Genomic DNA, 46,859 nt, shown 5'->3' with positions numbered 1-46,859 from the left:
GCCAATCTGGCCGCGTTCATCGAATCGATACCCGCTTCGATACGCGCAGCGTCCCTCGCCGCAAAACCAACCCTCAAGAACAGGGTTCATATCAAGGAAGCTGTTGACACTCCACTAGCCGAGGCTCTTGCCTGGAAGTGAGGACCAGATGTACTACCCGTACTTCCGAGGTAAGCAGTTCGAGCTGATCGCCATTCGCGAATCGGCCAGTCTGATCGCAGACTCGGGTTTTGTTCCGATCATCGAGCCAGTGCGCGAGTCGTTGGGAGGCCTGGAAAAGGCTCTTCGATCTTTGTCTGATGTCGGGGCTGAGGCAGTCGTAGTGGTCAACCCACGCTACGGCGACCATCGCGAGAACGGTGAGAACATCGCGGGCCTTCTTGAACAGGGCTACAGGGGAAACGACGCGATAAGCGCCGGGATTCTCCTTACGAGTGAAACTAGCGTGAGTCGCGCCTTAAGCTTGGCCAGAAGTTTCAGCGCGGCCGGAATCACCTTGATACACGCCGGATTTACTGAATCTCGGGCACTGTCAGCTCAGCTTGCAGGTGATGCGGAACGTTTCCGCAACATCTTCCTGGAAGATCAAGCGAATCGCCTCTACAGGAGACACTTCCTCGGAAGGCCAAGGATTCTTGTTGGCGATGGATTCGTTCAGATGAAGAACGCGGACTACCCGCCCGTAGAGACATTCTCAGATCTCCACATCACGTACTCAGAGCAAGGCATGGACGGGTATGGTGACTTCCTCACTGTCGGCGACAATTACAGCGAGGGTGGAGGCCCGGCATATGCGGTTGCCATCCATCTGACTTTCATTGATCCAGATCAGGATGACGCAATGTTCATCTATCACTTCAAGTCCGATACGAACGATACTCCGACCGACCCCGCAGGAAAGTTCGCTCAGGCTCTGGGAAAGCTGATCACGAAACTAGATTCCGGCGAATCGAACCTGGTCGAAACTAGCGCGGTTCTCGAGTTCCGCGACCTCCATGAGCGGCGTCATTTCCCTGGATTGGGATACGTCAAGAAACTCTCTATTAAGCACCACTTGGAGACTCTTGCCGACTTCCACTCCGCCGACAACCATGGTTAAGAAGTACTGCTGCGCGGACTGTTTTGGGGATCCAGGCCTGACACGGAGCATCATCCCTAAGGTCATCGCAGACGGTACCGGTCAGCCCCGTCAAGGCAACTGCGGCTACTGCGGAACCAAGAACACTACTACGATCAACCCATCCGCATTGAGCCAGTGGTTTGAGATGGTGCTCGATTGCTATGTTCCTGATGACGAAGGCAAGTCTCTGGCGGCTCTGCTCGTCGAAGACTGGCGACTTTTTGATCACCCTGCGATGGATGAGGCGCACGCCAAGGAGCTTCTCGCGGAGATTCTCAATGACGGCGAGATCGTTCGACAGCCCTTCGTCCCCATCGACTTACTTTTCAATGAGACCCCTCAACGCTGGGATGAACTCCGTGACGAGATGATGCACCGTAACCGTTGGTTCCTCGACGAGCCGATCGATCTCGACCGTCTGGCTGAGCTGCTGGAGCAACTAATCGCGCCCGTAGAAGCTCTCACGGAGATCACCGATACGTGGCATCGCTCACGCTTGCTCTCTGACGACAAACCTTTTCCTCTCAATGAGATGGGTGCCCCACCTCCTCATCTCGCAGGACACGGACGTGCAAATCCTGCGGGAATTCGGTACCTTTATCTCGGTTCGACTCCCGAAACAGCGGTAGCCGAGGTCCGTCCACACACACGAGAGGAGGCGTGCGTGGCGTCTTTCAACGTTCCATCAATTCTCGCTGTGGATCTCCGAGATCCTCGGAAGAGCGTCTCACCCTTCATACTTGAGAACGTGGAGCAAATCGCTTCACTCCAATCCGGTCTGCCATTGTTGGAGAAGTTGGGCGAAGAACTCACCAAGCCGGTCCAGCCCAGCAGCGCAGCGTTTGAGTACATACCAAGTCAGTACTTGTGTGAGTTCATCAAGAAATGTGGATATCAAGGCGTTATTTATCGCAGTTCAGTAAGCACGGGAGTGAATTTGGCTCTGTTCTTTCCTGATCTCGCTTCTCCGGAGAAAGTGAGTGTAGCCCTTGTTGATCGAGTTATTGTCAAAATTGTCGATGCCTCATGAACCAGGCTGGAACTGCATATACTCCCATTCTCTGGTCGACTACATTTGATCACATCATTCGCCAAGAGTTTTCCAGCGCAATCATGGACGTGTTTCTGCCATTCACGTGAATATGCGACGATTTCTGAGTCGACTTCGCTTGAGAATGCATCATGCGGTTCATTTGTTGTGTGTCATCGCTGGCCTTCTTGATTACGCTTCTCAATGGGAACGTCCGTCAAAGGCGGGAACGTTGCGACCGACGACCATTCATCATTCCCTGAAGTTCCGCTATATTGCGTTGCTGACGGGTTGGGCGAGCGCTTTGAGGTCGTCCCAGGATTCGGCTCGGTCGGTGTCTTGTTCATAGGCGATGAGGTAGCCCCATTTCTGGCCCGCGTAGGCGTCTACCGCGACCAGGCGACGCACGAGGGATTCGGCGGCCTGGCGTTTGGCTTGGACGCGGGCGTCGTCACGGCCGCGTTCATCCTTGCCTTCGATGATCCAGTGGACGCCTTCGGTGTCGAGAGCGACGACGTCGGGGAAGTAGCGGTCCTTCGCCGTGTAGTAGACGTACGCCCCATCCCGTGGGTGGAGGCGATGCCACCACACGATGTGCGGCGACGTGTTCAGCAGGCGCGCCAGCTGGTACTCGCCGGTGTAGGAGTCGAAGGACTCCTCGGCGAACAGGGATTTGAACCAGCCGCCATAGACTCGGCCCCGCACGAACTCGGCCCGGGACTCGATCTGGTCATGCACCCTGTCTCCCAGGGGCAGGATGTAGCCATCGCCGGGCATGGGCTTCGGGTGGATGCTGGGCACCTCCCGGGTCGCCCGCAGCGTTTCGACAGCGTAGGTGTTGACGAGCTGCTGGAGCTGGGTTCGCGCGGACGCCAAGGACTTGACGGTCCACCCGCTTAAGGTGACCTTCTGCATGAACCGCGGCACAAGGAAACTCTCAACGTATCGGGCTGTCCCGACCTGCTTGGGCACCAGCGGCATGTTGATGACCAGCTTGACCAGTGCATCCTTGGCGTCCGCATCGGTGATGTGGACCGAGTCGACCTCCGCACTCTCCCGATCCTCGGCCCGCAGCTTTTTGCCCAGCGCAGCGGTAACCTCCTTGCGCAACAGGACGTCACCGGTCGAGGTGACCTTGCGGGCTGCCTGCTCCACCTCGGTGTCCCCGATCTCCGACAGGTCGATCGGCGGCTGCTGCACCGTCATCGAGGTCACCGGGAACAGATACGACACGTCCGCGAACCGCTTGTTGCGCTCGATGAAGACCGGCTCCCAGGCCTGGTCCTCGGTCGTGTCCGTTTCGTCAATCGCGCGCACACCAACCCCGGGCCCGCCGCTGGTCCCCCGGTCCACCGGCGTCACGACCGGAACAACACCCGAACCCGAACCTTCCGGTGTGGACGTCTGGGCGACGCCCAGCCCCGCCGTGGCACCGCCAGTGGTCGCTGATGCGGTGCTTGTCTGCTCGGCGTGCTCTGCTGCCCGACGGATCGCGTCCTCAACCGTCGCTGTGTCCGGCTGGTTGACCGCGTCCTCCAGGCCGAACTGGGCTAGCACGTTCTCCGCCGCGAGCAGCTCGGTGAAGGACTGGTGGGCGATGATGTCGAGCTGGTCGATCTGCCCCACTCCCGTGTACCTCCCGAACGGAAGGCGCAGGCCACGGCCCATCGTCTGCTGGGTCAGCACCTCGGAGGCCATCGCCCGTAGCGTGACCACCACGGCGATGTTCTTGACGTCCCAGCCCTCCTTCAGCTTGTTCACACTCACCACCGCCAGCACGTGCGAGTAAGGCTGGTCGAGGTCCTCCAGGCGGCGCTGAGTGAGCTCGTCCTCGTGCTTGGAATCGACCTGCAAGATAGCGTCATCCCTGCCGAAGTACTCCGGCGTCCGAAGCAAGTCAGTGACCTGGGTGGCATGGTCGACGTCGGAGCACACCACGAACATCACGGCGTTGACGTGACCACGGCGCTCCGCTTCGGCGTACTTGTCGTAGTAGGTCTGCTTGAGGGCCCGCAGCTGCACCGCATCGCGCAACTGCTGCTCCTCAGAGTTCTGGTCGATCCCGTATCCGCCCTTGCGGAATGCCAGCACCGGAGCCTTCACGTACCTGTCCCGGATCGCCTGGTACAGCGGGTACTCGAAGATCACATGATCCGTCTTCTTGTCCACCGATGCGGTCAGCCCCACCGCGGCCGCAGGCTCCAGCTCCCGCAGCGCCGCATTGAACGCCACCGCGCTGGAGCCGTACAGGTGTGACTCGTCGGCGATCACCACCAGATCGTCCAGGTCCTTGAGGTAGTCGAACAGAACGCCGGCGTTCTCGTCGAACCGGCGCGGCTTACGGCGCAACGCGTCCTGTGTGGCGCCGTGCGTGTCGCCCTCCTCCAACTTCGGGGCGATGAGCTGCTGGATGTTGAAGATGAACGCCAGCACCGGCACCTCGCGGCCGAACGCCAGGCGGGCGGGCCCGTTCTGGCGGGCGACCCACTGCGAGTAGTCCTGCGGGGTCACCACCTCGGGCGGCACCGCAGAACCCGCAATGAAGCGAGGTGAGCCGTGCGTGAAGTTCTGCACCGTCTTGTGCTGGACTGTTTTGCCCGGGGTCACGATCATCACGTTGCCCACGCCCTGACGGCGCAGGTACTCCACGAACGCCGCCATCAAGTAAGTCTTGCCCACACCAGTGGCCAGGCACAGCACCTGCATCACGGCCGGGTCATAGTCCCCGTCAAGGGTGAACACGAGTTGACGCAGCGCTTCCTTGTTCGGGGCGCGCAGGTCGAACTCGGAACTGATCGACTCCAGCATGTCCGAGTCGAAGCTGATGTTCAGTCTCCGGGTCATCAGAGGTCACCGCCCTCCGTGTAGCGGAACACGTCATCAGGCAGGGCAACCACCCGCGACCCCCTGCACGACCTGCGCAAGTGCTCACGGACCCCATCCATGACGCTCGTCGCGGCCAGCACGATCGTCTCTCCGGGCGTCACGTGGCTGACCAGCGAGTCGACAATCTCGACAGTCGCCACCCCGTCGATGACCTTCAACAGGGCGTTGCCGCGCTGAGCGTCGAAAACATAGTCATCATCAGGATGCAGGAGCCGAAATCCCAGGTTCGCGGCCACCGACTCCACCAGCGTCTCCCCGGTCGCCTCCGCAGTCAGCATCACCCGGTCCAGATCCGGGTCGTAATCGAAACAAGCAGGCGACAAGTGGGCGGACTGGAACCCGCCGCCCCCACGCCAGTTCACGACCTCCTTCGTGCGCTTCGTCTTCGCCGCGGCCTTCAACGTCTTCACGTCAGCACTCTTCTTGAGGTCAGGATCGTCAGCGACCAACTTGTTCAGCACGCTCGTGAACTTGGCCGCGTCCTCCGCCGATACGCCTTCGGGTAGGTCAACACCATCCGCCGGGATGCGTTCGCCCTTCGTCCGCGTGATCCCGCCGGGGTCCTCATCATTGACCACTTTCTCCAGCCGCGGCCGGGTGAACGTCGTAAACGTCGATTCCAACAGCTCACACGTCACCCACCGGCGGCCCATCTTCTGCGCCACAGCAGCCGTCGTCCCAGAACCCGCGAACACGTCCAACACGATGTCACCCGGAATCGAACCAATGTGGATGATCCGTTCCAAGAGCCGCTCTGGCTTCGGAGTTGCGAATGCATCCGTGCCCGGGAACAGCGCCTTGATCTCGGACTTCGCGGCCCGGTTATGACCCACCTGATCGTTTGACCACCATGTGCGGGGCGGCTGTCCAACAGTCGGCGCATATGCCTTACGTCCAAATCCCCCCACGCCTCGCGACCGAAGGACGATCTCGGGCCATTGACCTGATTCGTATCGCTCCCTTGCGTGGGCGCCTGCTTGCGGCGTCCAACCCGGAATGATCAGCGGACCCATGTCGATGCGGGCTCGAGCAGCCGAACCGATGACCTGCTGTTGAGCCGCAATCTCTTCCTCAGTGATCTCGCCGACCTCGTACGGGCCCCATCCCCTCATGATCTGCAACATGCGATCCACGCCGAACGTCCAACACCGCCCTCGCGCCGGATAGATCGTCTGGCCCGTGATCGGCTGCTGGATCCCGAACACCATCCCCGTGTGCGTCGCCGCGCCCGGCGCAGTGGGGTCGCCATCCCACCACAGACCGATCGGATCGTCGTCGGGATTGGAAAAACGAGCGTCATCTGCGGCTGTTCGCATCATCCGGTTCAACGTGACCTGGCGTGTTTGGCCGTAAACGAGAATCGTGTCGTGATCCGCCGAAAACCCCGTCGAATCATTGCGCGGCCCGTCCGCCTTCTGCCACACGACCTCCGCCTGGAAATTCTCTGCCCCAAATACCTCGTCCATGAGCAGCCGCATCCGGTGGACTTCCACGTCGTCGAGGTGCACCCATATGGAACCATCCGCGGCGAGCAGCCGCTTCATGTTCAGGAGGCGGTCGCGCATCATGGTAAGCCAGATCGAGTGCTCCAGGTTGTCCTCGTAGGAGGCGAATGTCTGGGCGGTGTTGAAGGGCGGGTCAATGTAGATCAGCTTCACCTTGCCCACGTACTTCTCGGCCAGCTCGGGAACTCGGGTCAAGGCTTCCAGGACGTCCCCGGACTCGCCGAGGATCATGAGGTTGTCATCCTGTGGCGCCAAGTCGGCACGCTCCGCATACTCGAACTCGTCGCGCTTCGGCGTCTGCGCGCCTCGGACGTAGTCGTCCATCACCAGCGTGTGGGTCTCGCAGTACCGGGGATCGGAAGGGTCGACCCACGTGTAGCCGTACTTGCCGGTCTCGGTGGGGATGAGCGCCCTGTCCTTGTTGAACCACGTGAGCTGAAGCCGCTGCTGCACCATCTACTCGGTCCCTCCTTCAGCCGATCGGACCGGCCCTTCCGGGACCCGTTGAACTACACCTCATCGTATCGGGGAGCACCGACGCACTTCCCTGAGACGCACCCCGCATCCAGTGCCGATACCGCCCACTCGCGCGTCGCCACGCCTTTTGCAGATCGAGGACCATACTACCCTGTATGGAACTCGAGACGGTGGATCGGAGGCACTGGTGACGTCGCAGCGACGCAAGCCCGGTAGGCCCGCGCACGGCTCGCGCGAGAGGCTCGTGGCCGCCACGTGCGAGCTATTTGCGGAGCGGGGGTTCACAGCGACCAGTCCCACCATGGTGCTCGATCGCTCCGGCGTGGGCCATGGAAGCCTCTACCACCACTTCGACGGCAAGGAAGCCTTGGCACTGGCGGCGATCGAGCAGATGCGCGCCGACGTGATGGACAAGCTCGGGCTTGAGACGAGCGAGGACCGAGGTGGCGAATCCGACGCCGCGGACAACGAGTTGATGGACCGCGACGCGGTCTTCGACCACTACTTCACTCAGACCGAGGGTCGCGCGCTGCTGCACCTGCTCACCGATCCCGGCGTCAGCGACAGTGATGCGCTCTCGCGTCAGGTTCGGGCGTGGTGCGACGAACTGCGATCAGCTATTCATGTGGCCGTCACCGGAGAGAACGCTGAGGGCTCGGCCGACGACTCAAAACTGACCAGAGTCCACGAGGTTGCCGACCCGCACTTGGCTGCCGCGTTGGGGCGCGGATTGCTCGCACTGCCGCGCACGGTGGACCTGTTGCATCCGGACGATCCCAGGTAGTCTGACCGTACCGACAATTCCATACCGATAGGTACGTTCCTGGATCTGCCAGAGGCGTGCCACATCCTGACGGGGTCTTCACGCACTTCGTTCGTCGCGGCGCCGACGGATTTTGCGGCACCGATTTTGCGGCGTGGGAGACCGTGCGCACCTACCTGGCATGAACCGTGATGCGTCGAATCTGCGCTTGAGGGTCTGGCGGCGAGACAGCCCGGACCGGTACCGGCTGGTCAAGCTGGTGCTGAACATCGCCCAGGCGCGGCACCGGGCCTGGCTGGCCGGGGAGCCGGACCCCTAAGGGCTCCCGATTCCCTACGGCATCGAGCGGCCGGTCTCGTGCGTTATCGACGGTTCCGCAAAGTTTGCGGCACCGTCACCGACACCGGAGGACCATCCTGAGTCCACAACCTGACGGCGAGAGGAGCACCCGCCATGGAACCCACATCCGACGAAGCATCGGCCACGCAGGAACCGGAGCTACTGGCGGTGTCCTACCTACGGGTGTCCACACGTGAGCAGGCCGAGCGCGGCGGCACCGAGGAAGGCTTCTCCATCCCCGCCCAACGCGAAGCCAACGCAAGGAAGGCCGCCGGCCTCGGTGCCCGGATCGTCCGCGAGTTCGTGGATGCGGGCGAGTCCGCACGCTCCGCCGACCGGCCAGCACTCCAGGAGATGCTCGCGTTCATCGCCGCAACGCGGGTCCAGGTGTGCCTGGTGCACAAGGTCGACCGGCTGGCCCGCAACCGCCTCGACGACGTCCACATCCAACAAGCACTCATGGAAGCAGGCGTCACCCTTGTCTCCGCGACCGAGTCCATCGACGAGACCCCCTCAGGGATGCTGGTCCACGGCATCATGTCGTCCATCGCAGAGTTCTACAGCCGCAACCTCGCCACCGAAGTCACCAAGGGCATGACGCAGAAGGTCGCCCAGGGCGGCACCCCCATGCGAGCCCCCATCGGTTACCTCAACGTCCGCCGCACCGACGAGCAAGGCCGGGAAGTCAGGACAGTCGAGATCGACCCGGAGCGTGCCCCGCTGATCCGGTGGGCATTCGAGACCTACGCGCGCGGTGAAACCTCCGTCGTCCAGTTGCTGCTGGACATCACCGCCCGCGGCCTGGTCACCGTGCCGTCGCCGAAGCGCCCCTCCAAACCACTCGGGCGGAACACGCTGTACAAGCTGCTGTCCAACCCGTACTACGCCGGGATCATCCGCTACAAGGGCGCCCTTCACCCCGGAGCCCACGAGCCCCTCATCGAACCGGCCCTGTTCGACCAAGTCCAATCGCTTTTGAAGGCCCGCAACGCCCATGCGACGCGGCACGTGCAGCACGCCCACCACCTCAAAGGCCTGCTCTTCTGCGGGAACTGTGGGTCACGGATGCTGTTGGACTATGCGACGAACCCGCGCGGCACGACCTACGCCTACTTCGTCTGCTCCGGGCGTGCCGCCAAGAAGACCGCCTGCACGCGGCGTGCCGTGCCCGTCCAGGTGGCCGAACGCCTCGTCGAAGACTCCTACGCCAGCATCACCATCAGCGAAGCCGACTACCAACATCTCGCCGCCGACATCGACACCGCCTTCGACCAGCGCTCCGCCGCGCGGGACCAAGAACTCGCCGACCTCACCGCGAACCGTGGGCGTCTCGAATCAGAAAGCGACAAGCTGCTGGCCGCGCACTTCGCCGACGCCATTGACCTAACCACCTTGAAACGTCATCAGGATCGCATCCGTGCCGGGCTCGCCGACATCGACCAGCGCCTCGCCGCCCACACAGAGCAGTACACGGGAGGCCGCGCGTTCCTGCACGACTCCCTGAGCCTGCTCACCGACGCCCACCACATGTACGCCCACTCCGATGACGCCAACCGGCGACTCGCATGCCAGGCCTTATACGAGCGTCTCGAGATCACCGACGACGAACACCTCCGCCCGCACCTGGCCGAACCGTTCGCCACCCTCATCGGCAACGACACCAGCACCGGCGCATCAGAAGACCCCGGAAACGCCGAACGGGAACACCCCACATCTACCAATGTCAAGTGTTCCCGTAAGGAACTTTTGGTGGAGCTAAGGGGACTCGAACCCCTGACCCCCTGCATGCCATGCAGGTGCGCTACCAGCTGCGCCATAGCCCCGTGCGACTCGGAAAACTCTACCACGCTGGTCTCCGTGACGCCCGCTCGGACCATATCCGAACGCCCGTCTCAGGCCCTGCGTTTCCGGTTTCCCGTGAACGACTCGATCATCCTAGACAGGATGCTCGCGCCGGCGCAAATTGTGGGAGGCGAGCCGCTCAGACGGCGGGCGTGGCGGCGTCGTCGGCAGGAAGCGGGGCCTCGGGCAGCTGCACGTCGATGGCCGGGGAATCGCCCCAGAGCCGCTCGAGCGCGTAGAACGCGCGGTCCTCGTCGTGCAGCACGTGGATCACGGCGTCGCCGTAGTCGAGCAGCACCCAGCGGCCCTCGCCCTTGCCCTCGCGGCGCAGCGGGCGGCGGTCGAACTGCTCGATCAGCGCCTCCTCCACGGCGTCCACCACGGCGGCGACCTGTCGCTCGTTGGGCGCGGACGCCACCATGAAGGCGTCCGTGATGGCCAGGCTGTCGCTGACGTCGAACGCGACGATGTTCTCGGCCTTCTTCTGGTCCGCGGCACGGGCGGCGCTGCGGACGAGGTCGATGGATTCGGTGGTTGCAGTCACGGAGGTGTGCTGTCCTTTCGCAAAGGTGTGTGTCTGAAAAGTCTTACAGGATGAACATGACCAGGACCACGGCCAGCGCCGCGAGAACCACGAGCAGCAGCCCGATCAGCCACCGCAGGCCGGTCCCACGCCGCTTGTAGGCGCCGGCGTCCAGCAGGTGGAGCCCCTGGGCGTCCACGGCCCGCACGGGGGTTCCCGGAGGCGCCTGGTGGGCGCCGTCCTCGGGAGACGACGACGCCGCCGCGCCCGGTGCCCGCTCCCCCGCCTCGGCGGGTGCGGACTCAGTGTCGGCCGCCTCAGCGGCGAGGTTCGTGGGAGCGGGGGCCTGGTTGGTTCCAGGTGCGACCGGAACGGAGGTCTCGGGGGCCGTGTAGATGGGGATCTGCGTTGTGGCAGGACCGGGCCCACCGTCCACGGGAGCGGACGGCCACGCGGCCGGGTTCACTCCACCCGACCCCAGGACCACACCCTCGGCCTTCCTGGCGGGCGCGCCGGGGAACGTCACGGAGATGCCGCCCGGTGCCGCGGGAGCATCCCTGGTGTCTGGCTCGGCCGCATCGGACGTTGCGGTGTTCGTGCGGGGCGCGCCGGTTCCGTCCACGGAGTCCGTGGCGGCCCCATCGCGGCTCCCGGCAGCAGCTGCCTCCTGGGACCCGGGCGATTCCTCGTCCGCGGCCAGAGCGCGCTGTGCATCCCGCCGGTCACGGTCGTTGGTGGCCGCGGCCCTCACGGCAAGGTCCGCGAGCCGCTGCTGCTTGGCGAGCAGGGCGTCGTCGACCGCTCCCCCGTTGTTCCGCTCCGCCTCCTGGACCTCCCGGGTGTGCTCGGCCATCTCGCGCTGCAGCCGGGCGAGCCGCCGCGGTCCCAGGGGCTTGACCGGCTCCGTCTGCACGGGCGTGTCCAGCTCGATCATGGGCGCCGGCGGGGAAAGCCGCTCGTGCTGCCCCGTGGCCGGGTGCGTGGCCCACGGGCCGCCCTGGGACGGGTCGGAGGCGGGCCCGAGGGCGGTCGCCCCGGAGCCGGAGTTCTGCCGGCCAGCAGCTTCTGGACCGCGCGTGTTCTCGGGGGGTGTGCTCACGTGGTGCTCCTGTGCTCCGAGCCGGGGGTCTCGGAAGAATCCGTGGGGGCGGACGGGACGGAGGCCGCGACGGCGTCGTCGTCCCCCTGGCGGGCGTTCCCGGAGCCCACGGCGGACGTGCCCGCACCACCCGGCCCCCGGTAGAGCCCGTACTTGTTGATGTACTGCACCACGCCGTCCGGAACCAGGTACCAGACGGGCTTGCCGGCGGCCACGCGGGCCCGGCAGTCCGTGGAGGAGATGGCCATGGCGGGCACGTTGAGCAGGGACACACTCTCGGAGCCCACCGGCGCCGAGAGCACGTGGCCGGGGCGGGTCACCCCCACGAACCGCGCGAGCTTCCACAGCTCCGCGGCACCCTTCCACGTGATGATCTCGGCCATCGCGTCCGCGCCGGTGATGAAGAACAGCTCGGCGTCCGGGCGCAGCCGGTGCAGGTCGCGCAGGGTGTCGATCGTGTACGTGGGACCGTTGCGGTCGATGTCCACCCGGGACACCGTGAACCGCGGGTTGGACGCGGTGGCCACGACCGTCATGAGGTAGCGGTGCTCCGCGTCCGAGACGTCCTGACCGGCCTTCTGCCACGGCTCACCCGTGGGGACGAAGACCACCTCGTCCAGGTCGAAGACCAAGGCCACCTCGGACGCCGCCACCAGGTGCCCGTGGTGGATCGGGTCGAAGGTGCCACCCATCACGCCCAGCCGGACCTTGCCGGGGGTGCGCGGAGGAATCTTGAGGTCGTCCTGGGGGGACGTCACCGAGTTGCTCGGGGCGTTCACGCGGGCCGGGCGGGCGATCAGTGGCGGACGGGCTCGCCGACGCCGGCCAGCATCGCCTGCTCGTCCGCGGGCAGCTCCGCCGGGTTCTCGTACTCACCGATGGCCGGGGCGGTGCCGCGCGAGGAGAAGGACATGGCGATCAGCAGCATGGCGATGAACGCCACGAACGCCACACCACCCAGCACCGGGGCGATCTCGTGGAGCTGCTCGTTGACGGAGTGCCCCTCCTCGGCGGCGAGGACGGTGACGTTGGACAGCAGGTACAGCGGGCTCATGCGGTTCCCTTCTCATGCCGGCGGCGCCGGTCGGCGAAAACGAGGGACGTCCCGGGTGACGTCCGTTCCATGGTACGTCTCAGGTGCGCACGTGGCCGTCACCCTGGACGACCCACTTGGTGGTGGTCAGCTCCTCGAGCCCCATGGGGCCGCGGGCGTGCATCTTCTGGGTGGAGATCCCGATCTCCGCCCCGAGCCCCAGCTGGCCGCCGTCCGTGAAGCGCGTGGAGGCGTTGACGAGCACCGCGGCGGAGTCCACCTCCGCGGTGAAGCGCTCCGCGTTCGCGAGGTCGTTGGTCACGATCGCCTCGGTGTGGCCCGTGGAGTACGCACGGATGTGCTCCAGCGCCTCCCCCAGCCCGTCCACCACCTTCACGGCCAGGTCCATGTCCAGGTACTCGGTGGCCCAGTCCTCGTCCGTGGCCTTCAGGTGGTCGGAGCCCGGGGGCAGCAGCGCGGCCGCGCGGTCGTCCACGTGCAGGGTCACACCGGCCTTGTCGAGCGCGGCGAGGACCTCTCGGGCGGCCTCCTCCGCGCCGCTGTGCAGCAGCAGGGTCTCCGCGGTGTTGCACGTGGAGGTGCGGTGCGTCTTGGAGTTCACCACGACCTTCACTGCCATGTCCGTGGGCGCCGACTCGTCCACGAACACGTGCACGTTGCCCTCTCCGGTCTCGATCACAGGCACGGTGGCGTTCGTGACGACCGACTGGATCAGTCCCCTGCCGCCGCGCGGGATCAGCACGTCCACCTTGCCGCGCGCGCCCATCAGGGCGTTGGCGCCGTCCCGGCCGTAGTCGTCCACCGTCTGCACGCAGTCCACGGGCAGCCTGGCGTCCGCCAGGGCGTCGCGCAGCACACCCACGAGGGCGCGGTTGGAGTCCTGGGCCGCGGAGCCGCCGCGCAGCAGCACGGCGTTGCCGGACTTCACGGCGATCCCAGCCACGTCCACGGTCACGTTCGGGCGGGCCTCGTAGATCACACCCACCACGCCCAGGGGCACGCGCACCTGGCGCATCCGCAGCCCGTTGGCCAGCGTCTGGCCGCGCACCACGGTCCCCACGGGGTCGGGCAGGGCCGCGAGCTCGCGCAGGGAGTCCGCGAGTCCGGTGATCCGGGCCGCGTCGAGCTTTAGGCGGTCCAGCAGCGCCGTGGAGATGCCCTCCTGCCGTCCCCGTTCCAGGTCCCGGGCGTTCGCCTCCAGGATGCTGTCCCGGCGGGCCTCGATCCGGTCCGCCATGAGGTGCAGGGCGCGGTCCTTGCGGGCGCGCGGCGCGCGGGCCAGGGTGCGGGCGGCCACGCGGGCGTCGTCGGCCATCAGCCCGATGCCGGTGACCGGGTCCTCCCCGAAGGTCTCCTGCGCCGTGAGTACGGACGTGTTCTCAGCCACTGTTCCTCCTGCTTGTCGGGTGCTTCTCGGGCGGTTCTCGAACGGTTGCGGTGCCTGCTCGGGGCTAGCGCTTGAGCCGGGTCCGGGCCGAACGGCGCCGCAGGTTCACCAGGTTGTCCACGTGCACGAGCTCGCGCGCGTAGTCCTCGCCGAACTCCTCGCCGAGCTCGTCCGTGCGCTTGCCGAGCATGCCCGGAATCTCGTCAGAGCCGTAGTTGACGAGCCCGTGGCCCACCTCCACGCCCTGCTGGTCCACCATGGAGACCGGGTCCCCCGCCGTGAACGTCCCGCTCACGGCGGTGACGCCGGCCGCGAGCAGCGAACGGCGGCCGAGGATCGCGTCCACGGCGCCGTCGTCGAGCGTGAGGGTGCCCTTGATGTCCGCGAGGTGCGCGAGCCACAGCAGCCGCACGTTGCGCCGTCCGCCGGTGGTGTCGAACCACGTGCCCACGTCCTCTCCGGCCAGCACGCGCTCGATGTTCGCCGCGGAGGTGACGAGCGCCGGGATGCCCGACGCCGCCGCGATCCGCGCGGCCTCGACCTTGGTCACCATGCCGCCGGAGCCCACGCCCGCGCGGCCGATGGTCCCGATCTCCACGCCCTCGAGGTCCGTGATCGGGTCCTTGACGGTCGCGATCCGTTCACCGCCGTGCTGCGGCGGCTTCGTGTAGAGCGCGTCCACGTCCGAGAGCAGCAGCAGCGCGTCCGCCTTGATCAGGTGGGCCACCAGTGCGGCGATCCGGTCGTTGTCGCCGAACTGGATCTCGTGGGTGGCCACGGCGTCGTTCTCGTTGACGATGGGCAGGATCCCCAGGTCCAGCAGCCGCTCGATCTGGCGGTGGGCGTTCTTGTACTGCGAGTGCCGCATCAGGTCCTCGGCCGTGAGCAGCACCTGCCCCACCGTCACCTGGTAGCGCGCGAAGTACTCGGTGTATCGGGAGATCAGCAGCCCCTGCCCCACGGAGGCCGCGGCCTGCTTGGTGGAGAGGTCCTTGGGCCGGCGGGAGAGCCCGAGCGGCTGAAGGCCGGCGGTGATCGCGCCAGAGGAGACGAAGACGATCTCCACGCCCTGCGCCTTGACCCGGCCGAGCGCGTCCACGATGCTGTGCAGCGCGTTCTCGTCGATCGAGTTCTCGATGGACGTCAGGGACGAGGAGCCCACCTTCACGACGACGCGCCGGGCCTTGGGCAGCTCGGAACGGCTCGTGATGGCCGAGCGGCGGTTCTTGCCGCGGCTCTCCGTGCTGAGCTGGATCGCGGACTTGGAGGCCTGCTGCTCGAGTGCGGAAACGTCGATCGTGGTGGTCGGCGTCCTCTCCTCGCGGGGCGTGTCACTCACCGTCGTTCGACTCCTGGGCGGCCTCCGCGCGGCGGCGGTTGCGGGCGGCATCCACGGACTCGGTCCAGATCCCGGCGCGGCGCTCCTGCTCGAGCTCAGCGCGCGCCTCGGACTTGGCGTCCATGCGGTCGTAGAACTGCTCGCGCTTCTCACGGCGGGTGGGCCGCGAGGCCTCCTCCATGCGCAGGTCCGTGCCGCGGGGGCCGCCGAGCAGCTCCGCGCCGCCCACCATGGTGGGCTCCCAGTCGAAGACCACACCGTTCTCCTCCGGACCGATCAGCACGGCGTTGCCGGGCTTCGCGCCGATCCGGAACAGCTCGTCCTCGATGCCGAGCTTCGCGAAGCGGTCCGCGAGGTAGCCCACGGCCTCGTCGTTGTTGAAGTCCGTCTGCAGCACCCACTTCTCGGGCTTCTCGCCGCGCACGTGGTAGAGCGGCTCCTCCGCGCGGTCCTCGCGCGTGATCACGAACTCGTGGCGGTCACGGCCACGACGACGCCGCACGGGTTCCGGCTGCACGACCGTCACCGTGCGCTGCGCCTCCGCCCGCTGCTCCTCCTGCTCACGGGCCTCGGAGACCAGCTGCGCCATGGCGAAGCCCAGTTCCTTCAGCCCCTCGTGGGAGGCCGTGGAGATCTCGAACACCGGGTAGCCCCGGGACTCCAGCTCGGGTCGGATGAAGTCCGCGAGCTCGCGGGCGTCCGGGACGTCCACCTTGTTGAGGACCACGAGCCGCGGCCGCTCGGTGAGGGATACCGTGGTGGGGTCCTCGTCCTGGATGGCGTCCGCGTAGTGCGCGAGCTCCTGCTCCAGCGCATCCAGGTCCGTGAGGGGGTCGCGGCCCGGCTCGAGGGTCGCGCAGTCGATCACGTGCACGAGCGCCGCGCAGCGCTCCACGTGCCGCAGGAACTCCAGGCCCAGACCCTTGCCCTCGGACGCGCCCGGGATCAGCCCGGGGACGTCCGCCACGGTGAAGCGGGTGTCCCCCGCCTGCACCACGCCCAGGTTCGGGACCAGCGTGGTGAACGGGTAGTCCGCGATCTTGGGGCGCGCGGCACTCATGGCCGCGATCAGGCTGGACTTGCCGGCGGACGGGAAGCCCACGAGCGCGATGTCCGCGATGGACTTCAACTCGAGCTCGACGTCCTGCTCCTCGCCGGGCGTGCCCAGCAGCGCGAAGCCGGGGGCCTTGCGCTTGGGCGAGGCCAGCGCCGCGTTGCCGCGCCCGCCCAGACCGCCGGCGGCCACCACGTACTCGCTGCCCTCACCGAGGAGGTCCGCGAGCACGTTGCCCTCGCGGTCCTTGACCACGGTGCCGTCCGGGACGGAGAGCACGAGGTCCTGACCCTTGAAGCCGTGGCGCATGTCCCCCTTGCCGGGCTCACCGTTGGGCGCCTTCTGGTGGGGGGCGTGGTGGAAGCCGAGCAGGGTGGTGGACTGGCCGTCCACGCGCAGGATCACCGATCCGCCGTCACCGCCGTTGCCACCGTCCGGGCCGCCCAGGGGCTTGAACTTCTCGCGCTTGACGGACACGCACCCGTGACCGCCGTTGCCGCCCGTGGCGTGCACGACGACTCGATCAACAAAACTGGCCACGCTGCTCCTCGGGGTGGATGTCACCCGCGGGGCGGGTGGTCCGGGTGTCTGGTGAAAAGACTAGAGGGTGAGCGCGTAGAGCGCCCACCCTCCAGTGGTCGTCCCCGCACTCGGCGGGAACGGGTGGACCCTGAGGTCCGAAAGAACCGACTACTCGGCGGTCTGGATGTTGACCACGCGACGGCCACGGCGGGTGCCGAACTCGACGACACCGGCGGCCAGGGCGAACAGCGTGTCGTCCTTGCCGCGGCCCATGTTCAGGCCCGGGTGGAAGTGGGTTCCGCGCTGGCGAACGATGATCTCGCCGGCGTTGACGGACTGGCCGCCGAAGCGCTTCACGCCCAGGTACTGGGCGTTGGAGTCACGGCCGTTGCGAGTGGAGCTCGCACCCTTCTTGTGTGCCATGGTGTGTGCCTACCTTCGTTGGGAATGTATGGGGGACCGGGACGCTCAGGCGTCGATTCCGGTGATCTTGACCGTGGTCAGTTCGGCGCGGAAACCCTGGCGCTTCTTGTAACCGGTCTTGTTCTTGTACTTCATGATCGAGATCTTGGGACCGCGCAGGTCCTCGATGATCTCGGCCGTGACCTTGACGTCGGCCAGGGTCTTGGAGTCGGAGGTGACCTTGTCCCCATCGACCAGCAGCAGCGCAGGAAGCTCTACGGTGCTGCCTGCCTCGCCGGCGACGCGGTCAAGGGTCACGAGGTCTCCGACGGAAACCTTCTCCTGGCGGCCGCCTGCGCGGACAATCGCGTACACCACTTGGGAACTCACTTCTCTCGACATCTATGGACTACGTGTGTGGGTCGGGCGGACTCCTGGATGCTGCGAATGTCGAGTCAGCCCGCAGCGGTGGTCGAGGACCGACCGCGTTGCGCATGGCTGTCGCATCAGAACAGGATGTTCGTCCGAGCGTGCCGTTCCCGCGTGCGGTTCAATGGATATGACGCACAGCGATGCCCGGCACCGACAGCCCAGACTACCCGATGAGGGGAAGTCACGCCACTTGCGACGCGCTGCCCGTCCCCTCCGCGGTCTGGGCGAAGAACGCCAGTTCCAGGTGGCAGGCCCGCAGGAACGCCCGCCGCATGGCCGTCCGCGTCGCCTGGTCCGCCCTGGCGGCCGCCCGGTCCACCGCGCGGCGCACGGTCTCCGTGGCCGCGTGGAAGCCGGGGTCGTCGTAGGTGGCGAGCCAGTCCGCGTACGGGTGGCCCTCCCAGCCCACCTCGTGGGCACGTGCCGTGAGCTCGGCACCCACGTGCGCGTACAGCCAGTAGCAGGGCAGGATCGCGGCGGCACCCACGGCGAAGCTCTCCTGCCCCGTGCGCGCCATCAGGAAGTCCGTGTAGGACAAGGTGACCTCCGAGGGCGGCTGCGGTGCCCGGCCCGCGAGCCGCGTGCGGTGCAGCGCGGACTCCGCGGTGACCATCGAAGCCGCTGCGGAGGCGAAGTGCTCCCGCGTGTCCTCGTCCGGAGCGGAGGCCGCCAGCAGGGCGAGGGCCTTGGAGTAGTACTCGAGGTACTGCATGTCCTGGTCCAGGTACCACTCGAACGCGTCCCGCTCCAGGGTGCCGTCCCCCAGCCCCCGCACGAAGTCCAGGGCGCCGATCCGCTCGCGGATCTCGGCGGCGTCGTTCCAGAGCCCGTCCGTGAAGCGCGGCCCGGCGGCGTCGTCCTCCGCGCACGCGGAGGCCAGGAAAGCGGGGTCCGTGACGAGGTCCTGGACGTGGTGCATGTGGTGCACCGGACCGTTGCCGTGGCCCACATGCAGGGTGTCCGCCGTGCGCAGGGCGCCGCGCAGCCACGCGCGCGCCGTGCCGATCCCCCCGGCCCAGTCCCCCGTGCGTGCGACCACCGTGGCCACGGCCGAGGAGAGCGAGCAGCCGGTGCCGTGGGTGTTGCGGGTCACCACGCGCGCTCCCCCGAACTCCGCGACCGGCTCGGCGGTCCCGGGCACCACGAGGGCGTCCGGCGTGGTGTCCCCGCTCAGGTGGCCGCCCTTGACGAGCACCCGGGTGTCGAACGCGTCCGCGACGGTGCGGCCCTGATCGAGGGCCTCCTCCCAGGTGGTGGCCACGGGGCGCTGGGCCAGCACGGCCAGCTCCGGCAGGTTGGGCGTGATGAGGTCCGCGTACGGCAGCAGCCCGCGCAGGGCCTCCTCCGCCTCCGGCTGCAGCAGCCGACCTCCGGCGGTGGCCACCATCACGGGGTCGATCACGACCACCGGAGCATGCCCCGCGGCGAGCCACAGCCCCACCGTCTCGATGACGTCCACGAAGCCGAGCATGCCCACCTTCACGGCGTCCAGCTCGACGTCGTCCGAGACTGCCTCCAGCTGCGCACGCAGCACGTCCACGGGTGGGGTGTGCACGCTGATCACGCCCTGCGTGTTCTGCGCGACCACGGCGGTGACGACGCTGAGCCCGTAGCCGCCCATCGCGGCGATGGACTTGAGGTCCGCGGCGTGGCCGGCGCCCCCGGTGGGGTCCGTCCCGGCGATCGAGAGGACGCGGGGTACGGCGGACGTGGGCGTGGTGTTCACGACAATCCCTTCGCTAGTACGAGCTAGATCAGGTTCGACGGGTGTGTTCTCAGCCGCGCTGCGCGGCACCCCGTGTGTGCACCACCGATCATGCCACAGGGGCGCCCGGACGGATCCGGACGCCCCTGTGGCATCGTGCTCGTGACCGCGCGCACCGGGGCGCGCGAGTCTCAGTCGTCCTTGCGGGACTCGGCCTTGCGGGTCATCGTGATGTCCTGCGCCTTCACGCCCACGCCCACCACGGTGGGCTGACCGTCCGTGCTCACGGTCTTCGCGGTGCTCGCCTCCGCGGTGAACCGGGAGACGGTCGCGCTCTGGGCGTCGTACTCGCGGCGCGTGACACTGGCGGTGCCCGGCGCGGCGGCCGGGGCCACCGCGCGGCGCGAGCCACGACGGCGCCGGGCCGGGGCGGCCGGGGCCTCCGCGGGAGCCTGCTGCGCGGGAGCGGATGACGACGCCGCGCGCGCCGGTTCCGCGGCCGCGCCGCGGTCCTCACGCGAACCGGACGCCTCCGCCGAGCCCTGGGAGCGGGACGTCCCGGTCGCGGGAGCCGTGGCGCGCCTGCTCCTGCCGCGTCCGCGGGGACGCGAGGTGGTCTCGGACTCCCCGGAGGAGCCCTCCGTGAAGGCCGCCGTCAGCGAGTCCAGGGACAGGGACTCCTGCGAGCCGTCCGCCTGGTCCACCTCGGAGCGGTTGCGACCGGAACGTTCACCGCGGGAGCGTCCTCGGCCGGACTGGCCCTGCGGCAGCTCGATGACCTCGCCGTGGATCGTCAGGCTCGAAGAGTTCTCCGAGGCCTCAGCGGACTCGCCGCCCTCCGCGGAGTCGTCCTGCCGGGAGTCGTCCTGGCCAGCACCGTTCTCGTCCTGCTGGGCGCGGCCGCGGCTGCGCTTGCCGCGGCGCTTCTTGCGACGGCGGCCACCCTCGGACTCGCCGTGGGAGTTCTCGCCGGAGCCGTCTCCGCCGTGCCGGTTCTCCTGGCCGCCCTGCTGGGCGCCGTCGGAGTCCTGGGCGGTGCCGTTCTGCCCGGCCCCGTGCTGACCGGAACCGTTCTCTGCGGAACCGTGCTGCGCGGCGTCGTCCTCGTGGGAGGAGGCTGCGGCAATGTTGGCGAACGCCGTGCGCGTGGCCTCGACCCGCGCCTGGTTCGGCTCCTCGCCGCCGTTGCCGCGGTTCGAGGACGAGGACTTGGACCGGTCCTGCTGCTGGTTGTTGTTCTGCTGCTTGCCGCCGCGCGAGCGCTTGCGGTCGTTGCGGTTGCCGCGCTGGTCGGTGGGAGCCGCGCCCGTGCGGCCCTTGAGCGGGTGGTCGTGGACGACGACGCCGCGGCCCGCGCACTCCTCGCACGGCTCCGAGAAGACCTCCAGCAGCCCCGTGCCCATGCGCTTTCGCGTCATCTGCACGAGACCCAGGGAGGTCACCTCCGCCACCTGGTGCTTGGTGCGGTCCCGGCCCAGGCACTCCACGAGCCGGCGCAGGACGAGGTCCCGGTTGGACTCGAGCACCATGTCGATGAAGTCGACCACGATGATCCCGCCGATGTCCCGCAGCCGCAGCTGGCGCACGATCTCCTCGGCGGCCTCCAGGTTGTTTTTGGTGACCGTCTCCTCGAGGTTGCCGCCGGAGCCGGTGAACTTGCCGGTGTTGACGTCCACCACGGTCATGGCCTCGGTGCGGTCGATCACCAGGGAGCCGCCGGAGGGCAGGAGGACCTTGCGCTCGAGCGCCTTCTGGATCTGCTCCTCCACGCGCATGTGCTCGAAGAGGTCGCCGTCCTCGGTCCAGCGCTGCAGCCGGTCCAGCAGGTCCGGGGCCACGTAGGTCACGTAGGCCTCGATGTTGTCCCAGGCCTGATCGCCCTGCACGACCATGGCGGTGAAGTCCTCGTTGAAGACGTCGCGCACGGTCTTGATGGTCAGATCCGGCTCGGCGTAGAGCATCTCCGGGGCCAGGGTCTTGGTGGACTTGGCCTTCTCCTGGATCTGCTCCCACTGCGAGCGCAGCCGGTTGATGTCGTTGGTCAGCTCGGTCTCCGAGGCGCCCTCCGCCGCCGTGCGCACGATCACGCCGGCACCCTCGGGCAGCCGGTCCTTGAGGATCTTCTTCAGGCGCTGGCGCTCCACGTCCGGGAGCTTGCGGGAGATGCCGGTCATGGACCCGCCGGGGACGTACACGAGGTAGCGCCCGGGCAGGGAGACCTGGCTGGTGAGGCGCGCGCCCTTGTGGCCCACGGGGTCCTTGGTGACCTGCACCAGGACGGTGTCGCCGGACTTCAGGGCGTTCTCGATCTTGCGGGGCTTCTTGCCGAGCTCCGCCGCGTCCCAATCCACCTCGCCGGCGTAGAGCACCGCGTTGCGACCCCGTCCGATGTCCACGAACGCCGCCTCCATGGAGGGCAGCACGTTCTGCACCTTGCCCACGTAGACGTTGCCGATCAGCGAGTCCTGCTGCGTGTGGGAGACGAAGTGCTCGGCGAGGATGCCGTCCTCCAGCACACCGATCTGGATCCGGTTTTCCTTCTGGCGCACGATCATCTTGCGCTCCACGGACTCGCGGCGCGCGAGGAACTCGGCCTCGGTGATGACGTGGCGCTTGCGCCCGAACTGGCGGGACTCACGGCGCCGCTGGCGCTTGGCCTCCAGGCGCGTGGAGCCCTTGACGCCGGTCACCTCGTCGGGGCCCGTTCCCTCGGACGCGCCGCGCGGGGCGCGCACCCGGGTCACGGAGCCGTCGGACTCGTCCACGAGCTCCATGTCCTCGTCACCGCGACGACGCCGCCGGCGCCGCTTGCTGGAGACGCTGCCGGACTCGTCGTCGTCCTCGTGGCCTCGCGAGGCCTCACGCTTGGACTCGCGCTCCTGGGCGGCCTCGCGCTGGCGCGCGGCCTGTGCCTCCGCGGCCTTGCGGATCTCGTCCGGGTCCGGTGCGTGGAACATCAGCGACGCGCCCGGGCCGAAGGCACCGAAGTCCTCCTGCGTGGGGGGCTCGGTCTCCTCGGTGACCTCCACGCTCACGCTCTCGACGACCTCGACGGTCTCCGTGGCGTCCTGCTCGGCAGCGGGGGTCTCCCCCGTCGTCTCCTCGGCGGCGTCCTGGGCGCCGGCCTCGGTGCCCTCGGCCGCGGGGGCGTTCTCCGGGGTCGTCCCGGACTCGGCGGCGCTCTGCTCGACCGAGTTCTGCTCGGCGACGTTCTGCTCGGCCGCGCCGTCGTGGCCCGGGGCGGCGGAGGCCACTGCGGCGGCGTCGTCCGCGACACCCGGCGTCGTCTCCGGTGCCGCGGCGGACTCGCCCTCGAACGGTGCGGAGACCGCGGCCTCCAGGGGGGACTGGGAGTTGTCCTGCTCAGATTCCATGTGTGGTTGTGCTCCTGCTCGGGGCACCGCCCGCACCCGGGCCCGAGGTGTGCTCGGTCGGTCGAGCCGGTGTTCTCCACGCGGCCGCCGGAAGTCGAGTTCGTACCCGAGGGCGCGGCGTGTGTGACGCGCGCCGTCCACGGGCCGGCGGATGACCGAGCCGCTGGGCCCTGTGGACCGCGGACTTGCACGGTGCGGACGCGCTCGATCCTCTGAGAGCCGCGGGTCCGCGCCGATGACGATCGGTGCTCCTGCCGGGCCGGGTCCTCAAGTGCGGCTGAGGTCCGACCGCTTGCAGTATCTCACAGTCGTCCCCCGTCACCGCACATTCCCGGTGGTCCAGGCCACATGTCCGCCCCGGGCCGGAGCCTCGTGCCCGTCACACGGCGTCGCGGGGGTCGCGGCGCACCCGGGCGGCACCCGGACCCGTGGTCTACGATCGGGCGCGTGAGCTCTTCAACCACGGTTCCCCCCGCCCCTGCCACTCACGACGGCGCCGCGCCGCCCGCACCGGTCACCCGCACCGACCGCTCGTGGGCCGTCCTCGCCCTGGTGTGCTGCGTGGTGGGCTTCGCGGCCTCCGCCGTTCTCGTCGCCGAGCGGCTCGCGATCTTCCAGGACGCCGGCCATCGCACGAGCTGCGACATCAACGCGTGGCTCTCGTGCGGCACCGTGATGCGCACCCCCCAGGCGGAGCTCTTCGGCTTCCCCAACCCGTTCATCGGGATCGTGGCCTACGCCGTGGTGGCCGCCGTGGCCCTGGGCGTCCTGGCCGGGGCGCGCTTCGCCCGCTGGTACTGGGTGCTGCTGTGGCTCGGGATCGCCGCGGGCTCGGTCTTCACCCTGTGGCTGTGGTGGCAGACCACGTTCCACATCAACGCCCTGTGCCTCTACTGCATGGTCGTGTGGTGCGCCCAGACGGTGCTGCTCGCCCACACGACCGCCCGCATGCGGCGCGCCGGGATCTTCGGCACCGCCGGTCGGGACACGGACGCGGGGCTCTCCGCGTGGGCGTGGCTCAGCGCGGTCGGTGCCCTGGTGATCGTCTTCGGCGTGATTGCCGTGCGCTTCTCCACGGTCATCTTCGCCTGAGTTCTCCCGGACCGCGGGCTCGGCGTCACGGATTCGCTCCTCCGGGACGGGCCCCGGGCCAGGGCCAGGGTCCTGGAACCCGGCACACGACGACGGCGCGCCGTCACCTCTGGAAGGTGGCGGCGCGCCGTCGTCGTCGTACGGTCTGCGGCTCAGCCGAACCAGATGCCGATCTCGCGCTCGGCGGACTCCGGAGAGTCCGATCCGTGCACCAGGTTCTTCTGGACCTTCTCGCCCCAGTCACGGCCGAGGTCGCCGCGGATGGTGCCGGGCGCGGCAGTGGTGGGCTCGGTCGCACCGGCGAGGCTGCGGAAGCCCTCGATCACGCGGTCGCCCTCGACGACCGCGGCCACCACGGGCCCGGACATCATGAACTCCACGAGCGGCTCGAAGAACGGCTTGCCCTGGTGCTCCGCATAGTGCTGCTCCAGGACCTCCCGGGTCGCTGTGACGCGCTTGAGCTCAGCCAGGGTGTAGCCCTTGGCCTCGATGCGGGCGAGGATCTGGCCCGTGAGTCCTCGCTGGACGCCGTCCGGCTTCACGAGGACGAGGGTGCGCTGCGTCATGTGGTTCTCCTTGCTGTTCGGTGCTTTCACTGGTTGTTGCTCTCGGCCCCGCGCGGAACCCTGGTGTCGGGGCTCCCGTGCGGGGACCCTGGGTTCGGCACGAGCCTATCGGCCGGGGCCCGGTGGAACGGCTCAGCCCTGGGCCGACTCCGCTCCGTCGTGCTCCTCGTCCCAGCGCCGCTGCTCCTCGGCCCGCTGCGCGTTCTCGCGGTCCATGCTCCCGCCCTTGACCACGGCGTACCACCAGGCCAGGGCGCACATGAGGCCCACGCCGAACATCGCCGGGACCAGGAAGCCCGTAGCGATCAGGACGATCTGCAGCACCCACCCGAAGGCGTAGCCCCAGGGCCTGCGCAGCACGGCGCACGCCATGACGAACACCACGGCGAGCACCACGGCACCCACCATGAGCCAGATCTTCCCCGGGGTGCTCCAGTCCCGCGCCACGAGTCCGTAGGCGGCGAGCCCCGCGAAGAACACGATGAAGGCCTCGATGCTCAGCACGCTCGAGGCGAACATCGTCTTCACGGAGCCCTTCTTTTTGGGGCGGCCGGGGCGCCATTCACGCTGCGCCTTGGTCATGCGGGCCATGCGGTTCCTTTCAGGGGTGCGCGGTGGGGGTCAGAGGCCGAGCAGGGCACGCGCTTCACCCACCACGGTCACGGAGCCGGTGATCAGCACGGCGCCGTCGTTGGCGTGGCGGTCCGCGGCGTCCTGGATCGCGGCGGAGCAGGCGTCGTCGAGCCGGGGTGCCACGTGCACCACGTCCTCGTCGAAGCCCATGTCCACGGCGATCTCCGCGAGCTCCTCCGGGTCCATCGCACGTGGCGAGTGGGAGCGGGTGCACCACAGCTCCACGGCCACCTCCCGGTACTCGTCCGCGAGCACGCGGAACATCGCCTCCGAGTCCTTGTCCTGCAGCACGCCGACCACGAGGTTCAGCTTGGAGAACGTGAACGCCTCGCGCAGCGCGCCCGCGGAGGCGAGCAGACCGTGCGGGTTGTGGGCGGCGTCGAGCAGCACGGGCGGGGCCGTGCGCACGAGCTCCAGGCGGCCGGGCGAGGCCACGGCCCCGAGGCCCGCGACCACGAGCTCCTGGTTCAGCGGCTTCTCGCCACCTCCCAGCAGCGCCTCCACGGCGGCGAGCGCCACCGCGGCGTTCTGCGCCTGGTGCGCGCCGAACAGCGGGAGCATGAGGTCCTCGTAGCGGGCGGCGAGGCCCTGCACGGTGATGACCTGTCCGCCCACCGCGGTGGAGCGCTCGGCCACCCAGAACTCGACGCCCTCGAAGCGGAACGGGTCGGAGAGCTCGGTCGCGCGCTCGAGCAGCACCTGGGCGGCACCGGGCTGCTGCGCGGCGCTGACCAGGAAGCCTCCCTGCTTGATGATCCCGGACTTCTCCCCCGCGATCTCCTCCACGGTCTCGCCCAGGCGGTCCGTGTGGTCGAGGTCGATGGGAGTGACCACGGAGACCGCGGCGTCGGCCACGTTGGTGGCGTCCCAGGACCCGCCCATGCCCACCTCGAGCACCATGACGTCCACGGGCTCGTCCGCGAAGACGGCGAACGCGAGGACGGTGAGGATCTCGAAGTAGGTCAGCCGCGGGGCACCGTCGGAGTCCAGGTGGCGGTCCACGAGGTCCAGGTACGGGGCGATCTCGGAGTAGATCCGCAGGAACGTCTCGTCCGCCACGGGCTCGCCGTCGATGCTGATCCGCTCGGTCACGCGGTCCAGGTGGGGGCTCGTGTAGCGCCCCACCCGCAGGTCGTGGGCGAGCAGCAGGGACTCGACCATGCGTGCGGTCGAGGTCTTGCCGTTGGTCCCGGTCACGTGCACCACCGGCGCGCTGCGGTGCGGGTCCCCGAGGGCGTCCACGGCGAGCTGCACGGCGTCGAGCCGCGGTGCCATGGCCTCCTCGGGCGCGCGCCCCAGCAGGTACTGGTACAGGTCCTCCACCGAGGTGAAGTTCTCGTGCTCCTGGGCGCCGCTCATGCCTCGACCACCTCCACGCTCACGGCGAGCTCGTCCGCGGGGACCGCCTCGAGCTCCACGGACAGGGTCTCCCCCGCCACGAGCTCGCGGTGGGCCTCCACCGCGGCCACGGTGGCCACGTCCGCGGCCACACGCGTTCGGATGCGGTCCGAGACGTTGAGGTCCGCGTCCTTGCGCGCCTGCTGGATCGCACGCACGACGTCGCGGGCCACGCCCTCGGCGCGCAGCTCGTCGGTGAGCTCGGTGTCCAGCACCAGGAAGCCGCCGCCGGGCAGCACGGTGACGGCGCGCGCGGAGCTCGCCGCGGCGTCGTCGACGACCGTCACGAGCTCGTACTCGCCCTCCTGCAGGGTCACGGACCCGGCGACGACGCCGCCGTCCTCCGTGACGGACCAGTCGCCCGTCTTCGTGGCCCTGATGACCTGCTGCACCTGCTTGCCCAGGCGCGGTCCCGCGGCACGCGCGTTGACCTTGAGCTCCTGGGAGATGCCGAAGTCCGCGGCGGAGACCTCCTCCGCGTCCACGAGGGTCACCGACTTGAGGTTGAGCTCGTCCGCGATGATCTCCTGGAACGTGCCCTCGAGCGCGTGGGCGCCCGGCACGGCCACCGTCATGCCCGCGAGCGGCTGGCGCACGCGCAGGCTGTTCGCCTTGCGCAGGCCCGAGCCGGCGGAGCAGATGGCGCGGGTGCGGTCCATGGCCGTGACCAGGTCCTCGTCCCGCGGGAACAGGGAGGCGTCCGGCCAGTCGGTCAGGTGCACGGAGCGCCCGCCGGTGAGCCCGCGCCAGATCTCCTCGGAGATCAGCGGCAGCAGCGGTGCGCTCACGCGGCACAGCGTCTCCAGGCACGTGTACAGGACGTCGAAGGCCTGGGTGTCCTCGTCGAAGAACCGCCCGCGCGAACGGCGCACGTACCAGTTGGTGAGCGTGTCCATGTAGCTGCGCAGCCGCTCGGCCGCCGCCCAGATGTCGTACGCGTCGAAGAGCCGCTTGGTGTCCGTGACGAGCGCACCCGTCTCGGCCAGGATGTAGCGGTCCATCACGTGCTCGGCGTCGTGGCGCAGCTGTGCGTCGTAGCCCTGCCCGCCGCGGGCGGCGTTCGTGTAGAGGCCGAAGAAGTGGTAGACGTTCCACAGCGGCAGCAGCATCTGCCGCACGCCGTCGCGGATACCCTGCTCGGTGACCACCAGGTTCCCGCCGCGCAGGATGGGCGAGGACATCAGGAACCACCGCATGGCGTCCGAGCCGTCCCGGTCCAGGACCTCGTTCACGTCCGGGTAGTTGCGCAGGGACTTGGACATCTTCTGCCCGTCCGAGCCGAGCACGATGCCGTGGGAGATCACGTTGCGGAACGCCGGGCGGTCGAACAGCGCGGTGGCCAGGATGTGCAGCGTGTAGAACCAGCCGCGGGTCTGGCCGATGTACTCCACGATGAAGTCGCCGGGGTTGTGCGTCTCGAACCACTCGCGGTTCTCCATGGGGTAGTGCACCTGGGCGTAGGGCATGGACCCGGAGTCGAACCACACGTCCAGCACCTCGGGGACGCGGCGCATCACGGACTGCCCCGTGGGGTCGTCCGGGTTGGGGCGCACGAGGTCGTCGATCCACGGCCGGTGCAGGTCCACCTCGCCGGAGGCGTTGCGGGGCAGCCGGCCGAAGTCGCGCTCGAGCTCCGCGAGGGAGCCGTAGACGTCGCGGCGGGGGTACTGGGGGTCGCTGGACTCCCACACCGGGATGGGCGAGCCCCAGTAGCGGTTGCGGGAGATGGACCAGTCGCGGGCGTTCTCCAGCCACTTGCCGAACTGGCCGTCCTTGACGTTCTCCGGGATCCAGTTGATCTCCTGGTTCAGCTCCACCATGCGGTCCTTGAACGCCGTGACGCTCACGAACCACGAGGACACCGCCCGGTAGATCAGGGGGTTCCGGCAGCGCCAGCAGTGCGGGTAGGAGTGCTCATAGGACGCCTCGCGCACCAGGGCGCCGCGCTCCCGCAGGTCGCGCACGACCGTCCGGGTGACCTCCTTGTCGAACACGTTGTGCCCGGACAGTGCGGCCAGCGGGGCGCCCGCGGCCAGGGACTCGTCCGTGAACAGGGGGTAGAAGCGCCCGCTCTCGTCCACGGAGAGCACCACCGGGATGTCGTGCTCGGCGCACGTGAGCTGGTCGTCCTCGCCGTAGGCCGGGGCCTGGTGCACGATGCCGGTGCCGTCCGTCGTCGTCACGTAGTCCGCGACCAGGACCTGCCAGGCCCGCCCGGTGCCGAAGCGCTCGGCGTCCGTGAAGTAGTCCCACAGGGGGCGGTAGCGGATGCCCGCGAGCTGGGCACCCGTGTAGCGGGCGGTGACGGCGTCGCGCACCGCGGCGGCGGGGTCCTCGGCGTCGCCGTAGCCCAGCTCCTTCGCGTAGGAGCCGGCGAGGTCCGCGGCCACCAGGAAGCGGCGGCCCTGCAGCTCACCGGCACCCGGGACGAGGACGTACTCGATCTGCGGGCCCACGGCGAGCGCCTCGTTGGTGGGCAGGGTCCACGGCGTGGTGGTCCACGCGATGGCCTCCGCGCCGGCCAGGGCGGCGGCGACTTCCGGCTCGGCGGCCCAGGAGGTGTCCTCGGAGAGCTCGAACGCGACCGTGACGGAGGTGTCCTGGCGCATCTTGTAGACGTCGTCGTCCATGCGCAGCTCGTGGTTGGACAGCGGCGTCTCGTCCTTCCAGCAGTACGGCAGCACGCGGTAGCCGGAGTAGACGAGGCCCTTGTCGTCCAGGGCCTTGAACGCGCCGATCACGGACTCCATGTAGTCCGGGTTCAGCGTCTTGTAGTCGTTGTCGAAGTCCACCCAGCGGGCCTGGCGGGTGACGTAGTCCTGCCACTCGCTCGCGTAGGTCATCACGGAGGCGCGGCAGGCGTCGTTGAACTTGTCGATGCCCATCGACTCGATCTCCTGCTTGTCCGTCATCCCGAGCTGCTTCATGGCCTCGAGCTCGGCGGGCAGGCCGTGGGTGTCCCACCCGAAGCGGCGCTCCACGCGGCGACCCTGCTGGGTCTGGTAGCGGGCCACGAGGTCCTTGACGTAGCCGGTGAGCAGGTGCCCGTAGTGGGGCAGGCCGTTGGCGAAGGGAGGGCCGTCGTAGAAGACGAACTCGTTGGAGCCGTCCACGCCGCTCTCGCGCTGGTCGATGCTCGCCTGGAAGGTGTGGTCCAGCTTCCAGTACTCGAGGACGCGCTCCTCGATCAGCGGCAGGCGCGGCGCGGCGGGGACGCCCTGCGCGGCGGGGTCGGTGCTCGCCTTGGGGTACACGAAGGACTCTGACACGGTGCTCCATCCTGAGATGACAATGGTTCAGGATGCGAGGACGCTCGGGCGCACGGGGCGCCGGTGGCGCGGTACCACCTCGCTTGTCCGCCGTGCCGCCGGGGGTGCCGACGACGCCGCGGGCCGCTCGTTGAGGGCTGTCACGTGCCCGGGACGTCCGGTTCTACTGGGGCACGGCGGCCTGTTCTTCCGGAGGGGCTCCCCGGTGATGGCCGGATCAACGCCCGTGCGCACGCGGCGCACCGGACCATGATAGCGCGCCCGGCGGCGTCGTCGTGCGACCCCGCGCCCTGGTTCCCGGGCCTGTGCCCGCAGCACCACCTCGTGCCGCGCCGCGGTCTCACGCGGCGGGGCGGAACCTCACCCGGCCGTCACGGACCTCGGCCGGGTACACGGGCAGGGTGTACTCGCCGCCGGCCACGCACTCGCCCGTGGCGAGGTCGTAGGTCTCCTTGTAGAGGGGCGAGGCGACCGTGTGCCGCTCCCCGTGGCGCCCGACGATCCCGCGCGCGATCACCAGTGCCCCGGAGCGGGGGTCGCGGTGGTCGGTCACGAAGACGAGGTCGTCGTTGGTGCGGATCACCGCGTACTCGTGCCCCGCGACGATCGCCGCCTCCCCCCAGTTGACCTCGAGGTCCTCCAGGGCGCAGAGGTCCACCCAGCCCTTCGGGTCCGGGAGGGCGGGCTCCCGGTCGCGGGTCTCGTGGGACGCGGTGGCGTCCATGGAAAGCCTCCCTCCGCGCCGCGTGGGCGCCAGATATTTCGCATTCTCGGCGCTAATCTAGCAGTGTCGTGCTCGTCACGGGCGCGGCACCACCGTCCGACGCAGGAAGGACACCCCATGACAGCCCTCCCCGAGCCCCGCTCCGTCCTGGTCCTCGGAGGCGGCCCGGCCGCCTTCCGCCTGGTGCGCGCCCTCACGGAGCACGACGGCGACCCCCTGGACGTCACCGTGCTCACGGACGAGCCGTACACGCCGTACGACCGCGTGGCGCTCGAGACGCTCTTCGACGACCCCCAGCGCGACCTCACCCTCGGTGACGGCTCCCTGTGGCGGCGCCCTGACGTCCACCTGCTCACCGGAACCCGGGCCGTGTCCCTGGACCGCCAGCGCCGCGTGGTCACGGACGACCACGGCGCGCAGCACGCCTACGACGACGTCGTGCTCGCCACCGGCTCCAGCGCCGCCGTGATCCCGATCCCCGGCTCCGACCACACACACGTGTTCCGCGGCGTGGACGACGTCCGCGCGATGGTCCGCGAGGTCGAGGACCTGGAGCAGCGGCTCGGCAGGACGCCGCGCGCCGTCGTCGTGGGCGGCGGTCTGCTCGGGCTGGAGGCCGCGCAGGGCCTGCAGCACGTGGGCGCCGAGGCCACGATCCTCGACGTCGCCTCGTGGCTGCTGTCCGTGGAGCTGGACGAGGCCGCCGGGCACATGGTCAACGACCTGATCCGCGGCACCGGGATCGGCGTGCAGTGCGGCGCGTTCATCTCCTCCGTGAACCTGGACCAGGACGGCCACGTGGTCTCCGTGTCCCTCGCGGAGTCCCTCGGGGACGAGTCCGAGCTGCGCACGATCGACGCGGACCTCGTGGTCATGGCGGCGGGCATCCGCCCCAACGACGACCTCGCCAAGAGCTCAAAGCTGCCCCTGGGACCGCGCGGCGGTGTGGTGGTGGACGAGCACTGCCGCACCGAGGACCCGCACGTGTGGGCCATCGGGGAGGTCGCGCACATCCTGGGGCGCACGTGGGGTCTCGTGGCCCCGGCGAACGCCATGGCCGAGGCCGCCGCCGTGAACCTGTGGGGCGGGGACGCCACCGTGGCGGACTTCGACGTGGCCACCACCCTGAAGTTCTCCGGAGTTGAGGTCGCGGGCTTCGGGGACCGGCTGGGGAAGACCCCCGGGTGCGTGGCGGTCAGCTACGCGGACCCGGTGCGCGGGGCGTACCAGAAGGTCGTGGTCTCCCGGGAGGACGGCACCCTGCTGGGCGGCGTCTTCGTGGGCGACGCCTCCCCCTTCGCCTCGCTGCGCCCCCTGCTGGGGCGCCAGCTGCCCGCCGAGCCCGGCGCCTACCTCTCCGCGGCCGGCGGCGAGGGCCCCGGTGACATGGAGCTGCCCGACGACGCCGTGCTGTGCTCGTGCAACAACGTGGACTTCGGCACGGTGCGCGCCGCCGTGGACGCCGGCAACCGCGACGTCGCCTCCCTCAAGAAGTGCACCACCGCGGGCACCCAGTGCGGCTCGTGCGTGCCCATGCTGGAGAAGACCCTCGCCCAGCGCATGAAGGCCCTGGGCCTCTCCGTCTCCAGGGCGCTGTGCGAGCACTTCGAGATGTCCCGCCCGGAACTCTACGAGGCCGTGCGCAGCACCGGGCTGCAGGACTTCGAGTCCGTGCTCGCCCGCTTCGGCACCGGCGCGGACGGCTGCGCCGTGTGCAAGCCCACCGTGGCCTCGATCCTGCACTCCCAGGTGCACGCCTACTCGCTCGACGGCGGACGCGGCACCCTGCAGGACACCAACGACCGCAACATGGCCAACATGCAGAAGGACGGCACCTACTCGGTGGTCCCCCGCGTGCCCGGCGGCGAGATCACCCCGCACAAGCTCGGCGTCCTCGCCGCCGTGGGCGAGAAGTACGGGCTCTACACCAAGATCACCGGCGCCCAGCGCATCGGCCTCTACGGTGCACGTCTCGAGCAGCTGCCCCAGATCTGGCAGGACCTCGTGGCCGAGGGCTTCGAGTCCGGCTCCGCCTACGGCAAGGCCCTGCGCAACGTGAAGTCCTGCATCGGCAGCTCCTGGTGCCGCTTCGGCGTGCAGGACTCCGTGGCGCTCGCCGTGGAGCTGGAGAACCGCTACCGGGGCCTGCGCTCGCCCCACAAGTTCAAGTTCGGTGTCTCCGGCTGCAGCCGCGAGTGCGCGGAGGCCCAGGGCAAGGACGTGGGCGTGATCGCCACCACGAACGGGTGGAACCTGTTCCTGGGAGGCAACGGCGGCTCCAACCCGGCGCACGGGCGGCTCTTCGCCAAGGACCTCACGCGCGAGGAGCTGCTGCGCTACGTGGACCGCTACCTGATGTACTACATCCGCACCGCGGACCGGCTGCAGCGCACCGCGCGCTGGTTCGAGGAGCTGGACGAGACGTACGGCGACGGAACCCAGCACGTGCGGGAGGTCGTCATCGAGGACTCCCTCGGGATCTGCGCGGACCTGGAGGCAGAGGTCGCACGCCACCTGGACGCGTACGAGGACGAGTGGGCCGCCACGCTCGCGGACCCGGAACGGCTGCGCCGCTTCCGCGCGTTCGTCAACGAGCCCGCCGGTGCCCCCGCGGACCTCGACGCCCGGATGTACGTGCTGGAGCGCGACCAGATCCGCCCCGCGACCCCGCAGGAGGTCGAGGAGTCGGAGGCCGGCACGGGCCACAAGGTGCTGCTGTCCGGGGCGAAGATCCCCGTCGGCCGCCCCTGAGGCACACCGACGCAGACGGTCAGTCCCGGCCCAGGGCGGCCACGCGTCCCACGAGGATCACGGCCGGGGCCCTCACCCCGCGCCGCTCGGCCACCTCGGCGATGGTGGCGAGGTCCGCCACGGTGCAGCGCTGGGTGGGGGTCCAGCCGCGCTCCACCACGGCCACCGGGGTGTCCTCCGGGTAGCCGGCGTCCCGCAGCGTGCGGGAGTGACCGGCCAGTCCGCGCACGCCCATCATGAGGATCAGCGTGTGGCCGTCCCGGTACGGCACATGCCGCAGCTCCTCGTGCGCCGTGATGACCGTGAACCCGTGGGCGATGTCGCGATGCGTCACGGGGATCCCAGCGGCGGCGGGAACGGAGATCGCCGAGGTCACCCCGGGCACCACCTCCGTGGCCACGCCGTGCGCGTGGCAGAACTCGACCTCCTCGCCGCCGCGGCCGAACACGAACGGGTCCCCGCCCTTCAGCCGCACCACACGGTGGCCCTGCCGCGCCTCGTCCACCAGGGTCTGGTTGATCCGGTCCTGGGTGAGCTTGTGGTAGCCGGCGCGCTTGCCCACGTCGATGATCCGTGCGTGCTCGGAGAGCTCGGACAGCAGGGAGGTGGGACCGAGGCGGTCCGCAACCACCACGTCCGCCCCCGCGAGCAGATAGCGTCCGCGCACGGTCAGCAGCGCCGGGTCACCGGGGCCACCACCGACGAGCGCCACGGTGCCCGAAGTCTGAGCGCCGGGTTCACGATCCGCTCCGTCCGTGCCGGGGCGCCGCGCCGTCACGGGCACCTCCCCGGACGAGAGCCGGGCCGAGATCCAGGCGGCCACCCGCTTGGCGCGGGAGGGGTCGTTCGCGGCGTTGACGGCCACGGTCACACCGTGGTCGCGGACGGTCGCGGGCACGTGGGCGGTGGCGTGCTCGGCGTCGCCTCCCTTCACGCAGAAGACCCGGCGCTGCTCCGCGTGCCGCGCCACGGTCTCCTGCACCGCCCGGGAATCCGTGTGGGCGAGCACGAGCCACGCGCCGTCGAGGTCCTCGGGGCGGAAGCCGCGCGCGTGCCAGGTCAGCTCCCCCGCCGCCCCGAGGTCCCGCAGGGCGTCGGTGACGTGGGGTGCCACGACGTGGACCGCCGCGCCCTCCGCGAGCAGCGGCACCACACGGCGCTCGGCGACCGCACCGCCGCCGACCACCAGGACGCGGCGTCCGGACAGGTTCAGGCCCAGGGGGTAGGTCATGGCCGTGGGGCTCCTCGGGGCGGACGGCCGATGGCGACGAAGCCACGGTCGTCCTCGTGGCAGTACGGGTTCGCGTCCGCAGCGGTCCGGCGCGCACCGGGGTGAACGGGGCGCTCCGACCCGTGGCACTGCGGCGCGGTGGGGTCCCCGCCATGCTACGTGCGCGGCCCGGGCGCCGGGTTCGCGCCGTCACACGGGCGTCACGCGGCGTCGTGCGTTGCGCCCGACGCTTCGGCCCGGAGTTCGCGGCTCCCGGCTCAGAGCCTTGCCGGGCCTGCCGCACCGCGGGCACGGCCTCACTCGGTGGCGCTGCCCATCCGCCAGTAGCCCATGAACGAGATGTCCTTCTTGGGGACCCCGGCGCTCACGCACATCCGGCGCATCGACTTCACGCACGAGGACTCCGCGGCGAGGAACCAATAGGTCCCGCGCCCGCCGCTGTCCGCGGTGTCCCACACGAAGGGCAGGTCGTCCCGCGGCTCCTGGTCCGCGGCGAGCTGCCACGAGTGCCGCGAGCGCTCGGCCAGGCGTTCCCACAGCCACAGCTCCAGGGCGAGGTTGCGGGCCTGGTGGCCGCGCGGCAGCCACGTCCAGGACAGCTCCGTGCCGCTGTCGAGCGTCACGCGCAGGGCGCGGTCCTCGGGGGACGACGCCGCCCGGGCCAGGGCGCGGGGACCGGTGGCCACGGCGGCGTCGTCGTCCGCGGGGACCTCCACGGCCACCGTGAGGCGGCGCGGGGGCTGTGCCGCGGCACTGCGGTCGACCGCGAGGGACACGCCGCGCTCGACACCGTCCACGATGGAGGCCAGTGCGGGCAGGGCGGTCTCGTCCCCGGCGAGCACGACGTCCTGGCCGGCGGCGCGGGCCTCGTCCCACACGGCCCACCACGGGGCGTCGCCGGAGGGCAGCAGCATCTGCACCGGGTCGCCCTCGCGCACCGTGCTGCCCCACGTGGCCCCGGGACCCATGCCGTGCTCGGGGTCGTCGTGCAGGACCACGTCGACCGCGAGCTCGGGCACCAAGGCGCCGTCGAGCTCGACCGTGGCGGCGTCACGCACGGTGTACGTGCGGATCCACCCGGTGTCCTCCCGTGGGGCGGCCATGAACTCCCGGCGCCAGCGGGCCATGTCGGAGACGTCCACGTCCAGCAGCGTGCCCGGCTGCGGAGGGATCAGCAGCTTGAAGTAGGCGTCCGCCCGCGGCCCCGGACCCTGGGCACCCCACGGCACGGCGCACAGCTCGTCCCCGGCCACGCGGACGCGCACCAGGTGCTCGCTCAGCTGCTCACGGGCGGTGACCGTGGCTCGCACGCACTCGAGGCCCGTCATGAACGCGCGCCCAGCGCCCGGAGCACAGGTCCGGGAGGCATGACCGGAAGGGGTCCCCCGGCAATGACCGGTGCCGTGGCGGTGGTGGCCACCACCCCGGAGACCCGAGTGCTGACCGCGCCACGGCACCCACGGTGCACGGGGTGCCGGAGCGCGGCCGGCGCGTTCCCTCGACGAGACATGACGCTCCTTGATGGCCTCAGCAGATGAGGCAAGCCTAACCTGATCACCTCGCCCATGAGGTCTCCGCTCGCACGTCAGCGCCCGGTGCGGATCACCTTGTGCGGGGCGGCCTGGGCCACCGGCTTGAGCACGAGGGTGTCGATGTCCACGTGGTGCGGCAGCTCCACGGCGAACGCACACACCTCCGCGACGTCCCGGCCCGTGAGGGGCTTCTCCACGCCCTCGTAGACCCGGTCCGCCGCCTCCTGGTCCCCGCCGAGCCGCCGCAGCGAGAACTCCGGCGTGTGCACGAGGCCCGGGGCGATGTCGACAACCCGCACGTTGTGCTCCGCCTCCTCCAGCCGCAGCGCCTCGGTCATGGCCCGTTCCGCGTGCTTCGCGGCGTTGTAGCCGCCCCCGCCCTCGTACGCCCGCTGGGCCGCGATCGAGGTCAGGTTCAGCACGGTGCCCTCGCCGTTGGCGCGCAGGGCCGGCAGGAACGCGCGGATCACGCGCAGGGTGCCCAGCACGTTGACCTCGTACATCCACTGCCACCCGTCGACGTCCGCGTCCGCGACGGCGTCCGTTCCCCGGGCGCCGCCCGAGATGTTCAGGACGGCGTCCACCGTGCCCTGCTCGGCGAGCACGCGGTCGCGCAGGGCGTCCACCTGCGCCTGGTCTGTGATGTCCGTGGGCACCGGCAGCGCGCCCGTGCGCCGCGCGAGGTCCGTGAGGCGCTCCTCGCGCCGGGCCACCGCGTACACGGTCCAGCCGCTCGTGCGCAGCCGTTCCACGGTCGCCTCCCCGATGCCCGTCGAGGCCCCGGAGACCACCGCGACCTTTCCCTCGCCGAGGGCCGCCGGGGCCGGGTACTGTGCTGCGCCGTTCGTCGTCATGCCCCCAGTCTAGGAAAGGCCGACGACGCCGTGCCCGCCCGGGTGCCCCGCGGCGTCGTCGTCCCCGTCGTCCCCGTCGTCCCGCGGCCCGCGGAACCGTGCGGGGGCACGGAGGCGCCGTGAGAGACTGGAAGGCATGGCACACGAGATGACGGGTACAGACACGCCCACGACCTTCGACAGCACAGCGGCCGCCGCAACGGTGGTCGTCCCCGAGAAGCCCGCTCTGGAGGGCCTCGAGGAGAAGTACTCCGCGCAGTGGCGCGAGAACGGGACCTACGCGTTCCGCGAGGACACGGACCGGGCCTCCGTGTACTCGATCGACACTCCCCCGCCCACGGCGTCGGGTTCCCTGCACGTGGGGCACATGTTCTCCTACACGCAGACGGACGTGATCGCCCGCTACCAGCGCATGAGCGGCAAGAACGTCTTCTACCCGCTGGGCTGGGACGACAACGGCCTTCCCACCGAGCGCCGCGTGCAGAACTACTACGGCGTGCGCTGCGAGCCGGGTCGGCCCTATGTGGAGGGCTACCGCCCCCCGGAGAAGCCCGCCAAGAACCAGCGCGACTGGGACGTCGTGTCCCGCCAGAACTTCATCGAGCTGTGCGAGGAGCTCGCGGTCGAGGACGAGAAGGTCTTCGAGCACCTCTTCTCCACGCTCGGCCTGTCCGTGGACTGGAACCGCACCTACCGCACCATCGACGCCCACTCCCGCAAGGTCTCGCAGCTCGCGTTCCTGAAAGACCTCGAGGCCGGCAACGCGTACATGGCCGAGGCCCCCACCATGTGGGACGTCACCTTCCGCACCGCGGTGGCCCAGGCCGAGCTCGAGGACCGCGAGCGGGAGGGCGCCTACCACCGGATCTCCTTCCACCAGCAGGACGGCGGGAAGGTGTTCATCGAGACCACCCGCCCCGAGCTGCTCCCGGCGTGCGTGGCACTCGTGGCCCACCCGGACGACGAGCGCTACCAGCACCTCTTCGGCACGACCGTGCGCTCCCCGCTCTTCGACGTGGCGGTCGAGGTCCGGGCGCACCCCCTGGCCAAGCCGGACAAGGGCTCGGGCATCGCCATGATCTGCACGTTCGGCGACCTCACGGACGTCACCTGGTGGCGCGAACTGAACCTGCCCACCCGTGCCCTGATCGGCCGCGACGGCCGCTTCCAGGCGGAGCAGCCCGAGTGGATCGCGGACGGCGCCCCCGCCGAGCGCTACGCGCAGGTGGCAGGCAAGACCGTGTTCTCCGCGCAGAAGGCCGTGGTGGAGATGCTCGTCGCGTCCGGTGACCTGGAGGGCGAGCCGCGCAAGATCATGCACCCGGTGAACTTCTACGAGAAGGGCGACAAGCCCCTTGAGGTGGTCACCTCGCGCCAGTGGTACATCCGCAACGGCGGCCGGGACACCGAGCGGCGGGACGTGCTGATCCAGCGCGGCCGCGAGATGGCGTGGCACCCCTCGTTCATGCGCTCGCGCTACGAGAACTGGATCGAGGGCCTCAACGGCGACTGGCTGATCTCCCGCCAGCGCTTCTTCGGCGTGCCGTTCCCCGTCTGGTACCCGCTGGACGCGTCCGGCGAGCCGGACTACGAGCACCCCGTGCTCCCTTCCGAGGAGCAGCTGCCCGTGGATCCTGCGACGGACACCGCTCCCGGCTACACCGAGGACCAGCGCGACCAGCCGGGCGGGTTCATGGCGGACCCTGACGTGCTGGACACCTGGGCCACCTCCTCCCTGACCCCGCAGATCGCCACCGGCTGGGGCGTGGACCCCGAGCTGCACGCGATCACGTTCCCCATGGACCTGCGCCCCCAGGGCCACGACATCATCCGCACCTGGCTCTTCTCCACCGTGGTGCGCGCCGAGACCCTCGCCGGGACCGTGCCGTGGACCAACACGGCGCTGTCCGGGTGGATCCTGGACCCGGACCGCAAGAAGATGTCCAAGTCCAAGGGCAACGTGGTGGTCCCCACGGACGTGCTCGAGAAGTACGGCGCGGACGCCGTGCGCTACTGGGCCGCCTCCGCGCGGCTCGGTGCGGACACCGCGTACGACGAGGGGCAGATGAAGATCGGCCGCCGCCTGGCCATCAAGCTGCTCAACGCCTCCAAGTTCGTGCTGGCGCAGGGCGTCACCGAGGCCTCCGTGCTGGGTTCCGGCACGGACGCCTCCGTGGTCGTCAACGACCTCGACCGCTCCCTGCTGGCCCAGCTCGCGGACGTCGTGGAACGTGCGACCACTGCGTTCCGCGAGTACGAGTACGCCCGGGCGCTGCAGCTGATCGAGTCCTTCTTCTGGACGTTCACGGACGACTACGTGGAGCTCGTCAAGGACCGCGCGTACGGCTCCCGCGGTGCCGAGGCGCAGGCCTCGGTGCACGCGGCCCTCGCCACGACCCTGGACACCCTGCTGCGGCTGTTCGCGCCATTCATCCCGTTCGCCACGGAAGAGGTGTGGTCCTGGTGGCGCACCGGCTCCGTGCACCGCGCCTCCTGGCCCGTCACGGACGGCTACGCGGGGCTGGCACGCGACGGCGATCCCGAAGTCCTGACGGTGGTGGGCGAGGCCCTGTCCGGGTTGCGCAAGTCGAAGTCCGAGGCCAAGGTCAAGCAGCGCACCGCCGTGGTGTCGGCCACCATCTGCGCCCCGGCGCACGTGCTCGCCCGGTTGCGCGGCGGCCTGGACGACCTCAAGGCGGCAGGCAACGCCGCGGACGTCACCCTCACGGATGCCGACGGCGAGCTGGCCGTGAGCGACGTCGTGCTGGAGCAGACCGAGCAGGCCTGACCCCCGGCGAACGACGTCCGTGTCGACCGACGACGCGTCGGAGAGCGACCCGGTGACCTCGACAGGCCACCGGGTCGCTCTCCGCATGAACCACCGACTCCTCCCCGCGTGGGGAGCCCCCCCTTACGCCAGAAAGCTCGGTCCAATGAAGAAGTCCCTCTCCCTCGCTGCCGTGGTCCTCCTCGCGCTCACCGGTTGCTCTGCCGGTCAGAACAGGACCGGCTCCTCGCAGGAGGCCTCCGACCACGGCACGTACGAGGGCGTGACGAACTGGGAGGGCTCCGGAGACGACGGCGTGGCGTTCAGGGCCACAGCGGACGTGGCAGCCCCGGCCGGGGTCGAGGAAGCACGCACGCTGATGAAGAAGTCGGAGACGCCCCTGCACTTCCTCGCCGTGACAGTGGACAACATCCACGGCACGCAACCGGTCAGTGCCAGCAGCGCCTCCTTCACCACTCCCGAGGGCGAGCTCGTCGAATACACGATGGTCGGCGACTACCTCAACGACTACGACGCCGCCGAGAGCGAGAGCGGTGACGCCGAGAACCGGGTCATCGAAGTGCACAACGCGTTCTCCAGCGACGAGTACGAGGTGGTCGCGGGACAAAAGAAGACGGTGGTGCTCGCCTCGGACCACGACTACCCGCACGACGTCACGCACGCCACCGTCAACGGGACGACGTCGCTCGCGCCGTCCGAGACCTCTGCCGAGACCGACAAGGCCACGGGAGCGCCCGAGCCCAGCGAGGCCGTGGGCAGCAACGACAAACTGGCCGACCTCAACGGGACCACGTTGAAGGACAATGACATCAACTTCCGGATCTTCAGCCCCAACGCGCAGAAGGACCTCAACGCCGCAATGCCTACGCAGCTGAAGGGTGCCTGGGGCGCGCTGTGCTCCAACGCCGCCACCGAGGAGCAGCTGAAAGAGACGGGAGCCACCGCGAACGGGCACCACTGGCGACCGTTCCAGTACGCGGTGTCGGAGAGTGGCGTGGGAGCCCTCAGCGGCAACGCCGACTACAAGGAGTACGAAGCCGCGTCTCTGGCAGAGATGTCCCACGGCGGGGTCTGCGCCGTGATCCAGTCGGCCGACGAGTCCGCCGCCGCGGAAACCCACTTGGCGACCGTCGGCCACTACCTGGGCAACTCGACGCTGGAGAGCACTGTCGAGGTGAAGTGATTCCCGCACCACGGGACGTGGAAGAACTGCCGGTGCTCAGCAGGGCCAAGTAGCGCCGCCGCAGTACATTTTCCAGCCCCCCGTGGGTGATGATGGACGGGTGACTCTGCCCTCCGCGCCTCCCCGTTCCGGCGACTGCCGGTTCCTGCGACGGACCGGCCGCATCCTGCGCCGCGCGGTGCAGGTCGGCGTCGTCGGTCTCGTGCTGCTCACGGTTGCCAGCGTGGTGGGCAACGCCGTAACCACCCCGCCCGACACCCTCGAACCCGAGGCGGGCGCGTACGCGGACGTAAGCGGCGTGGCCGTCCACTACGAGCACTGGGCCGCGACCGGGAAGCACACCTCCGCCGACCCCGCGCCCGTGGTCCTGCTCCCCGGCTTCGCGGAGTCCACGGTCGCCTTCCGCGCCACCGCACCCCTGATCGCCGCGCAGGGCCGGGACGTCTACGCGTTCGACCTCCCCGGATTCGGCTACACCCGCGGCGGGGACACCGAGGACGTGCGGTTGCAGGCGGACCTCGTCGCGGGCTCGATCCGGGCGCTGGGAATTCCCCGGCCCGTCGTCGTCGGCCACTCCCTGGGCGCGGCCGTGGCCGGGGGAACCGCGCTGTGGCATCCGGAGGACGTGGGCGGTGTGATCTTCGCGGACGGCGACGCCCAGGACCTGAACTTCGGTGACGGCACCTGGCGGGCCCGCATCGCCCGCCTGCCGTACACCACGAGCGCGTACCGGATCTTTACCCGCTTCACGTGGCTCAACCGCGCGGCCTTGGCCGGCTCGTGCGGCTCCGCGTGCACGGCATTCGACGGTGACGACGGCGCCCGCCTCGCCCAGCAGTGGATGCGCCCGCTCATCCAGGGGGACGTGGAGCACTCCCTGCTGGGCAGCGCCGGGCGCAGCGGCATCCTGCATCTGCAGGAGGACCAGACGCGCGCGGTCACCGTTCCCCGCGCCATCATCTGGGGTGCGGAGGACACCCGATCCGGGGGCTCTCTCCAGGACACCCGGGACCGGCTCGGACACCCGGAGGAGCGGATCGTCGACGGGGCCGCGCACGACGTCATGAACGCCCAGCCCCGGGCATTTGCCGACGCCGTCGGGGCCCTCACGGACGGCATGGACCGGCACTAATCCCGCCTGGTTTCGGCCGGAGGCGGTAACGGCACGCCCCCCCGGGCGCCCGAACGGCGGGACGGGCTCACCTGGAGCGGCTCGCGGGGCAGCCCCGAGGACGACACACCCCCGCCCCGGTGACCTTCACAGGCCGCCGGGGCGGGGTCTGTCACTCGCTGTGCGGGAGCGGACTCAGCTGAAGTCCGGGCCCTTCTCGCGCCCGCGCTTGAGCTCGTAGAAGCCGGGGTAGGACGCCAGCGCCAGGGCGCCGTCCCAGACCTTGCCGGCCTCCTCGCCCTTGGGCGCCGGGGTGAACACGGGACCGAAGAAGCCCACGCCGTTCACGGCGATGCACGGGGTGCCGATGTCCTGACCCGCCACGGCACGGGCCTCGTCCGTGGAGGCCCGGATGGCGTCGTCGTACTCGGTGGAGTCCTTGGCCGCGGCGAGGTCTGCCGGCAGACCGACCTCTGCGAGGGACTCGGTGATGATCGCCTCGAGGTCCTGCATGCCACCGGGGTGACGACGGGAGCCCATGGCGTCGTAGAGCTTCTTGTAGTACTCGCCGCCGTGCTGCTCGGCCGCGGCCTGGATCACGCGCACGAGCCACATGGACTCGTCGTGACCGTGGTGGTGGTTCTCGGGGTTGTCCTCGTTGAGGATGCCCAGGGAGATGATCTTCCAGTCCACGTCCACGTCCCGGATGCGCACGACCTCCTCCATCCAGCGGGAGGTCATCCACGCCCACGGGCAGAGGGGGTCGAACCAGAAATCGACGTGCTGCTTCTCAGACATACTGAATCCTTTCGTGCGTTCTCCGCGGTCTCACGCGGACTTGTGACGTCGCCGCTCGGCCTCGATCATCTCGTGCGTGAAGATCTCGGGGTCCGCGATCTTCGCCACGGCGTCCTCGGTCACGAGCACAGCGGCGATGTCGTCCCGGCCCGGCAGGTCGAACATGACCGGCATGAGGATGTCCTCGAGGATCGCGCGAAGACCGCGTGCACCCGTGCCGCGCTCGATGGCGAGCTCCGCGATGGCCTCCAGGGCCTGGGGGTCGAAGGTCAGCTCCACGCCGTCCAGCTGGAACAGCTTGCGGTACTGCTTGACCAGGGCGTTGCGGGGCTCCGTGAGGATCCGCACCATGTCCGGGACCGAGAGCTTGGAGAGGGTGGTCACCACTGGCAGCCGCCCGATGAACTCCGGGATCAGCCCGAACTTCAGCAGGTCCTCCGGCTGCACCTGGCCCGTGAGGTCCACCTCCGAGGTGTCCTTGATGGGCGCCCCGAAGCCGATGCCCTTCTTGCCGGTGCGCTGCTGGACGATCTCCTCGAGACCGGCGAACGCGCCGGCCACGATGAACAGCACGTTGGTGGTGTCCAGGTGCAGGAACTCCTGCTGGGGGTGCTTGCGACCGCCCTGCGGCGGCACGGAGGCCACGGTCCCTTCCAGGATCTTCAGGAGCGCCTGCTGGACCCCTTCGCCCGAAACATCACGCGTGATCGAGGGGTTCTCCGATTTACGAGAAATCTTGTCGATCTCGTCGATGTAAATAATCCCGTGCTCCGCCTTCTTGAGATCGAAATCAGCGGCCTGGATGAGTTTGAGAAGAATGTTCTCCACGTCTTCACCGACGTACCCCGCTTCGGTCAGGGACGTGGCGTCCGCCACGGCGAACGGGACGTCCAGCTTCTTGGCGAGCGACTGCGCCAGGTAGGTCTTGCCGGAGCCGGTGGGGCCCACGACCAGGATGTTGGACTTGGCGACCTCGATGGCCTCCTCGTCCCCCTCCGAGCCCGCGATGGACAGCGTGTGCCCGGAGACCCCCGCACGAATGCGCTTGTAGTGGTTGTACACCGCCACGGCCAGGGCACGCTTGGCGGGCTCCTGCCCGATCACGTACTCCTGGAGGTGGTCGTAGATCTGCTGCGGCCGGGGAAGCTCCGTCTGGTCCGTCTCCGTGACCTCGGTGAGCTCCTCCTCGATGATCTCGTTGCACAGCTCGATGCACTCGTCGCAGATGTAGACGCGCGGACCGGCGATGAGTTTGCGCACCTGCTTCTGGCTCTTGCCGCAGAAGGAGCACTTGAGCAGGTCGACGCTCTCTCCGATGCGCGCCATGTATCAGCCTCACACTTCGTCTCGACGGGTCTGCCACCACTCTAGGCGAGCCGATCGCGGCGCGCCCAATCATCCGGACAGCCATGACGGCCACAGCGCGAAGCGTCTGCGCCGTGGCCGCCGTGCGGTCCGCTCCCCCGTGCTCTCAGGCCTGGGTGACGGTGGAGGGCTTGTTGATCTTGCGGGAGTCCAGCACCTGGTCGATGATGCCGTACTCCTGCGCTTCCTTGGCCGTGAGGATCTTGTCGCGCTCGATGTCACGGTTGATCTGCTGCACGTCCTTGTTCGTGTGCAGCGCCATGGTCTCCTCCAGCCACGTGCGCATGCGCATGATCTCGTTGGCCTGGATCTCGATATCCGAGGCCTGGCCGCCGCCCTGGCCCTCCATGGCGGGCTGGTGGATCAGCACGCGGGCGTTGGGAAGCGCGAGGCGCTTGCCCGGGGTGCCGCCGGCGAGCAGCACGGAGGCCGCCGACGCCGCCTGGCCCAGGCACACGGTCTGGATCTCCGGGCGGATGTACTGCATGGTGTCGTAGATGGCCGTCATGGCCGTGAACGAACCGCCCGGGGAGTTGATGTACATGGTGATGTCGCGGTCCGGGTCCTGGGACTCGAGCACGAGCAGCTGCGCCATGATGTCGTCTGCGGAGGTGTCGTCCACCTGGACGCCCAGGAAGATGATGCGGTCCTCGAACAGCTTGGTGTACGGGTTCTGACGGCGGTAGCCGTAGGGGGTGCGTTCCTCGAAGTCGGGGATCACGTAGCGGCTGCTGGGCAGCTGCGGTGCGGTGGCGTGGGGCAAATTCATTGGTCCGTCCTGAGAAGTCTGGGGATGGTTCGTGGCGCGGGCGCCGGTGCCTACTGGGAGTCCTTCATGGTCCCGCCGCCACCGGTCACGTTGCCGGCGGACTGCGCGATCTGGTCGAAGAAGCCGTACTCCAGGGCGCGCTGGGCGTCGAACCAGTTGTCACGGTCGTTGTCGCGCAGGATGGTCTCGAGGCTCTGGCCGGTCTGCTCCGCGGTCAGTTCCGCGAGGCGCTGCTTCATGGACAGGATCAGCTCGGCCTGCACGCGGATGTCCGAGGCGGTGCCGCCCATGCCGCCCGAGGGCTGGTGCATGAGGATCCGGGCGTTGGGGGTCGCGTAACGCTTGCCCTTGGTCCCGGAGGAGAGCAGGAACTGGCCCATGGACGCGGCGAGGCCGGTGGCCACGGTCACGACGTCGTTGGGGATCAGCTGCATGGTGTCGTAGATGGCCATGCCGGCGGTCACCGAGCCGCCCGGGGAGTTGATGTAGAGGTAGATGTCCGCCTCGGGGTCCTCCGCCGAGAGCAGGAGCATCTGGGAGCAGATCAGGTTCGCGTTGGTGTCGCGCACCTCGGAGCCCAGCCAGATGATGCGCTCCTTGAGCAGACGGTTGTAGACGTAGTCGTCCTGACCACCCGGTGCCATGTCCTCCATGCGCGGAGTGACCGGTGCGGCACCGTACGGCTGAATGGGAGTGGAGGTCATGAATGCCCTCTTTCTTCTGGACGGGTCCGACCGCCCCGACGGCACGCCCGGACCCATGAACACTTGCTGTCTCAGAGCGTAGTGGCCGCCTCCTCGCACGGGCCGCGGTGTTCCGGGCTGTTCGCTTCTGGCGCATGGTGGCACGCGGACAGCGAAACGCCACGGCGACCCCGCGTTCGTGCGGGGTCGCCGTGGCGTTTCAGGGCCTCGCGCCGGGGGCTCGGGAGCCGACGGCGCGCGGTGGTCACTCGGTCTCGGCAGCGTCCTCGGCGGCGTCGTCCGCGGTGCCCACGAAGGAGGAGAGGTCCACGGCCTTGCCATTGGAGTCCTTCACGGTGGCCTGCTCCAGGACCTTGGCCAGGGCCTTGCGGCGGCGCACCTCGCCCACCATCATCCCGGCCTGGCCGGAACCGTCGAGCATCTGCGCGAACTGGTTCGGGTCCATGCCGTACTGCTGGGACATGTTGATGATGTAGTCGATGAGCTCGGACTGCTCCACACCGACTTCCTCGGCCTCGGCCACGGCGTCGAGGATGATCTCGTTGCGGAACGCGGTCTCGGCGTTCTTGCGGACCTCCGCGCGGTGCTCCTCGGTGTCGTGACCCGGCTCCGCGGAGGCCTGGGCCTGCTCGGAGTCGAAGTGCTGGGCGAGCTGGTCCTCGATGACCTTCTCCGGCACGGGGACCTCGATGAGCTCCACGAGCTTCTCGAGCACCTTGTCGCGGGCCTCGATGCCTTGCTCCACCACGGCGGACTCGGCGACCTGCTTCTTCAGGTCTTCCTTGAGCTCGTCGATGGTGTCGAACTCGGAGGCCAGCTGCGCGAACTCGTCGTCCGCCTCGGGCAGCTCGCGCTCCTTGACGGCGGTGACCTTGACCTTGACGGTGGCCTGCGCACCGGAGTGCTCGCCACCGGCCAGGGTGGTCTCGAACGTGGCGTCCTCGCCGGCGGAGAGACCGGTCACGGCCTCGTCGATGCCCTCGAGCATGGTGCCGGAGCCCACCTCGTAGGAGAGGTCGTTGGCGGCGTCGACCTCGTCGCCGTCCACCAGCGCCTGCAGGTCGAGGGTCACGTGGTCACCCTCGGCGGCGGGACGGTCCACGGACTTCAGCGTGCCAAAGCGGGCGCGCAGCTCGTCCAGGGCCTTCTGCTCGTCCTCGGCGGAGGCCTCGCGCGCCTGGACCTCGACCTCGAGGCCCTTGTAGTCCGGCAGCTCGATCTCGGGGCGGATGGCCACG

The 46,859-nt window shown here is 69.1% G+C and carries 34 protein-coding genes, 1 tRNA gene, 1 pseudogene and 1 riboswitch (1 of these 37 only partly in view); of the genes and pseudogenes, 9 read left to right on the top strand and 27 right to left on the bottom strand.

All coding sequences use genetic code 11. The features are described 5' to 3' along the window. Positions 1-148 precede the first annotated feature (148 nt). Both KVA01_RS07440 and KVA01_RS07435 read left to right on the top strand, forming a co-directional pair. On the top strand, positions 149-1,099 hold the full coding sequence (locus tag KVA01_RS07440; protein ID WP_141269533.1) for a sce7725 family protein: 951 nt from the start codon (positions 149-151) through the stop codon (positions 1,097-1,099). Then, on the top strand, positions 1,092-2,150 hold the full coding sequence (locus KVA01_RS07435) for an RES family NAD+ phosphorylase (protein ID WP_082810317.1): 1,059 nt from the start codon (positions 1,092-1,094) through the stop codon (positions 2,148-2,150). Before KVA01_RS07440 ends, KVA01_RS07435 begins: the two co-directional genes overlap by 8 nt. 270 nt (positions 2,151-2,420) lie before the next feature. On the opposite strand, the gene KVA01_RS07430 is transcribed toward KVA01_RS07435, so the two are convergent. Together KVA01_RS07430 and KVA01_RS07425 are read right to left on the bottom strand one after the other, a co-directional pair. After that, complete coding sequence (locus KVA01_RS07430; protein WP_197461454.1) at positions 2,421-4,958, bottom strand: DEAD/DEAH box helicase; 2,538 nt, start codon at positions 4,956-4,958, stop codon at positions 2,421-2,423. A gap of 35 nt (positions 4,959-4,993) precedes the next feature. Continuing rightward, positions 4,994-6,997: a site-specific DNA-methyltransferase gene (locus tag KVA01_RS07425; RefSeq protein ID WP_068469043.1), complete on the bottom strand. Its 2,004-nt coding sequence runs from the start codon at positions 6,995-6,997 to the stop codon at positions 4,994-4,996. Positions 6,998-7,109: 112 nt separating this feature from the next. Here KVA01_RS07425 and KVA01_RS07420 point away from each other — a divergent pair, with 112 nt between their 5' ends. Together KVA01_RS07420 and KVA01_RS12950 are read left to right on the top strand one after the other, a co-directional pair. Next, the gene (locus tag KVA01_RS07420; protein ID WP_307723020.1) at positions 7,110-7,802 is read left to right on the top strand and encodes a TetR/AcrR family transcriptional regulator; all 693 of its coding nucleotides are present in this window, start codon (positions 7,110-7,112) and stop codon (positions 7,800-7,802) included. A 432-nt stretch (positions 7,803-8,234) separates the two neighbouring features. Further along, a pseudogene (locus KVA01_RS12950) lies at positions 8,235-9,260 on the top strand (recombinase family protein); the annotation flags it as partial. A gap of 607 nt (positions 9,261-9,867) precedes the next feature. Here KVA01_RS12950 and KVA01_RS07410 read toward each other — a convergent pair. The 12 genes from KVA01_RS07410 to KVA01_RS07355 form a co-directional block, all read right to left on the bottom strand. After that, positions 9,868-9,943: transfer RNA gene (locus tag KVA01_RS07410), tRNA-Ala, on the bottom strand. Between the two features lie 158 nt (positions 9,944-10,101). After that, on the bottom strand, positions 10,102-10,506 hold the full coding sequence (gene rsfS / locus KVA01_RS07405; protein ID WP_141269530.1) for a ribosome silencing factor: 405 nt from the start codon (positions 10,504-10,506) through the stop codon (positions 10,102-10,104). Positions 10,507-10,549: 43 nt separating this feature from the next. After that, positions 10,550-11,584, bottom strand: coding sequence for a hypothetical protein (locus KVA01_RS07400; RefSeq protein ID WP_068469036.1), 1,035 nt, complete (start codon positions 11,582-11,584; stop codon positions 10,550-10,552). Beyond that, on the bottom strand, positions 11,581-12,276 hold the full coding sequence (nadD, locus tag KVA01_RS07395; protein ID WP_371858571.1) for a nicotinate-nucleotide adenylyltransferase: 696 nt from the start codon (positions 12,274-12,276) through the stop codon (positions 11,581-11,583). The genes KVA01_RS07400 and nadD overlap by 4 nt, the downstream gene beginning before the upstream one ends. A gap of 104 nt (positions 12,277-12,380) precedes the next feature. Then, positions 12,381-12,638, bottom strand: a complete 258-nt coding sequence (locus tag KVA01_RS07390) for a hypothetical protein (RefSeq protein ID WP_068469028.1) — start codon at positions 12,636-12,638, stop codon at positions 12,381-12,383. A gap of 79 nt (positions 12,639-12,717) precedes the next feature. Next, on the bottom strand, positions 12,718-14,025 hold the full coding sequence (locus KVA01_RS07385; protein WP_068469024.1) for a glutamate-5-semialdehyde dehydrogenase: 1,308 nt from the start codon (positions 14,023-14,025) through the stop codon (positions 12,718-12,720). Between the two features lie 64 nt (positions 14,026-14,089). Continuing rightward, positions 14,090-15,364, bottom strand: a complete 1,275-nt coding sequence (proB, locus tag KVA01_RS07380) for a glutamate 5-kinase (protein ID WP_233438800.1) — start codon at positions 15,362-15,364, stop codon at positions 14,090-14,092. After that, on the bottom strand, positions 15,357-16,958 hold the full coding sequence (gene obgE / locus KVA01_RS07375; protein WP_068469023.1) for a GTPase ObgE: 1,602 nt from the start codon (positions 16,956-16,958) through the stop codon (positions 15,357-15,359). Before obgE ends, proB begins: the two co-directional genes overlap by 8 nt. A 150-nt stretch (positions 16,959-17,108) precedes the next feature. Next, positions 17,109-17,363 (bottom strand): 50S ribosomal protein L27, encoded by a 255-nt coding sequence (gene rpmA / locus KVA01_RS07370; RefSeq protein ID WP_012398199.1) that lies wholly within the window; start codon positions 17,361-17,363, stop codon positions 17,109-17,111. A 45-nt stretch (positions 17,364-17,408) separates the two neighbouring features. Next, a complete protein-coding gene (rplU, locus tag KVA01_RS07365) occupies positions 17,409-17,720 on the bottom strand; it encodes a 50S ribosomal protein L21 (RefSeq protein ID WP_012398198.1) in 312 nt (103 codons plus the stop codon). A 235-nt stretch (positions 17,721-17,955) separates the two neighbouring features. Beyond that, the gene (locus KVA01_RS07360; protein ID WP_068469021.1) at positions 17,956-19,500 is read right to left on the bottom strand and encodes a bifunctional hydroxymethylpyrimidine kinase/phosphomethylpyrimidine kinase; all 1,545 of its coding nucleotides are present in this window, start codon (positions 19,498-19,500) and stop codon (positions 17,956-17,958) included. Then, positions 19,488-19,583, bottom strand: a riboswitch (TPP riboswitch). It overlaps the preceding gene by 13 nt. Before the next feature lie 87 nt (positions 19,584-19,670). After that, a complete protein-coding gene (locus KVA01_RS07355; protein WP_141269528.1) occupies positions 19,671-22,853 on the bottom strand; it encodes an Rne/Rng family ribonuclease in 3,183 nt (1,060 codons plus the stop codon). Between the two features lie 447 nt (positions 22,854-23,300). On the opposite strand from KVA01_RS07355, the gene KVA01_RS07350 reads away from it, so the two are divergent. After that, on the top strand, positions 23,301-23,945 hold the full coding sequence (locus KVA01_RS07350) for a vitamin K epoxide reductase family protein (RefSeq protein WP_307723019.1): 645 nt from the start codon (positions 23,301-23,303) through the stop codon (positions 23,943-23,945). A gap of 152 nt (positions 23,946-24,097) precedes the next feature. Here KVA01_RS07350 and ndk read toward each other — a convergent pair whose 3' ends face one another. The 5 genes from ndk to nirD all read right to left on the bottom strand — a co-directional run bounded on the left by ndk (position 24,098) and on the right by nirD (position 30,535). Continuing rightward, on the bottom strand, positions 24,098-24,511 hold the full coding sequence (gene ndk / locus KVA01_RS07345; RefSeq protein WP_055083885.1) for a nucleoside-diphosphate kinase: 414 nt from the start codon (positions 24,509-24,511) through the stop codon (positions 24,098-24,100). A 132-nt stretch (positions 24,512-24,643) separates the two neighbouring features. Beyond that, the gene (locus KVA01_RS07340; RefSeq protein WP_068469017.1) at positions 24,644-25,102 is read right to left on the bottom strand and encodes a DUF4233 domain-containing protein; all 459 of its coding nucleotides are present in this window, start codon (positions 25,100-25,102) and stop codon (positions 24,644-24,646) included. A gap of 30 nt (positions 25,103-25,132) precedes the next feature. Continuing rightward, positions 25,133-26,503: a bifunctional folylpolyglutamate synthase/dihydrofolate synthase gene (locus KVA01_RS07335; protein ID WP_068469016.1), complete on the bottom strand. Its 1,371-nt coding sequence runs from the start codon at positions 26,501-26,503 to the stop codon at positions 25,133-25,135. Further along, complete coding sequence (gene ileS, locus KVA01_RS07330; RefSeq protein ID WP_068469015.1) at positions 26,500-29,811, bottom strand: isoleucine--tRNA ligase; 3,312 nt, start codon at positions 29,809-29,811, stop codon at positions 26,500-26,502. The genes KVA01_RS07335 and ileS overlap by 4 nt, the downstream gene beginning before the upstream one ends. A 340-nt stretch (positions 29,812-30,151) precedes the next feature. After that, positions 30,152-30,535 (bottom strand): nitrite reductase small subunit NirD, encoded by a 384-nt coding sequence (gene nirD / locus KVA01_RS07325; RefSeq protein WP_082810315.1) that lies wholly within the window; start codon positions 30,533-30,535, stop codon positions 30,152-30,154. A 117-nt stretch (positions 30,536-30,652) separates the two neighbouring features. Between nirD and nirB the strand changes: the two genes are divergently transcribed. Then, entirely contained in the window at positions 30,653-33,286 is a 2,634-nt protein-coding gene (nirB, locus tag KVA01_RS07320; protein ID WP_068469014.1) for a nitrite reductase large subunit NirB, read from the top strand. Positions 33,287-33,305: 19 nt separating this feature from the next. On the opposite strand, the gene cobA is transcribed toward nirB, so the two are convergent. The 3 genes from cobA to KVA01_RS07305 form a co-directional block, all read right to left on the bottom strand. Continuing rightward, the gene (gene cobA / locus KVA01_RS07315) at positions 33,306-34,517 is read right to left on the bottom strand and encodes a uroporphyrinogen-III C-methyltransferase (protein ID WP_068469013.1); all 1,212 of its coding nucleotides are present in this window, start codon (positions 34,515-34,517) and stop codon (positions 33,306-33,308) included. A 296-nt stretch (positions 34,518-34,813) separates the two neighbouring features. Next, the gene (locus KVA01_RS07310; protein ID WP_068469011.1) at positions 34,814-35,845 is read right to left on the bottom strand and encodes a siderophore-interacting protein; all 1,032 of its coding nucleotides are present in this window, start codon (positions 35,843-35,845) and stop codon (positions 34,814-34,816) included. Between the two features lie 257 nt (positions 35,846-36,102). Next, positions 36,103-36,903, bottom strand: a complete 801-nt coding sequence (locus KVA01_RS07305; RefSeq protein ID WP_141269524.1) for an SDR family oxidoreductase — start codon at positions 36,901-36,903, stop codon at positions 36,103-36,105. A 136-nt stretch (positions 36,904-37,039) separates the two neighbouring features. Between KVA01_RS07305 and valS the strand changes: the two genes are divergently transcribed. From valS to KVA01_RS07290, 3 genes are all read left to right on the top strand, one after another. Beyond that, positions 37,040-39,691 carry a valine--tRNA ligase gene (gene valS, locus KVA01_RS07300; RefSeq protein ID WP_141269522.1) on the top strand — a complete coding sequence of 884 codons (2,652 nt, stop codon included), beginning with the start codon at positions 37,040-37,042 and terminating at the stop codon, positions 39,689-39,691. Between the two features lie 145 nt (positions 39,692-39,836). Continuing rightward, the gene (locus KVA01_RS07295) at positions 39,837-40,874 is read left to right on the top strand and encodes a hypothetical protein (protein ID WP_141269520.1); all 1,038 of its coding nucleotides are present in this window, start codon (positions 39,837-39,839) and stop codon (positions 40,872-40,874) included. 100 nt (positions 40,875-40,974) lie between these two features. Then, positions 40,975-42,006, top strand: coding sequence for an alpha/beta fold hydrolase (locus KVA01_RS07290; RefSeq protein WP_170221129.1), 1,032 nt, complete (start codon positions 40,975-40,977; stop codon positions 42,004-42,006). A gap of 174 nt (positions 42,007-42,180) precedes the next feature. Here KVA01_RS07290 and KVA01_RS07285 read toward each other — a convergent pair whose 3' ends face one another. The 5 genes from KVA01_RS07285 to tig all read right to left on the bottom strand — a co-directional run. After that, entirely contained in the window at positions 42,181-42,783 is a 603-nt protein-coding gene (locus tag KVA01_RS07285) for a mycothiol-dependent nitroreductase Rv2466c family protein (RefSeq protein ID WP_141269516.1), read from the bottom strand. A 30-nt stretch (positions 42,784-42,813) separates the two neighbouring features. Further along, entirely contained in the window at positions 42,814-44,109 is a 1,296-nt protein-coding gene (clpX, locus tag KVA01_RS07280) for an ATP-dependent Clp protease ATP-binding subunit ClpX (protein ID WP_068469001.1), read from the bottom strand. Between the two features lie 145 nt (positions 44,110-44,254). Then, on the bottom strand, positions 44,255-44,917 hold the full coding sequence (locus KVA01_RS07275) for an ATP-dependent Clp protease proteolytic subunit (protein WP_068469000.1): 663 nt from the start codon (positions 44,915-44,917) through the stop codon (positions 44,255-44,257). Positions 44,918-44,967: 50 nt separating this feature from the next. Further along, the gene (locus tag KVA01_RS07270; protein WP_055083911.1) at positions 44,968-45,570 is read right to left on the bottom strand and encodes an ATP-dependent Clp protease proteolytic subunit; all 603 of its coding nucleotides are present in this window, start codon (positions 45,568-45,570) and stop codon (positions 44,968-44,970) included. Between the two features lie 295 nt (positions 45,571-45,865). Further along, a protein-coding gene (gene tig, locus KVA01_RS07265; protein ID WP_068468998.1) for a trigger factor crosses the window boundary here: on the bottom strand, positions 45,866-46,859 show its 3' portion. Its footprint extends 338 nt past the window's final position; 994 of the gene's 1,332 nt are visible here — the last part of the coding sequence; the start codon falls outside the window, past its right edge; it ends in the stop codon at positions 45,866-45,868.

This window comes from Kocuria varians, from assembly GCF_006539885.1.
GTDB classification, from domain to species: domain Bacteria; phylum Actinomycetota; class Actinomycetes; order Actinomycetales; family Micrococcaceae; genus Kocuria; species Kocuria varians.
The sequence above is the reverse complement of the archived record's forward strand: the minus strand, read 5'-3'. Positions and strand labels throughout refer to the sequence as shown.

What these genes read in the sequence shown, in the direction of transcription:
- KVA01_RS07440 (WP_141269533.1), top strand. Translation starts at nt 149, where the DNA reads ATGTACTACCCGTACTTCCGAGGTAAGCAGTTCGAGCTGATCGCCATT.
- KVA01_RS07435 (WP_082810317.1), top strand. Translation starts at nt 1,092, where the DNA reads ATGGTTAAGAAGTACTGCTGCGCGGACTGTTTTGGGGATCCAGGCCTG.
- KVA01_RS07430 (WP_197461454.1), bottom strand. Translation starts at nt 4,958, where the DNA reads ATGCTGGAGTCGATCAGTTCCGAGTTCGACCTGCGCGCCCCGAACAAG.
- KVA01_RS07425 (WP_068469043.1), bottom strand. Translation starts at nt 6,997, where the DNA reads ATGGTGCAGCAGCGGCTTCAGCTCACGTGGTTCAACAAGGACAGGGCG.
- nadD (WP_371858571.1), bottom strand. Translation starts at nt 12,276, where the DNA reads ATGGGTGGCACCTTCGACCCGATCCACCACGGGCACCTGGTGGCGGCG.
- KVA01_RS07390 (WP_068469028.1), bottom strand. Translation starts at nt 12,638, where the DNA reads ATGAGCCCGCTGTACCTGCTGTCCAACGTCACCGTCCTCGCCGCCGAG.
- rpmA (WP_012398199.1), bottom strand. Translation starts at nt 17,363, where the DNA reads ATGGCACACAAGAAGGGTGCGAGCTCCACTCGCAACGGCCGTGACTCC.
- KVA01_RS07355 (WP_141269528.1), bottom strand. Translation starts at nt 22,853, where the DNA reads ATGGAATCTGAGCAGGACAACTCCCAGTCCCCCCTGGAGGCCGCGGTC.
- ndk (WP_055083885.1), bottom strand. Translation starts at nt 24,511, where the DNA reads ATGACGCAGCGCACCCTCGTCCTCGTGAAGCCGGACGGCGTCCAGCGA.
- KVA01_RS07340 (WP_068469017.1), bottom strand. Translation starts at nt 25,102, where the DNA reads ATGGCCCGCATGACCAAGGCGCAGCGTGAATGGCGCCCCGGCCGCCCC.
- KVA01_RS07335 (WP_068469016.1), bottom strand. Translation starts at nt 26,503, where the DNA reads ATGAGCGGCGCCCAGGAGCACGAGAACTTCACCTCGGTGGAGGACCTG.
- nirD (WP_082810315.1), bottom strand. Translation starts at nt 30,535, where the DNA reads ATGGACGCCACCGCGTCCCACGAGACCCGCGACCGGGAGCCCGCCCTC.
- nirB (WP_068469014.1), top strand. Translation starts at nt 30,653, where the DNA reads ATGACAGCCCTCCCCGAGCCCCGCTCCGTCCTGGTCCTCGGAGGCGGC.
- cobA (WP_068469013.1), bottom strand. Translation starts at nt 34,517, where the DNA reads ATGACCTACCCCCTGGGCCTGAACCTGTCCGGACGCCGCGTCCTGGTG.
- KVA01_RS07310 (WP_068469011.1), bottom strand. Translation starts at nt 35,845, where the DNA reads ATGACGGGCCTCGAGTGCGTGCGAGCCACGGTCACCGCCCGTGAGCAG.
- KVA01_RS07305 (WP_141269524.1), bottom strand. Translation starts at nt 36,903, where the DNA reads ATGACGACGAACGGCGCAGCACAGTACCCGGCCCCGGCGGCCCTCGGC.
- valS (WP_141269522.1), top strand. Translation starts at nt 37,040, where the DNA reads ATGGCACACGAGATGACGGGTACAGACACGCCCACGACCTTCGACAGC.
- KVA01_RS07295 (WP_141269520.1), top strand. Translation starts at nt 39,837, where the DNA reads ATGAAGAAGTCCCTCTCCCTCGCTGCCGTGGTCCTCCTCGCGCTCACC.
- KVA01_RS07285 (WP_141269516.1), bottom strand. Translation starts at nt 42,783, where the DNA reads ATGTCTGAGAAGCAGCACGTCGATTTCTGGTTCGACCCCCTCTGCCCG.
- clpX (WP_068469001.1), bottom strand. Translation starts at nt 44,109, where the DNA reads ATGGCGCGCATCGGAGAGAGCGTCGACCTGCTCAAGTGCTCCTTCTGC.
- KVA01_RS07275 (WP_068469000.1), bottom strand. Translation starts at nt 44,917, where the DNA reads ATGAATTTGCCCCACGCCACCGCACCGCAGCTGCCCAGCAGCCGCTAC.
- KVA01_RS07270 (WP_055083911.1), bottom strand. Translation starts at nt 45,570, where the DNA reads ATGGAGGACATGGCACCGGGTGGTCAGGACGACTACGTCTACAACCGT.